Here is a 54938-nt window from a genome sequence, read left to right on the forward strand (position 1 = left end):
CGCACGGCCTTCTCTCGCACCTCGGCTGGATAGACATTCGGCATAAGGATTACCTTCCCAAGAAAGAAGGTGCGCATCAAACCCGGGACGATTCACAGTTCCTCCGGAAGCCGCCCGGCCAGCGGTTCGAGCCCCAGCCGAGCCAGCGCGGTCCTCGCCCTCGCCCGAGCCGCGGTGTCCGAGCGGCCGGCCAAAACCTGAGGGAGCGCCACGTTTTCTGTGACATCGAGGGCCGGAATCAGGCTCGGGGCCTGAAAGACCACCCCGATGCGGGTGCGGTCGCGGCGGGGATCGGCGCCCAGCCCCGGCCAGGAAATGTGCCCCGCGCTGGGGGCGTCGAGGGCCGCGAACAGGTGGATCAGGGACGATTTCCCCGAGCCGGACGGGCCGGTCAGGGCGATGCGGGCACCGCGGTCGATGTCGGCGCTCACGGAGTCGACCGCCATCCGCGCGGTGCGGCCGGACCCGAAGACCCTGCTCAGATCCCGGCACCGCAGCAACGGCCCGGCTGCGGCACTCCCCGGGAGGGTGCTCATCACAGCACCCGGCCGTCGACCAGTTCGATCACCCGGTCCGCCCTCGCCCGCACCGCCGGGCTGTGACTGGCGACCAGCACCGCCGCCCCGTCCCGGCACCGTGCCCGCAGGAGTTCGAGCACCTCGTGTTCGGTTGCGGGATCGAGCTCCCCGGTCGGTTCGTCGGCGAGGACCACAGCGGGATTGTTCGCCAGGGCGACCGCCAGCCCGGCCCGGGCCGTCTCGCCACCGGACAGCGAGGACGGATACGAATCGGCCACCTCAGCGAGCCCGAGCCGCGACAGAAGATCAGGCACCGGCACCCGGCGGACAGGAGCAACCAGTCGGCGTATCAGGTGCACGTTCTGGGCTACAGTCAGGTGCTCGAACAGGTTGTCCTGCTGAAACAGCACCCCGATATGGTCGGCGCGGAGTCGGGCGCGGACAGTCTCGGGTCGATGGCTGAGCGCTTGCCCGTGCACGCGCACCATGCCGCCGTCGGGCTCGTCCAGACCCGCCAGACACGCCAGCAGCGTGGACTTACCAGATCCCGAGGGGCCCGCGACGGCGACCATCTCACCCCCGCCAACCCCCAGCGACACTCCGCGCAACGCCAGCGTCTCCTCGCCGGCGGCGCGGTAGAACCGGTAGAGCTCCACGGCGGTGATCACCCCAACCCCGGGGTCGGCGGTCACGAGGTCCACCGGAAGGAATCGGTGACCGTGCGCCACGGATCAACGTTGTCCGCCCCGACCGGAGCCGACAACGTCAAGGTCACCAGCTGGCCGTCGCGGAAGAACTCGTACCGCTCCACCTCATCCGTGACGGACTTCCCCGAGACGGGATTGGTCGGCCCGGCGATCCGGTAGGTCGCCTCCACCGCAGTGCCGGCCGGCCGGGTCACCGACGTCACGGTGCCCGCCACATATCCGGCGGCAGAAGCGAACTGCTGATCGACGTCCTGGTGCACCGCGGTCTCGGACGGGGCCGTCGCCGCGAACCCTGAATCGACGGTAATCGCGTTCAATTTGTCGGTGAACGTCACCGCCGGCCCCGCCGCCGTCATCTCCCACCCCTCGGGCACCTTGACCGCGAACCCGGGAAACGGGGTCACCTCGACAAAGGCCTGATCGTCCGGAATGTCGCCCGGCGCGGCCACATCCGGTCCGGGAGTGGTCGGGCCCGCACCCGAGCAGCCGGTCACCAGGGTCGCCGTGACAACAAACAGGGCGGCACCCATCGGCAGCGTGGCCACGCAACGATCTCGTGCACTGCTCATCGATGCCTCCCATCTGCGGTGCATCCACCATCAGGGTGCGCGGACGATGCTGTGGACACGCTGAGAACCATCCACCTACGTCCCCACCCAGTGGCAGCAGGCTGAGCAGCTGTGGGGCCCGCAGGCGCGATGTGTCGGGCATTTCAACGTGCGCCGACAGCACGACGGCCTTGCCGTGCTCGTCCCGCTTTCGTCTCCCGCTTTCGTCCGGTCGCCGTCACCGCCTCTCAGCGTGCCCTCAGCAAGATCCCCCTACGGTCAGGGTCATGACCGAGTCAACGAAGTCTGCTTCCGCCACGACCCGGCGTGTGATGCTGAGCAAGGTCCCCGAGATCACGGTGTGGTTCTGGATCATCAAGATCCTGTGTACGACCGTGGGTGAGAGCTTCGCCGACTGGATCAACATGACCTTGGGTCTCGGCCTGAACATCACCGCGCTCATCTTCACGGTAATACTGGCCGCGGTCCTGGGATGGCAGTTGCGCCTGAACCGCTACGTGCCGTTCGTCTACTGGCTGGCGGTCGTCGTGCTCAGCGTGACCGGCACCCTCTACACCGACATCCTCACCGATAACCTGGGCGTCCCACTCGCGGTGAGCACGAGCGTCTTCGCGGCGGTCCTGGCCGTCGTCTTCGGTGTGTGGTTCGCCCGCGAGCGGACACTGTCGATCCACAGCATCGTCACGACGCCGCGAGAGGTGTTCTATTGGCTCGCAGTACTGGTCACCTTCGCCCTGGGCACAGCAATCGGTGACTGGGTACTCGAGCTCACCGGCTGGGGACCCGGCACCTCGGTGCTCCTGCCGGCCGGGTTGATCGTCTTGATCGCGATCGGCTGGCGACTCGGCGCGAACGCCGTGCTCTCCTTCTGGCTGGCGTACATCCTGACTCGCCCGCTGGGTGCGAACCTCGGCGACTGGCTCGCGTCCCCGTCGACCGATCACGGACTCGGTTGGGGTACCGCCCTGACCAGCGTGGTCTTCCTTCTCGCGATCCTCGCCACGGTCGTGTACCTCACGCTCACCCGCAGCGACGTCATCGAAGAGCACGAACGGACTTTCACCGCGACCGTGACCACCACACCGGGCCGCGAGCGGCTCATGCTCGGGTACTACGCCGTCGTTGCCGTCGCCACCGGCGCCCTGCTCATCTGGGCCGCCGGGCAGCCGCACGCAACCACGGCGAGCGAGGAGGAAACCGGCACCGAGCCCGTCACCGCGACACTCACCCCCGGGCAGCTGACAGCACATTTTCCGCCGGCAGAGATCGCGACATTCCGCACCATCGCCGAGGACACGGTCGCGAAAGTGCAGGCCGGCGACCAGACCGGCGCGACCGCCCGGATCACGGACCTCGAAACCGCGTGGGACGACGACGAGGCAACCCTACGCCCCCTGGACGCCACCGCCTGGACCGTCCTCGACGGGCGGATCGACAGCGTCCTCAAGGCGCTGCGGGCGAGCACACCCGACCCCACGGCCGAGAACCAGACTCTCACCGCACTGTTGACCGAACTTCAGTGAGACATCCGCCAAACGTATGCACGTAGGTCGCGGCTGTCGTCACGCACGGACATAGCGAAGCGAGCTCCGGCACCCGAAATTCGCACTCAGACTTCGCAGGGTCTCGATGTCCATGGTCACTCATGCTTTGTGCGCACCCGCCGACACCATCGTCCGCCGGCGGCGGCGTGAATGCCCGTTTTCGCTGACAGCCGTTCGAATTCTGGGGCGATAGAAGGACGATTTCAGCGTCGGTACGCGGCCCAGGACATCGCAAATACTACATATGCGAGCAACATTGCCAGCGCTGCCACGACGACCAGGACCACGCGACACAACGTCACTTTCCTTGACCCGCCCCGCCCCCGGATGCGTTCTCTCCTGTCCGTGTCGTCCGGGAGACGGATGATGCCCACGGCGCCGCTCTTGATCCTCATCGTTTCCCTACTACGGCGGCGAACCGGGTGGGCGCGGTCCGGTGTTCCATTCTGGCCCAGGCCGCCTCGGCGGAGAACGGTCCGAATGTGCAACACGCCCCATCGTGGCGGTCCACTTCGACCACCCAGTACTCGGTCACCTGGAGGGATGCTACGGCGTCGACGGCGGTATCAGTCATCGGTGCTCCTTTGCAAGAGTGAAGCCTCGCGATTATGTCAAGATCCAGTGTCCGCCGACGCGAGCGTGCAGGACGAGCGTCGGCCTGCTCATGCGCAACACCGTTTACGATCCCCATAACTCTCAGCACATCGACGAACTCGACGCGGTACACCACCACCTCCACCCGAGAGGCCGGAAACTCGACATCACCGGGTCCATCCAATGCCGATGCCAACCCGCCCCGGCGCGGTGACCACCGAGCACATGCCGATGCACCACCTTCCCATTCCGCCTCGTCCGCGTGCCCGTGCCGGTCTACGATTCGCCACGCGACACTCGGCGCCGTCCCGATGGTGCTCCTGCGCGTCCACTACCGACTGTCCCGCCTCCCTTCCAGTGAGTCGAGAGCCTCGCGGTCACTCATCTCGACGAGCAGGAGCCGCTCCGATCCCGTGCGCGGCCCCCAGTTACGTCACCCGGCCGATCCTCTTCCATGGTGTTCCGCGGGAAATCCAGTTGATCGTGGGTGTCGGGTTCTGCGGCGGGTACACCACCTTCAGCACCGCGAGTGTCGAGACCTGCGGCTGATCCAACGGCAGAAATACGCCGCAGGCGTCGTCAACGCGGTCACCTTCCTGACGGTGACCGCGTCGCCGCCGGCGGTGCCGATCTCGCCCTGGCTGCCGGGGTGTGAGGAGACGACCATGACCGACAACGACAACCACCCGACGCGGGAGACGCTGCGGGACTGGCGCACCCCGCTGCGCGTCGACGGCCCCGCTGCCCCCATTCCGGCGGTGTGCCATCTGGTGGTCGGCTTCGACCGGCATCCGGCCAGCCACGCCGCCCTGACCTACGCCATGGATCTCGCCGGCCGACTCGAAGCGTTTCTGCACGTCGCGCACATCGTCGACATCGACGACATGCCCATCGAACCTGACCGCGACGACTGGGAACAGCGCTTCGCCGACGCCGTCGAGCAGGAGCGGACCGAGGCCTGCACCATGCTGGCCACACTGCCCGGGAACTGGGCGTACTACTCGAGGGAGGGGAACCCGGCGCAGCTGCTGACCACGATCGCCGAGGCGAACGAGGCCCTGATGATCATCATCGGCACCTCCCGCGGCGGGGTGATGTCGCTGATGGAACGGTTCATTGGCGAATCGGTGTCCTCGACGCTGGTCCACCACGCCCGCCGCCCGGTCCTGCTGGTCCCCGTCCCCCGCCAGGAGCATCGGTGACGCCGCCCGACCCCACCGAGGGGACCTCCGCACCGCGGAGGACCGCTCCGGTCCCGCCCGGTCCCGGCGGGGACGGAACCGGGTAGGCGCGCCCGCCGATGGTTGCGTGGCGGTTCGTGGTCGCGTTCGGCACGATCAGCGGCCTCGCACCAGTCGGCGAACAGTGCCCAGTCGTGTCGATACCGGCGCGGCACCACCAGCTCCGAGCTGTCACCCACCGATTGGGTGACAGTGGCAGCGTCGACGTACGTGCTCAGAGGCCGATCTCGGTGACGGCGATCCCCACGAGTGGGGCGTGTTCGCGGGCGTAGAGCTCCACCATCGCCGGAGTGGTGTGCCCGGTCTGCCTCATGATCGCGTGCGCGTCGGCGCCATTGCGGAACGCTTGGGTGACGAACCCCGCCCGCAGCGAGTGCGCACCGAGCTGCGCGACCGCGTTCTCGTCGTAGCCGGCGGCCTGGGCATGCGGCGGCGGATCGCCGCATGCACCGACGCCCCCGACAACCCGGTGCCGGAGAGGTTGCCGTTCTTGGCGATCGCCCGGAACAACGGTGCCCGGGCCCGCATGCGCGGCAACGCAGATCGGCAAACATGGCCCTCGAACGGTAGGGCGGTGCGCAGCAACCGGATCGCCCCGGGACGGCCGGCGACATCGTACGCGACGACGACCTGCGCCCACCGCACATACGCACACGGCGGGCAACTGCGATGGCTAGTGGTGAACGGCAACGCCCGCACCGTTCCGACGCCTTCCTGGTCGGTCTTCGACCGCCGCAACCGCACGTGCACCCCATCGAGCCGCTGCACGGTCACGTCCCCGCAGGTGAGGGCGACGAGTTCGCTGCGCCGGAACGCCCCCGCGAAGCCCATCAACAAAATTGCCGTGACACGGAGCGGAGGAGCCCCGACGGCCCGCAGAACCTCGATGTAGGTTCCGCAACGCGGTGTCACCTTCCAAATTTCATGTCACTCGCGTGTCACTTTCGAGGATTCGTGTCACTCGGGACCACTGGATGCGTGCTCAGGACCGGGACATGAGGGCCGGTCCCGATGCGTTCGGTGCTCAATCAGGACCGGGACTGCGCAGCGAGCTTTGCGATGTCGGCGGCGTAGACGGTGGTCCAGTGCGGATGCAGCCGGTAGTAGACCACGTCGTTGTCCCAGTCGAACGAGTCTTCGCCGTAAAAGGTCTTGAAGTAGGCGAGCAGGTCCGGCCAGTCTGCGGCCGGTTCGCCGTCCTGCGGGTTGAGGATCTCCACCGTGCCGTGCGTGAACACGCCCAGGTCCTCCCCGCGCATGTGCGCGACGCTGACGGCGGGCCGGGCGGCGAGGTGGTGGGCCTTGGCCGCCCCCCGCGCCGTGCCGAAGTGCCACTTTCCGTGCAGGAAATGCCCGTCCACACCGCTGATCCGCGGTTCGCCCTTGGCTGTGACGGTGGACAGGGCGAGGGTGCACATGCCGGTGATCACCTCGGTGAGCTGCTCTGCGGTCAGTGTGCGCTCGGTGTTGATGATCGAACGCAGATGGGTGGTGGAGCGGGACAGGGAGGCGTCGAGGAGGGCCTGGAGTTCTGTGAGCTCTTCTGACGTTTCGCGCATGGAGGTCCTTGTCTGTGGTTGGTCGATCCTGGGGCCGGTCCACGTCCGCGATCGGCGCCGAACGGTGGAACCATGCTCGCACCAAGACCCTGACATCCTGTGTCAGGGATTTTCGTCCGTCCTGCGGGGCGCCGGAACTCATCCGGGGTCAGCTGGCCGACGGTTCGAAACGTCCAAGTACGACCTTCACCGACCCTCGCCGGTCAACGATCGGGCTACAGGACGACATCGAGGACAGTGAGTCAGTGCGGACGCTCGAAAGGAAACATTCGCCTCGTACAAGGCGCTTCGTCCTGCGCTCCGGATCGCATCTCACCACGGTGGTGATTGTCCCATTTCCATACCCGGTTCAATTCTGGACTGAGTCTGGTTATTATTTCCGCATGGCAGGGCTTCGCGAGCGCAAGAAGGAACAGACGAGGCAGCGGATCACCGCTGTGGCATTGCAGTTGTTCGCCGAGCGCGGCTTCGATGCCGTGACGGTCAGTGACATCGCCGAGGCCGCCGAAGTCGCCAAGGCCACCCTCTTCACCTACTTCCCCAGCAAGGAGTCGCTCGCGCTGCAGGGTGTGGGACAGGAGAACCTGGCCGAGATCGTCGCCCGGCGGCCGGCAGGGCACTCCCCGCTCGAGGCGCTGCGGGCCCACTACGAGGCGTTCGCGGCCGGGCAGATGGCCGCGACGGACCGGGGCGACGTGCTCGCCCAGATGCGCGTGATCTTCGACAGCCCGGCGCTCAGCGGAGCCGCGAACGCCCTGCTCTACCAGCAACGCCGGGCCCTCGCCGACGTGCTGGCGCAGGAGTACGGGCAGACGGCGGCCACACTGGTGGCGGCGCAAATCGCTGCGACCATGCTCACCCTCCGGGAGTCCTTCTTCCACCTCCTGGCCGGCGGCGCATCATCACAGGAGTCGATCCGCGCCCTGGCCGAGGACACCGAGCTCGCCTTCGCCCTGCTCGAGCACGGCGTCGGTCACCTGAAGCATCACCCGAAGGGGCAGTGACGTGCGCGCACGGGGCATCAACTACGACACCGGGTTCCTCCCGGGACAGGACCTCTCCCGCACGACCTTCACCCACGAAGCGGTCCAGCATGACATGGCGGTGATATCCGACGAGCTGCACTGCGATGCCGTACGCGTCTCCGGCGGTGATCCCGAACGGCTGAGCATCGCCGCCCGCTGTGCGGCGGCCGCCGGCCTCGAGGTGTGGTTCGCCCCGTTCCCCGTCGACCTTCCCACCCACTTGCTGCTGCCGTTCTTCGCCGAGTGTGCCCGCCGGGCCGAAGCCGTACGACGAAGCGGTGCCGACGTGGTGTTCGTCGCGGGCTGTGAGATGAGTGCGTTCTGCGGCGGCTTCATCCCGGGTGACACCTACGGCGACCGCCTGCGGGCCATGGCCGAGGCCGACATGCAGTGGTGGAACGGCCTCGGCCCGGTGCAGGAACGTCTCAACGACTTCCTCGCGCACGCCGCCGAGACGGTGCGCGTGCACTTCGGCGGGCGCATCACCTACGCCTCGGCCCCCTGGGAGTTCGTGGACTGGCGTCCGTTCGACCTCGTCGGCATCGATGCCTACCGCGCCGCCTACAACGCCAACACCTTCCGGTCCGAACTGCGGGAACACCTCGCACACGGCAAGCCCGTCGCGGTGACCGAGTACGGAACCTGCGCCTACCGGGGCGCGGGCGAGCGCGGCGGTACGGCCTGGCAGGTGCCCCGCGACGCGGTGCCGGACGAGGACGAGCAGATTCGCTACCTCACCGAGCTGCTGGACATCTTCGAAGAGGAAGGGGTGGACACCGCACTCTGGTTCACCTTCGCCGGTTACCGCAGGCTCGGAGCCTCGGATCTCGGCTCCTACGGCGTGGTCCGCATGCTCGACGAGACCCGTTGGGAACCGAAGAAAGTGTTTCACGCGATGGCGGTCAGGCACCGCCGCGGCTGAAACGACCCGGCACCCGCCGCCGACTGCGCCAACGGTCAACACCTACATTTGCGTAGCGTGCCCGGAAAGGTGCGAAGCCCCTGACACCGATCTGTGCCGGCGCTTCTCGTGACTGCAGAGCGAGGTCCGGGCGACTCCGGCCGGCCGGCCGCTCATGACCGTCGACCGGATCCACCTAGAGCAGGTGGTGATGCTCGGCCGGGACCGTCGCGGGCACGGTGGCGGGTGTTGCCGCCCCAGCCGCGAGGGCGGCGTCGAGAGACCTGATGGCGGCCCGTTCGACCAGCAGTGGGACGAAGTCCCGGATCCGGCATCCGTCGAACCGGTGATGAGCGGTGTCGACCATCTCGGCGACCAGGTGCGGATCGACGAACTGATACCGCCGGACCAGTAGTGTGCGCACCGCGTCGACATGCTGCCTTTCGGTGACGTCCATGACCAGAATTGTCCTCCTCCGCACTCCGTGTGGAGGGGCCTTTCTCACCGCCCTCCGGGTGGAACGCGGGCTCGGTCAGCGCCGAGTGTCTGGGTCGCCGGGTTGACGTGTTGACCGGCGGGCTGCACGATGTGTCGCTGGCGTCGGCATCGGAGTGGCCTCGCACGGCAGCGCACCCGCCCGCGGCGCCGCCGACGTCGTCGTCGACCCGGAGAGCACCGGCACATTCGGTCTCGGCCAACCCGATCTGCCGAGTAATCCCCGTGCCCGAGGGCAACATTCCCGCCGCCGGTCGTTGACTGACCTTGCCGGCATCGGCCTTCTCAGGGGCATCTCAGACCGTTGCCGCATACTCGGCCGATGTTGGACCGCCAGTCGCATACGGTCGAACCCGCTCGCATTCGGGGCGCTTCCCGATGATCATGGGAATCGAGAAGCCCGGTGTGTCCCTGCGGGCCCGGGTGAACCTGCTGACCGCGACGCTGGCCGCGGCCGCGGTCTTCGTGTCCGTCGTAGCGATCTACTTCGTGACCGAGCAGTCCCTGCGCGCGCAGGTCAACGACCGGCTCAGCGCCAAGGTCGATGTCCTCGCCGCCAGCGCGGCCTCGGGTGCCCCGCTGGCGTTCTTCGGGCTCGGGGGATCACAAACGCTCGAGGTCGCGTTGATCACCGCGGCCGGGGATGTCATCACCGTCGGCGCCCGCGACGCTCCCTTCGACGACCGGGACGCGTTGCGTACCGGCCCGGAGATGGCGGTGGCGCAGGGCCGCGGATCCGGCACCAGCCGCGAACTCGCGGGCTACCAGGTGCTTGCCCGGAAGCTGCCCAACGGGGAGACCCTGGTCGTCGCCGAGTCCCTGCAACCGAGTATATGCAGATGCTGAACAAGCTCCTGCTCGCGCTGTCCTCGCTCGGCGCCCTGATCATCGTCCTGTCCGTGTTTGCGGCTTCGGCCGCGATCAGCACCGGGTTGCGGCCGGTGCGACGGCTCGTGCTCGCCACCGAACGGATCACCCGCACCCAGGAACTCCAGCCCATACCCGTGCACGGTGACGACGAACTCGCCCAGTTCACCCGAAGTTTCAACGTGATGCTCAAGGCGTTGACCCGCTCCCGTGACCATCAGCGGGCCTTGATCGTCGACGCCGGCCGCGACCTGTTCACCCCGCTGACCGCGCTGCGCACCAACCTCGAACTGCTGATCATGGCCAGCGACAGCGCAGTGCCGACGCTCAGTGACAGCGAACGCCAGGCACTGTCGTCGGACGTCATAGAGCAGATCGGACAACTCTCCCGAAGTGTCGGCGAGCTGGTGGACCGGGCCCGCGCGAGCGATCTTGCCCGCGGGACCGCACCACCCCCACCGAAGCCGCCGGCATATATTGACGCCACAGCCAGTTGCGGCATCTGACCAGCTGGTCGGCAATTCCGTCACCGCCAACGTCTGTTGGCGCACTCGCCTCCCTCACCCGGTCGTGCGAGGGTGGCACCTCATCGCCGAGATCACCGCCAAGACCGGTCTGACCCGGTCACACCCGACCAGCACCTCGTCGATCGAATCGGGCGGAAACACCCTGGTCAACACGCCAGCGAGATGCGATCAAGAAACCACTGATCGGTTGGGCGTAGCCCTGTCAGTTTCAGAAGTGGGCGGCGACCGGTTCACCGTTGACGGAGAGCGTCCCGGTACCCCCGCACCGGGCGTGCCGCCCATCGGCGGTCGAGGACATCGCCGGGGGCGAACTTTTCACACCTTGGTGAGGCGTTTTCACCCCTGGGGTGGCTGTTCGCGCCGGGCGCCCGGCGCGATGCTGATACGGCGGTTACACAGCAACACGTTTCTCGACAGATCAGGGAGACGCAGATGTCCGGCGCCGATCACACCGTGCTCGAGGGCGCCGAGGTCGACACCCCGGCGCGAGGGACCCGTGGCGAACAGGTCATGCAGGAGGAGCTGGGAACCGAGTGCCGCGCGGAGCGGTTCTATGCCCACCAAATGTGCCGGGTTCTGCATCCGGCGATGATCGAGTTCATCGACAGGATGGAACTGCTCTTCATCGGGACTGCGGCAGCAGACGGTTCGTGTGACGTCTCGCTGCGGGCGGGACCGCCCGGCTTCATCCATGTCTTCTCCCCCAACCTGATCGGATACCCCGAATACCGGGGCAACGGGGTGATGGCCAGCCTGGGCAATATCGTCGAGAACCCGCACATCGGATTGTTCATGGCCGACTTCGCCGACGACCTGATCGGCCTGCACGTCAACGGAACGGCGCGCATCGTCGCCGACGACGAACTGCGCCGCACACAGCCGGGTCTGCCGCTCGAGCGGGTGCGCGATCGCGCCGCCGAGCGGTGGGTTCTGGTGCAGGTCGACGAGGCATATATCCATTGCCGCAAGCACATACCGCAGATGGTGCCCGTCTCCCGCGACCGCGATTGGGGCACCGACGACCAACGACGCAAGGGCGGTGACTATTTCGGGGTCGCCGCCGAGCGCAAGGATCATCCATAGAGAGGGTCGAAGAGCTCGTCGCTGCCACTCGCCTTGCCGGTCGTGGGGCATGAGGTGAGCTTCATGCAGGCGCGGGTGCGCGGCGTTCGACGGTGAGTCGGCCGACGAGTTTTCCCGACGGGTTGCGGTCAGGAGCTGGAATGTCGCAATTCAAGCCCTTCTTCACGCAGGTGCAGTCCCACTACGACCTGTCCGACGACTTCTTTCGGCTGTTCCTCGATCCGAGCATGACCTACAGCTGCGCCTACTTCCCGCGCGAGGACACGACGCTCGAACAAGCGCAGCGGGCCAAGATCGACCTCTCGCTCGGCAAATGCGACCTGCAGCCGGGCATGACGCTGCTCGACATCGGCTGCGGCTGGGGCTCGACCATGCTCCGCGCCCACGAAAAATACGATGTCAACGTCATCGGCCTCACCCTCAGCGACAACCAATACCGGCACGTCACCGAACTCCTGTCAGGTCTGCCGGGGACGCGGACCGCCCAGGTCCGCCTGCAGGGCTGGGAGGAGTTCGACGAGCCGGTGGACCGCATCGTCAGCATTGGTGCCTTCGAGCACTTCCGCCGCCACCGCTATGAAGCGTTCTTCAACAAGTGCCGGGACCTGTTGCCCGCGGATGGACGGATGTTGCTGCACTCGATCATCGCCTACCAGCGCGGCACCCTGGAGAAGATGGGCATCCCCATCACCGAGGCCTACGTGCGCTTTGCCGTCTTTATCGTTCGAGAGATCTTTCGGGGTGGTCAACTGCCCGAACCGGACTGGGTGACCGCCCCGGCGGAACGGGCGGGGTTCGGTGTCGACCAGATTCAGCCGCTGCAGTTGCACTACGCGCGCACGTTGGACCGGTGGGCAGCCGCGCTCACCGCCCGCCACGACGACGCCGTGAAGATCGCCTCGGAAGAGATCTATCAGCGGTACATGAAATACCTGACCGGCTGCGCCGACCAGTTCCGCAGCGGACGCGTCGACGTCATGCAGTTCACCCTGGTCAAACATGGTTGAGCTGGTACTCACCCAATTTGTCGGATTCTGAGCGAGCCGACCTGTGGATATTCACCGAAGCGACGGACAACTCGCGTGTGATTCATCCGCCGTTTCGTCGTCCACGCGCTCGCGAATCGCTGGGATCGGCGCCCCGGTGAGGGACAATCTCCGCATGCCGAAAGTGCGGTGGCGCGAGGCGCCCGAGGAACACGATTACCCGGCGGCTGCCGCGTACCTGGATCTGCTCACCTCCCGGGATACCGTCGAACGTATCGTCGCGGGTTTGAGGACGGCTCCGGTCACACTCCACAAGGCCAAGGACATCCTGCGCGCCTCGCGGCTGCGGTTGCTGCCTCCGGACAACGCGCATGTGGCCGCCGACCTGCGGAAGATCGAAGACGGCACACCCCTTTCACCCATCCTGCTCGTGCGTGGCGATCTGGCGGCAGGCACCGCACTCGAAGTGGCAGATGGTTATCACCGCGTGTGCGCGAGCTATCACACCGATGAGAACACGCAGATTCCGTGCCGGCTGACGAGCTTGCCGCCGACGAGCTGAGGTCCACCGATGTCGTTCGAGATCCTCGCCCTGATCTCGGCAGCCGCCCTGGCCGGGCCCTTACTCGCGGTTCGTCGGGAGTGGCACCTGCCGGTGATGCTCGGTGAGTTGCTCGTAGGGATTCTTCTGGGCACGACGGGTGTCCGATTGATCCACCCAGAAGATCCCACCTTCACCTTTCTCGCGGACATCGGATTCGCGCTGATCATGTTCGTTGCCGGCACCCATGTACCCGTCCGCGATGCCACCATCCGGCCGGCTCTCGCACAGGGCACCGCGCGGGCTGCCATCGTCGGGGTCCTCGCGGCGGCAGCCGGGTTCGGGATCGCCCGGGCATTCGGCACCGGCCATGCGGCCCTGTACGCGGTCCTCATCGCGTCGTCGTCGGCCGCCCTGGTACTTCCGCTGATCGACTCGTTGCGGCTCGAGGGCACCCCGGTAGTGCAGACCATGGCCCAGGTCGCGGTCGCAGACACCGCGTGCATCATCGCTCTTCCACTCGTGATCAACCCCGCCCAGGCCCCCCGCGCCGCGATAGGTGCTGCCGCCGTGGCCGCGTCGGCGGCACTGTTCTACACGTTCCTGAAGTATGCAGACGGCCGCGGCTGGCTGCACAGTCTGCACCAGGAATCGAAGGACCGCCGCTTCGCGCTGGAGCTGCGGATCAACCTCGGCGTGCTGTTCGCCCTCGCGGCGCTGGCCGTTCACACCCACGTATCGATCATGCTCGCCGGTTTCGCGCTCGGGCTGGCCGTCGCGGGCGTGGGCGAACCGCGGCGCCTGGCCAAGCAGCTGTTCTCGATCACCGAAGGGTTCCTCGGTCCCCTGTTCTTCGTGTGGCTGGGCGCCTCGCTGAACCTGCGAGACCTCCGCGCGCACCCTTCGCTGATCCTGCTCGGCGTCGCGCTCGGACTCGCAGCGGTTACCGTTCACTGCGCGATACGGCTTCTCGGGCAGCCACTGGCCCTTGCCGCATTGGCCTCGGCTCAGCTGGGTGTCCCGGTCGCGGCGGCGACCATCGGAGAGCAATCGCATATCCTGCAGCCCGGTGAACCCTCGGCGCTGATCCTCGGTGCCCTCGTCACCATCGGCAGCACCACATTCGCGGGCGCAATGGCGGCACGCCAAGGTTTCGCTTCGCCCTCCGCTGCGAAACCGGGCCAAGGACCAGAGCGCCGGTGATCACCACGGTCCGAAAACGGTCGATATCTTCAGTCCGTCCCCGGCCGTCTTTCATGTAGACGACGGGGCGATCCAAGGGTGGATACTGCGTGGTGGACAGGTCACTTTCACCGAGATCCACGACGCAGACGCGGCGGCCGATGCCACTGCTACTGCCTAATGTCAGAATTGACAGGCCATCGGCAGAGACGGATCAATCTGGCTAACAGCACAGTTCGCAGTGCGGTCCCAGCGCTCGCGAGTGGCTCGCCATGTGCGCAGCCCGGACAAGCCCCACACGACTCGCCGGCCTGGACCCGTTGTGGACACAATCCAAGACGCAGAAGTCCAGCTCAGTGGTGCCACCGCCACAGCGACTGAAGATAACGACCGATTTTGAAACGCTCGATCAGACACCCTCATCCAGCTGCCGATCGGGTGGAGGTGTCAGTTTCAGAAGCCGAGTGCACATTCTCCAGGTAAACAATTACTGGATGGTCGATTCAGACGCATGAATGGACGAACCAATCCATGCGCCCCCCAATCGGATAGATGCAGTCGACCTGGGACCCGCCATCCCCGATGCCACAGGGCGGTCCGATCAGGACTGCTGCCCCTGTCTCTGCTCGATGATCCATGCCGCAATCCCGGACAGCACGCTCAGCGCATGCAACGCCTTGATCCGTTCCATGCTGGGTTCGCGGTCCTGAATGGCGAGAAGTTGCGCGAGCCACCGCATCCCCTCACGGAGCCTGCCCCGCACCAGCCAGTACGGGTACAACGCCGCTGCCATGCGAAGTCCCGCATCCGCCTCTCTTGGGCTGGTCAGGCAGAACTGTAGCGATGCAAGGATGTTGGGTTGTTCGGCGTCGAGACGCGCGATCCAAGTCTCCTGCTTTGAACTGATCCAGTCGACTTCCGCCCGCAGCACCACGTGCTCGTACCAGTTCCGGTGTCGCCGCAAAAGCGATCCGAACTCGCCAGTCTCCTGCAACCGTTCCGTCCCGTAGTCGCGCAGCGTCTCTAGCATCCGGTACCGCACCGCTCCGCCGATCTCTTCCCGGATCAGGATCGATTTGTCGATCAGCGAACCCGCCACATCCACAACCTGGTCCCCCGCTGCGGTGTCGGTACAGATGGCTTCGACGGCGTCGAGTTCGAAGCTGCCCGAGAATATAGCCAGCTTCCCCCACATCGCCCGTTCGGCCCGAGTACACAACTCGTGGCTCCAGTCGATGCACCACTGCAGAGTTTGCTGCCGAGCCGGCGCCCCGCGACCGCCCGACGTCAACAGGCCATAGCGGTCGGTGAGCCGTTGCAGTATCTGCTCTACTGACATCGATCGCAGCCGCACAGCCGCCAGTTCGATCGCGAGCGGCAGGCCGTCGAGGCGTCGGCAGATCGTCGTGACTACATCCTGATTGTTCTCGGTGACGGTGAAGCCGGGGACCACTGCGGCCGCGCGTTCGGCGAACAGGATCACCGCCTCGTAGTGGCTGAGCCCCCCACTGACCGCCGACTGTTGGTTCGGTTGCGGCATCGTCAGGGGCGGCACCCGAAGCGTGGCTTCTCCCCCGATGCCGAGAGGTTCCCGGCTGGTCGCAAGAATCCGAAGTTCCGGGCAGGCGCGGAGCAGGGTTCCGGCGAGGTCAGCGACAGGTTCGACAACGTGCTCGCAATTGTCCAATACGAGCAGCAGTTTCCGCGCCGCGAGGTACTCGACGAGCAGTGCCTCGGGTGCGGTCTCCCGACCCTCGCGCAATTTCAGTGCCGATGACACGGCGTCGACGACCGCGTCTGGGTCGTGCAATTCGCCCAACCCGACCGACCACACACCGTCGTCGAACGCGCGATGGGAGTCGGCGGCGACCCGCAATGCGAGCCTGGTCTTTCCCACGCCTCCGATACCGGTCAACGTCACGAGCCGCGACACGGAGAGCAGTCGGCGGACCTCGGCGATTTCGTGGCGTCGGCCGACGAAACTCGTCAGTTCGTGGGGAAGGTTTCCCACGTTCGCCTTGCCGCCGGAAGGCATGAAACCGTCACTTTCATCTCACGTACCCCTGCGACCACGGTACCCCGCAGATCGGCGCGGTACGGTTCGCGAAAGTTCGCTGGATCGGTGCTCAGCGTTCAGGCCGCGCGCCGGGTGGAGTTCGTCAGATCGTCGGCAAGTTGCGAGAGTATCGATGCTCCATACACCCGATCTAGGTTTCTGCGGCCATCGGTGAGCCGGTCCTGGTGGAACCGCAGGGCGTCGGCGAGGCTGAGTCGGTATTCGAAGGCTGACATGCGGAACATGGACCAGATCGTGGCGGATGTCGGACCGCCGAGCGGCAACCAGAGAATCGCAAAGTCGAGAATGTCGTCGTTTCGGGATTGCGGTGACATGGTCGAGCTCTCTCTTCGATCTGATTTCTTGGCCGGGATGTTTCCGGTGCTTGCTGCAAGGAGATTCGATGGTGAGGTTCGGGAGGCGATACGAGCGGCACCGACCGGTCTCGGCTTCCCTATTCCACCGGGTGCCACTGGACGGTGAGATCGTCACGTCGGCCGAAGCGCTCGAGGTGGGATCCCACCACCTGCTCGAGCTGCTGAAGTTGTTCGGCGGTCTCTGCCTCGGCCCTGAGCTCGAGGGAGGCCTCATGCGGAATGAGCAGGCAACTACCCATGGAGAGCACGATCCGGGGGCCGAGCACTTCCGCATGGAACTCGCCTCTGTGCCCGAGGTGCATGGCCAGCTGTTTGGAGTAGCGCAGGGCAGATTCAGTCGCCACTGTGGCGTGGGATGTGCAGGGACCAACCATGGTCGGTTTCCTTTTCGAGGGATGCGGGCTTAGGCGGCAAGTAGGTCTGGATGGAAATGGTGCCTGTGCCAGGCGATGAATCCGTGGCACAGGCACTACGTCATGAGGGGCGTTCCCGGCAGTGCTGCAGCAGATCTACCAGTGAATACATGCCCTCTGGCAGCCGCAGGGCCAGGCGGGTTTCCTACAGTTGTGGCGGCGTCCACAGCACGGGGTCGTCGGCGGGGGCCATCTTTGCGAGGATCACCTCGTCGAACACATTGGCGGTACCCCACTGATCCTGCTCCTCCAAGGTGGTGCCCCACACCTTGGGCGTCCAGCCGTGTTCTTCGTCGATCACCTGGAGGGCGGTGGTGTACTCCATGACGAAGCCACTCGACGGCTCCTGGAAGTACGAGTAGGTGTTGTCACCGGCGCCGTGGCGGCCGGGGCCCCACAGCGGCTGGTGTCCGGCCCGCATCATGCGGCCGGTGCCGCGCATGAACTCGTCGATTCCGTACAGTTCGAACGAGACGTGGTTCAGGCTGGTGTTCTTCGACTGGGCGAAGGCGATGATGTGGTGCCAGCGCCCGGTGCGCATGAAGCAGAAGAAGTCCTGGAGCCAGTCGGAGATCTTGAAGCCGAGGACGTCGCCGTACCATTTGATCGTCTTCTGCAGGTTTGCGGTGTTGAACACGACGTGGCTGATGAACTTCGGTCGAGACTCGCCGGCTTCGACTTCGCGGAAGATTCGCTGGTCGACCTCGGCGGCGAGTTCGATGGCGCGCCCGTCGCAGTCGAAGAAGATGCATGAGTAGCCGCCGCCGAAGTCGCCGCGGTCACCGGGTTCGTGGATGATCTGGGCTCCGCTGTCGGCGACCCGCTTGGCGAGGAAGTCGACGCCGGCGCGGTCGGTCACATTGAACGTGGTCAGTTCGATTCCGGCGACATCGTTTTCGCGGAGCTTGATGGCGTAGTTGTCGGCGCATCCGGTTCCGAAGTAGGCCTTGCCGTCATCTTTCGTGACGAGGTCGAGTTGCCAGAGGTCGCGGTAGAAGTTCGATGCGGTGGTCAGTTCTTCGACGGCGATTGTGACCGAGCGGACGTGCATGATGGGATGGACTGAGGGAAAGGACATGTCTTCTCCTGGAGCTGAACTGGGAAATGAGCGGCGTCGTCACCAGTTGGTGGCGATGTACTTCGCTTCCATGAACTCGAGCAGGCCTTCGTGCGCGCCCTCGCGGCCGAGTCCGCTCTGCTTGACGCCGCCGAACGGTGCCGCGGGGTCGGACACCAAACCACGATTGACGGCGACCATGCCGGCTTCCAACCGGCTCGCCACGGACAGGGCGCGCTGCAGATTGCCGCTGTAGACATAGGCCGCGAGCCCGAGGTCGGTGCCGTTGGCCGCGGCGACCGCCTCGTCGTCGGTGTCGAAGGCGATCAACGATGCGACCGGTCCGAAGATCTCCTCGCGCACGATCGCCGATTGCGGGTCGACACCCACCAGGACGGTGGGAGAGTAGAAGGAGCCATTCGAGATCGGCCGCTGGCCGCCGGTCAGCACCGATGCACCGTCGGCGACGGCGGCGTCGACGAGCTGCTCCACCTTGTCGACGGCCTTGTCGTTGATCAGTGGTCCGCACTCCGAACGCTCGCTGGTACCGGCGCCGACGCGCAGTGTGCCCATTCGTTGTCCGAGGCGACCGGCCACCTCGTCGATGAGCGACCGGTGCACGTAGATGCGGTTGGCCGCGGTGCACGCCTGGCCACCATTGCGCATTTTCGCGAGCATCAGTCCGTCGACCGCCTCGTCGATGTCGGCGTCCTCGAGGATGAGGAACGGCGCGTTGCCCCCGAGTTCCATTGCCGTCTTGAGGATCGAATCCGACGACTCGCGTAGCAGGGTGCGGCCGACTTCGGTGGAGCCGGTGAACGACAACGCCCGTACGCGTGAGTCGTGGAGCATGGCGGAGACGACCTGCCCGGCCCGTGAGGTGGTCACGACGTTGATTACGCCGTCCGGGACGCCGGCTTCACGGCAGATCTGGGCGATGAGCAGGCTGGTGAGTGGGGTTTCGGTCGCGGGTTTGAGTACCACGGTGCAACCGGCAGCGAGGGCGGGAGCGATCTTGCGTGTCGCCATCGCGGCCGGGAAGTTCCACGGGGTGACGAGCACGGCTACGCCGATCGGCTCGTACTCGACGAGTATGCGGTTGGCGCCGTTCGGGGAGGTGCTGAGCTGACCGACCGCGCGGACCGCTTCCTCGGAGTACCACCGAAAAAATTCGGCGGCGTATGCGGTTTCGGCCCGCGAATCGGCGAGCGTCTTCCCGTTCTCGGTGGAGATCAGTTCGGCGATGGACTCCGCGCGGTCGGTCATCAGTTCCCAGCATCGGCGGAGGATCTCCGCGCGTTCGCGCGGACTGGTGGCACGCCAGGTGGGCAGGGCGGCCGCCGCGGCGCCGACCGCGTCCAGTCCGTCCTCGACGGTGCCGTCCGGGACCGTGGCGATCAGCGCACCGGTGGACGGATTCAGGACGTCGATCGACTCCCGGGTGCGTTCGATCGGGTGTGCGCCGATGACCAACTCCCGGGGCAGGGTGGCGGAGTTGAGCGACATGAGAAGTTCCTTCTTTTCTGAGTCCGGCCAGAGTCCGGTGGCTGTCGTGGGATGGATCGACGAGGGTTAGGCCGGGTTACGGCCCACCAGGAATTCCTCGTCGAGCGAGGTGGTGACGTCGAGGCCGGCCGCGACCGCCCCGGCCCGCAACTGCTTCATCTGCCCGTCGTTGATGCGGGCCTGAGGCGCTCGCAGCGGTCCACCGTTGAATCCTGTGAGCCACCCCTGGTACTTCCACAGGTACCGCGGCACCATCGCGGTGCCTGCGAGTGCCTGACCGACCACCACCGCATCGGATTCCCGGATCGGGTGGAGTTTCCAGTAGATCTCCATCGCGTCCTCGAACTTGCCGTCGCGCATCAGGTCGAAGTAGCGGGCGACCCACGGCCCGTAGGCCTCGTAGTTCGACGTGCCCATCCACTGCATGCCGTACGCGGCGTGCCAGGCGGGCGAGTTCGACTCGATCGGGTCCATCACGATCACGTCGTTGCGGTAGCGCTCGAAGATCTGCGCGATGCCGCCGACCCCGGGACCGCCGACCTCGGTCTTGACGGCGACGACGTTCGGAATTTCGTTGATCATCCGGCCGATCAGGTCCGGGGAGAAGTGGCTCGGGTGGAAGCGGCGGAAGTTCCACAGGTGCATCGCGAACACGATGATGCCCAGATTGGTGCTCTCTGCGATCGCGCGGGTGTACTCGAAGACTTCTTCTTCGGACTTCGGGTAGAAAGTGAGCGGGTAGGAGACCAGGACGATGTCCGCGCCCAGACGCTCCGACTCGCGCACGAGGGCGATGTTGTCTTCGAGGGTGGGCAGGACCGCGTGCACCACCGTCTGGAGACCGCCGGCAGCCTCGTCGACGGCGATTTCCGTCACCTGCAGCAACTCGTCGAAGGTGGTGCCGCACTCGGCCACCAGCAGTGCCCCCGAGATACCCAGCTCCTTCTCCCGTGCGATGTCGTGCCGGATGGCGCGCTCGTTGATTCCCTTCAGATCACCGGTGAAGGTGGGCAGCAAGCATCCGCAGATGCCCTTCATGTTCGCGCGGGCCCAGGAGCGCGCGTCGGTTCGGGAGTAGCTCATGGATGTCCTTCGTTCGTGGGGGCAACGAATTCCTGCGCGGCTGGAGCTGGCAATTGCCCTGAAACCGCCCCGATCGTCCGGGCGCGAATGCGGCAGGCAGAAGATGTCTCACCCTCCATCGATGTCCAATAAGTGGATATTGGACCCGATTAGTGGATATGGCGACGGTAACACCGACCCCGTTGCCCGTCAACGGTCGTTCGGCGCCCCCGCAGCCGGCTCGCGACCGGGCCCAGGTCGCGGCCATCGCGACACCGGTCCCTTCGCGACGGGCAGACCATCCGCGACCCGTCTATGCAGAACGCCATCTAGCTGGGATTCTCGTGGCATGCATGTCGTCCCACTCGGCGACATCGAACACCCATCACGTGCCCGCCCCCTCGACCTCGCAGCGGCGAACGTCGCATTGGGCCCGGCGTCGCATCGGTGGCTACCGCGCGTGTTGACAGTTTCCGTGTGGCGTTGTTAGCGTCATCACATCCACCCAACGGACTTCATATCCACTATATGGATACGCTGCTTGAGGTGTTTCAACCCACTCCTGATAGGGGTCATCCAGATGACACGTGTTACCGCGGACGTCACTCGCGTGAGCCGCCGTTCCTACTGGGGCCGAGACGAATTCGAGTCCGAGATGGAACGAATCTTCGGACGGTGCTGGCTGTTCGTCGCCCACGAGAGCGAGATTCCCTCGCCCGGCGATTACGTCACCAGGAAGCTGGGAGGCGAGGACGTCATCGTTGTCCGGGACGAGACCGGCGACGTCCGGATCTTCCTGAATTCGTGCACGCACCGGGGCAATCAATTGTGTCGCGCCGACATGGGCAACTCATCGCACTTTCGGTGCAGCTACCACGGCTGGACGTTCTCCAATAAGGGCACGCTGCGTGGAGTGCCCGAGCGCAAGCAGGTCTTCGACGCGGACTTCGACAAGAGCGAGTACAACCTGGTCGGACCGCCGAACGTCGACGTCTTCCACGGGCTGATCTTCGCCAGCTGGGACCCGGACGCTCCCCCGTTGCTCGACGAACTCGGAGACATGGCCTGGTATCTCGAGGCCGTGCTCGACAAGGCCGGTGACCTGCAGGTCGTCGGACCGCCGGCGCGCGCCCTGGTACGGACCAACTGGAAGCTCGGCGCGGAAAACTTCGCCGGCGACGGCTATCACCTGGGCACGACGCACAAGAGCCCGATCGATCTGGGCACCTACCTGAACACCGAGGCTTTTGCGCAGCTCGACGACGTCTCGATGGATGCGATGCGTGGGCGATGCATCGTCGCCGGCAACGGGCATACGCTCCGGGTCCAGCATTACGGACTGGAGTCCGATACCCCGGTGTTTCTCGGCTACCCGGAGAACCGCTGGTCCGACATCACGGCCGGACTCGACCCCAGGCAGGCCGATCTGATGTCGAGAATGTCTGTGCTGCACGGCAATGTGTTTCCCAACCTGTCCTTCATCGACGCTGCAGCCCTTTCCTCCGGTGACGACACCCCGGCGGTGTCCTACGTGCAGTTCCGCCAGTGGCAGCCGGTCGACGAGATGCACTGTGAGCTGATCATGTTCGCGTTGGTCCCGAGGTGGTACGACGAGCAGCAGCGCGAGCATTCGCAGCGCGCGAACCTCCGCATGGTCGGTCTCGCCGGGATCTTCGACACCGACGACTTCCAGAACTGGACGAGCGTCGCCGACATGAGCCGCGGTCGAGTATCGCAGTCCACCGATTTCGTCTACGCCGGCGGTGTCGGTATCAAACCGGCCGACGATGTCGACTGGCCCGGCGCCGTCTACGACGTCGATCACTCGGAGGTCAACCAGCGGGAGATGTTCCGCAGGTGGTCCGAACTGCTCGACGACGACAGCATCTGCACACGCACGGCAGGGAAGGCGGACCGATGCTGAGCGACGAACGTATCGACGTCCAGCACGCGGACGACGCCACCTTTACCAGCGTGAGCAGGTTCTACGGCCGCGAGACGGCGCTGCTCGACGCACACGACTACCCGCGGTGGATTCCGCTGCTCGAACCCGAGTTCGTCTACCGGATTCCCGTCACCGTCACCCGTGACGACCCGTCGCAGTCTCCCTTCGTGGCGGGTGCGTACCTGCTCGACGAGTCCCGTGACTCCCTGGCCAATCTCTGGGCCCGGCGCCTCGAACCCGAACACATCGACTTCTCCTGGGGGGAGGTCCCGCTCCAGCGGGTGCGGCGATTCGTGTCGGTCCTCTCGGTCACCGACACCGAGCGCGCGAACGAAGTGTCGGTCGCCTCGAATGTGCTCGTAACCGTTGTTCACCAATCGGATCCGGTGGTGATGACCGCGGCCGGACGGCAGGACGTCCTGCGTCGCCGCGGCGACGGCTGGGGCCTGGTGCAGCGGACGGTCCAGCTCGACGAGAGCGTCGTCCGACTGCCGCACCTGCGAATGGTGATCTGATGTCAACTCCACGGACACACACGAAGGACGACTCGGCCGCGCCGCACGCCGGTGACGGAACCATCGACGCCGAATTCACCGTCGTCAACGAGTTCACCGCCGTACGGGTGCGCAAGATCCTGACCCGCAACGGGCAACGGCTCGAGATCACCTCACTCCGGCTCGACCACCAGATCCGTCTCGACGCCCTCGCCCTCGAGGCACTGAGCTGGCAGAACGAGGAAACGATCTCCGCCTACCTCGACCAGCCGTTCGGCCCCGAGGATCCCCCGACCACCGAAATCGGAAAAGAGAACAACTGATGCTGCTACTGACCGACGAGCACGTGCAAGCCCTCACACAGATGCCCGACCTCGTCAGCGCCATCCGCGAGGGGTACCGCACGCAGGCCCGCGGCGGTGCACAACTGCCCGACCGCATCAACCTGGAGTCCACGCCGGGATTCTTCCGGCTGATGCCCGGCGTGTCGGACGGCGCGGGTTTGATGGGGTTCAAGGTGTTCAACCAAGTCTCCGAGGGTGGGGTCCAGTACCTGATCGGCCTGTTCGACGAGCGGACCGGTGAGTTGCTCGCTCAGCTGGACGGGGCATACCTCACCGCTGCCCGCACCGGAGCGACCACAGGTGTGGCGGCCGGGTTCCTGGCACCGCAGACCGGTGTCGAGATCGGGGTCATCGGATCCGGCCTGGAGGCCGAGACGAACCTCGAGGGGGTATGCGCCGCCCTCGACGTCAAACGGGTCCGCGTCTACAGTCCGAACCCACAGCGGCGGACAGCATTCGTCGACCGGATGGCCGCACGCCTCGACGTGGACGTCGTCGCGGTGTCCGAGCCGGCCGAGGCGGCCGCCGCACCGGTCGTCGTGGTCGCCACCAATACCGGTGTCGGAACCGGACGCGTCGCCCTCGAGGGCAAGTGGCTCACGCCCGGGACCACGGTCCTGTCGATCGGCTCCACCATGCCTTCGTTGCGGGAGATCGACACCGACGTCGTCGACCGCGCCGCACTCGTGGTCAGCGACGCCCCCGAACAGGCACGCACCGAGTCCGGGGATCTGATCGCCGCCGACGAAAAAGGGGCCCTCGACGGCAAACTCGTGGCACTGGCGGAGCTAGCCGGGGGCAACGTGCCCGCCCTCGACGCAGGCGCGATCACCGTGTTCAAGTCGGTCGGCACCGCGTTGCAGGACCTGGTCGCGGCCAAGGTGGTCTACGACCGGGCCGTGCAGAACGGAATCGGGACGTCGGTGGATCTGCTGCGCACCAAGAAGCCCGCGGGAGCATGAGCGCCATGACGAATTGGGCCGAACGAGTGGCCGTGGTGACCGGTGGCGGCAGCGGAATCGGACGCGCTGTCGCCACCCGTCTGGCCGACGACGGATACGCGGTCGCGGTGATCGATGCCAACGACGTGGGCGCCAAACGCACGGCCGAGATCGTCTCCGGGACGGGCGGGCGCAGCATCGCCTACGCGGCGGATATCACCGACGAGGACCGTGTCGGCGCGGTGGTCGGCGAGATCGCGTGCGAACTGGGCGAGATCGACGTCCTGGTCAATGCCGCCGGAATCTTCGACCAGAACCTGGACTTCGAGGAGCTCACCGCCGGCACCTGGGAGCGGGTCCTGCGGGTCAACGTCCTGGGTACCGCGAATGTGATGCGGGCGGTCGGACCGCTCATGGTCGAACGCGGCCGCGGCGCGATCGTCAACATCGCGTCGTCGGCCGGGCTGGTGCCCCGCGGCGGCGGGTCCGCCTACATCGCCTCGAAATACGCGGTCGTGGGCCTGACCCTGAAAGTCGCTGCGGAGTACGCCGGTCGAGGTGTGCGTGTCAACGCCGTCGCCCCCGGGTGGATTCCCACCGACCTCTTCACCACCAGTGCGGCCGCACTCCGGCGAGCCGGGGGATCCGTCCCCGACGATCCCTCCCCCGTCGGAGGGAGCATCCCGATGAATCGGCCGGGAGATGTACACGAGGTAGCGGCCGGAGTGTCGTTCCTCGCCTCCGCCGAGGCCGGTTACATCACCGGTGTCGTCCTGCCGATCGACGGCGGATACCTCGTCGGCTGAGCGCCCCCCGTGCCGTGCCGCACGGCACCACTCGAGAAGGAACGAACAATGTCACAACCCCATTCCCACCCGCGGGTAGTCGCGGCCGACCGGAACAGCGAGGTGTAGCCATGCATGTCACCGCCGATGCCGGCAAGTGCCGTGGTTACGGCAGCTGCATGCTCGAAGCCCCCGAGGTCTTCGATCTGGACGAAGACGAGAACAAGGTGATCCTGCTGCAGGAAAACCCGCCCGAGTCCTTGCACACGAAGACCGACAGGGCGATTCGATCCTGCCCCGCCAAAGCGTTGGGAACCCGCGATGAGTAGGTTTCAGCGCATCGTTGTCGTCGGCGGCTCCCTCGCCGGCATGAACGTGATCCAGGAACTGCGGCGCCTGGGCTACACCGGCGCCATCACCCTCGTCGGCGAAGAGGACGTGCGATCACCCTACGACCGCACGGAACTGTCGAAGAAGTTACTCACCGGCACACGAGATCCGGACGATCTCTATTTGCTGACTACGGAGGAGATCGGCGAACTCGACCTCGATCTTCGCCTCGGACGCCGGGCGACAGCGCTGTCGCTCGACCCGTCGCGGCACACGCTCACCCTCGACGACGGCACGGTTCTCGAATTCGACGCGCTCGTCGTGGCCACGGGTTCGCGGGCGCGGCGCCCAGCTTTCATGGGTGACCTCGCGGGTGTCCACGTTCTGCGGACGCTGCCGGATGCTCTCGCGCTCAGATCCGAATTGGACAGTGCCCGAGACATCGTCGTCGTCGGTGCCGGGTTCATCGGCGCCGAGGTGGCGGCGAGCGTGCGCACTCGCGGGCAGTCGGTGACTCTGGTCGATCCGCAACCGACGCCCTTGGGCACCGTTCTCGGTCCCATTGTCGGCTCCCACTTCGCGGATCTGCACACCAGCCACGGGACCAATCTCGAACTCGGTGTGGGCGTCCAGGACCTGGTAGGTGACGGGCGCGTGACCGGGGTCAGGCTGACCGACGGACGACTTCTCCCCGCTGATCTGGTGGTCGTCGGAGTGGGCGGTTCCCCAGTGACCGAATGGCTCGACGGCTCCGGCGTCGAGGTGGACAACGGCGTCCTCTGCGACGATGGCGGGCACACCAACGTGCCCGGTATTTATGCCGTCGGCGACGCTGCCCGTTGGTACTCGGACTACTTCGGGGCGCAGGTACGCAGCGAGCATTGGAACAACGCGACCCTCCAGGCGACGGTGGTGGCGGAGAACATCGTTGCTGCCGAGAAGAAGTCGACGTTGTGCGCCGTGCCCAGCTTCTGGTCGGACCAGTACCGCAAACGTACCCAGATGGTCGGGTGTCCCCGGCCCACGGACGAGGTGTGTTTCGTCAGCGGCGGACCGGGCGACGAACGATTCGTCGCACTCTATGGTCGCGACGACCGGGTCACCGGCGTCGTTTCGTTCAACTCCCCGCGCGGGTTGATCAAATATCAGCACCTGGTCGCCGAAGGGGCGTCGTGGTCCGCGTCGACGGCTGCGCTCGAGAACATCATTTCAACTGATAGCGGCCATTGATGGCGGTCGGGTCCTCCCATCTCCCCAATTCCGTTGGGGAGAGATAGATTCGGACCAACCGACAGAGACCTGAGTCACAGTGTGGTGCGCGGCCTTAGTGATCGTCGGATCACCGACACCCAGGTGCGTCCTGTCGTATCTCGCAATCTCCCGCTCAGCTGGCTATCCGGCAGGCATGGGCACCGATGGAAGGAACCCCCTTGTCGACAATTGACGGTAGCGACGTCTACCAGGCCCGATGGCGAATGCTCGCCCTGCTCGTCCTCGGCTACATCAGCCTGACGTTGAACTGGTTCAACATCGCGTCGGCCTTCACACCCATCAGCGAGGACCTCGGCGTGAGCTTCGCGCAGCTCGCCATGCTGATCGCGCTGTTCGTGCTCGGCTACGGGGTCGCCCACGTCCCGGGCGGCATCATCGCGGCCCGGCTCGGGATGAAGCGCACTCTCGTCCTCGGGATGGTGCTCCAAGGGGCCGGTGCGGCGCTGTCCGGCGTCGCGGTCGGCTTTCTCGACCTCGCCCTGTACCGGGTGATCGCCGGTGTCGGCGCGTCCATCTTCATCGCCGTCGCCGTCGCCGCGGTCAGTGTGTGGTTTCGTGATCATGAGATCAACCTCGCGCTGGGCATCGCGTGCGGTGCCGCATTCAGTACCGGTGTCGCGTTGGGTCTGTATGCGTGCATCTACGTGACCGACCTCGCGGGATGGCGCGGCATGCTTGCGATCTGCGGAATCGTCAATATCGTCCTGGCGGCGGCGGTGGCCCTGTGGTTCTACACCCCGCGCGGCGTCAGCGGACTCCACGGCGGCCGGATCAGCCGCGCCGGCCTGATCCGGGCACTGGTCGACAAGCAGCTGTGGATCTACGGCATCGCCATGCTCGGCGTGTACGGCGCCTACTTCACCGCATCGCAGCTGTTCAGCGAGTACGCGGTCGCGCAACGCGGCTTCACCCCCGGCCAGGGCGGTATGCTCGCCGCGATCCTGGCCCTGGCGGGAATCCCCGGCAGCCTGGTCGGTGGCAAGGTCGCGGACCTGGTCCGCAACTACCGATCCGTCATCGTCGTTCCCCTCCTGCTGATGGGGGCACTGATCGCCGCGATCCCCGTCGCCCCCGATGCCCTGCTGTGGTTCATCTCCTTCGCGATCGGATTCCTTTTCGTCTTCAGCTACCCGGCCTGGCTGGGTGTGCCCGCGGACCTGTCGAAGATCGATCCCGAACAGGTCGGCACCGCGGTCGGCGTGATGCTCACCCTCGCCGCGGTCGGCGGATTCATCGTCCCCGTGGTCTTCGGGCACATCGTCCCCGATCACGGTTTCGCGGCCGGTTGGATTGCGGTCGCGGCGGTCTCGGTGCTCACCGCCCTCGTGGGTCTGCTGGGCAAGAAGCGAGCCGCCGAACCGGTCGACGAAGACCACAAACTCACAGTCGGCTGACTGTGCACCTACCACCTCCCTTGTCGCACTGTGAGATCCAGAGTGCGACCGACCGAAAGAAATGAGGAAGTAAGCAGATGAGCAGAATCATCGACATCTCCATGGTCACCGACGGTGATCCCACCCTCGAGGGCAAAGGCGTCATCTTCGAGCCGCACTCGCTCGGCGCCGAATGGAACCAGGAAAACTACGACATCGACCCGAATCATTGGCCCACGCCCGGTGCCGCGTTCGCGGTCGAACATATCGACATGAACTCGCACACCGGTACGCACATGGACGCACCGTGGCACTTCGGCCCGGTGATGGCGGACGGGTCGAAGCCGAAGACCATCGAAGAGTGGCCCGTCGAGCGATGCATGGGTGACGGGGTCGTCATCGACATCAGTGATGCCGAAGACGGCGCGGAGGTCTCCCTCGAGGAAATTCAGCAGAAGCTGAAGGACATGAACTACACCATCAAGCCGGGCGACATCGTCCTCACGATGACCGGAAACGACAAGTACTGGGGAAGGCCGGAGTACACCACCCGTGGTGGCGGACCGAGCCGTGAGGCACTCAAGTGGATCCTCGAACAGGGCGTGACGGTCGTGGGTACCGATGCGTGGAGCTACGACCGTCCGTACGCCGCATGGGCCGCCGACTACCACAAGCACGGCAAGGACCCGAAGTACCTGTGGCCCTGCCACCTCCTCGGCCTCGAGATCGAATACGCGCACATCGAGAAGCTCGCCAACCTCGACCAGCTGCCCCCGCACGGTTTCAAGGTCATCGCGCTGCCCATCAAGATCGCCGGCGGCACGGCCGGATTCGTCCGGGCCGTCGCCATCGTCGACGAGGACTGACCGGTGACCACAGTCGGCGACGAGATGAAGTACGTGACCGTTCCCGGCCTGCAGGCCGACGCCGCCTGGCACTGGGTAGCGGAGGCCGGGAATCTGGTGTTCACCTCGGGAGCGGTTCCCCACGACGAGTCCGGGGACATCGGTGAGGACCTCTCGGCTGGGGCTCAGGCGGACCGGGCGTTCGCGAACCTGGAGCGTGCTCTGCAGGCTGCGGGCAGTTCGATGGACCGTATCGTCAAGATCACCGGGTATCTCACCGACCCGGAGTCTCTGCCGAAGATTCGTACTGTCCGCGACAAGTGGATCCCGAACCGGCCGCCGTCGACGTTCGTGTACGTCGCCGGCCTGGTGGATCCGCGGATGCTGATCGAGTTCGAGGCGATCGCGGTCAAGGTCTAGAGGAGGGGAAAGCGTTGACATGGGCCGGAGTTCGGGTGTCGCTCACGATCTCGCGGACTCCGGCCCAGAGGCTGCTGCCGGTAGGGGCCTTCCTCGGCCCGAGGGGAATCCTTACCGGTTTCGCCAGCCCATCAGCTGGGACAGAGATTGGGCGAGCCCGAGAACCTCATGAAGAACCAGGTCTCGCGGCGGCATCTGTTCGCGGTAATTGGCGATCGACACCGACGCCGTCACCTCGCCTGCGGCGTTCCGGATCGGCGCCGAAATCCCACAAGTGGCAGTGGTGACATCCCGGTCGCTGGTGGCGTAACCATCGGCCACGATCTGTTTCAGCTTGGCCCGCAACTCGGCGGGATCGGTGATCGTGTACTCGGTGAACGAACGCAGCGGCGCCTGGACGTAGGCGTCGATGAACTCGTCGGGGCAGTATGCGAGCAGTACCAATCCGCGGGCTCCCGTGTGGAGAGGATAGGCGCGGTATGTATTCGCGTAGGACAAGGTGGGAACGGGGATACGCGGTTCGACGCTGGCAATGGCCACCGACGAATGCCCGTCACGCTCGGCTATCTGAACGAAGCCGTTGATCCGGTCGGCGGCCGTCCGCATCAATGGCTCGCTTGTCGTGAACAGCGGATGATCGCCGAGGTAGGCGGAGCCGATGGCGAACATCCGACGCCCGACGTAGTGCAGACCGGTTGTGTCGTCGCGGCGGACGAAGCCCTTGTCGCGAAGATAGGTCAGTGTGCGGTGCGCAGTTGCCCATTTCGCCCCGGTGGCTTCGGCGAGTTCTTTCGCGCGCATGGGCTGTTCCGCGAGCAATTCGAGCATGTGCATTCCACGATCCATGCTCTGCATCGTGGAATTCTCGGATTTTTTCTCGGGCTCGTTGGCGCTGCTCACGCCCAAAATATACCATGCCGCGGTTTTGAAATGTGTTCCGGTTCAACTCGACCGGGATTATTCGGGTCGTGAACTTTCCCGACGGATCGGGGGGCTTTGCACGAGAAAAGGGGAAAAGAAATGAAGACGGTGGACCGTAGGGGGTTGGTCGCCCAAGTGATCGACCTGTTCGAGGACGAGATCGTGTCGGGCCGGTGGGCGGTCGGAAGTCGGATTCCCACCGAGCCGGCGCTGGCAGCGATGGTGGGCACCGGCCGAAACACCGTCCGGGAGGCCGTGCAAGTTCTGGCGCATTCGGGAGTTCTCGAGCGACGCCAGGGGTCGGGTACCTACGTGTTGTCGTCCCGTCGACGTATGCCGACAACTGTGCTGGGAGAGGGCTCGGCGCATTCCGAGGACGTCCGCGAAATGAAGCGCCTTCTCGTCTCCTCGGCGTGTGTGGTGATTGCGGTGCGCGGCACCGCAGAGAATATTGAATCGGTCCGCCGACGATACATCGCATGGGTGCGATCCACCGAAAACACTGATTCCGAAGAATGCGACGGTGACGTACTTTCCCGAACAATTATTGCGAGCACCCGGAACGAGACGGCCCGGAGTTTGTTCGATGCACTTCCGTGCATTTCCGACCGGGAACTGTGGAAATTTCCTACAGGAGATATAGAGCTTGCCTTCCACGACATTATGAAGGCATTGCTCTCCGCTGACCGGATCGCGGTGGCATTGGAATGCGCGTCCCTGACGGTTCGTACCGCGTCCCGGTGCAAATCCCCCACCAACTCATCGCACCATCGATGACCGCTCACATCTGCCTCGCCAGTTGACGAATGCCGCGACGAAGCCACCGGTGTCCGGGATCGTCGGAATGGCGGGGATGCCAGTACATCACCTCGGTGATCGGGGCCAACGCGACCGGAGGCTCGAGCAGTCGGATGTCGGCATTGCCGCGAAGGGCCCGCGCCAGTCGTTCGTACAGCACCGCCACCATCTCCGTTCCCTCCAGCAGGAACGGAGCAGCGACGTAACTGGTCGTCGACGCTTCGACCCGAAACGGTAACGCGATGGCGTTCAGTTGGGTCTCAGCGAAGGATGGCGGGATTCCGCCGGTGGCGGACAGGTGCGGAAAGGCGCTGAACTGCTCTCGTGACATCGCCTCGCCCACAACGGGATGGTCCCCCGCTACCACGCACACGTGTCGGTCGGTGAACAAGGGAGCGCTGGCGTACTCGGTTCCGACATGTCCGACGATCTCCCGCGGAATGATCACCAGGTCAGCTTGCGCCTTGAGTAGCGGATCGAAGTAATTTGCTTGCGGTGCAACAATATTGATGCGGATTTGGGGCGCCTCGGCCGCGATCGTACGCAAGAACGAGCGCAACAGCACCAGGGTGACGTAATCGCTCGCGTGGATGGTGAACGCCCTCGAGTCCGTGCCGGCGTCGAACGGTGCCCGAACAGCGACCAGTGTCTCGATGGACCCGAGGACGTCGTGGACCAGAAATCGGAGAGATTCAGCGAGCGGTGTCAGCGTCATCGTCGACCCGTCGCGAACCAGGAGCGGATCATCGAAGAGCTTGCGCAACCTCGACAATGTCCCACTCATGGCGGGTTGACCGACCGAGAGTTGCTTCGCCGCCCGCGAGACACTCCGCTCGGACAGCAGTGCATCCAGTCCGACCAGAAGGTTCAGGTCGATTCGATTCAATGTCATGCGCATCGCGCCATCAACCTCCTCTCCACCTCGGAAAAGCATGGGAATATCATTTGCAATGATACCGCCCATCGACGCCACCTGGTCGCCCGGAAGCATCTAAATCGGCTGCCTGACGGTATCTTTGGAAGACACGAGCGGTTCGAGTCGCGGTCTCCGCGACACTGCCCTGGCCCGACTTCCCCGAACGGCGTTACCGCGAAGGAGCGGTCGGTGGCCCGCTCGCCTGGGTAGCCGAAGAAGTCGCATACCACTAACTTGGAGTCTTTGCATGACAGTACGGGATGGTTGGGCGGTGCTCGACACCGCCACGGCTACCGCCGTCGGGGTACGACCCGCGGGAGAGGTCATCGGCGTGGACACGCGCTCGTTCCTGCACGCCGGACCGCAGATCGATCCGAGCGAGGTCGTAGGGCCGATGCGGGGCGCCATCCTCGGCGCGTTGGTGCTCGAGGGTGAAGCGACAGACCTCGCCGGTGCCGCCGAGATCCTCGACGGCGGCGGCATCGACCTCCGGCCCTGTCATTCTGCATCCGCCGTCGGAGCGATGGCAGGCGTTGTTTCTCCCAGCATTCCGGTGGTAGTCGTCGAGGACGGGGACGGACACACCGCATACGCACCACTGAACGAGGGACTGGGCCGGGCACTTCGGTTCGGCGCGAACGATGCCGAGGTCCTCGAGCGCCTTCGGTGGATGAGCGCGGTGCTGGCACCCGTCCTGGACAACGCGCTGCGGTCGATGGGCGGTATCGATGTCACGGCATTGCAGGCGGAAGGGCTTCGACGCGGCGACGAATGCCACAACCGGAACATCGCGTCCACGACGGCGTTGACGGTCAAGTTCGCTCCCGCGATCATCGAGTGCGCACCCGATTCGAAGACCGCCGCCGCGATCGTCGACTTCCTCTCCGGTAATCCCCACACGTTCCTGGCCTTCTCGATGGCGGCGGCCAAACTCGTCGCCGACGCCGCACACCACTGCGGAACCCGGGGCTTGGTGACCGCCATCGCGGGAAACGGGCGGCGCATGGGGATTCGCGTCAGCGGTCTCGACTCCTGGCTCACGGCGCCGGCGCCGCTGGGTGAGCCCAAACTGTTCGACGGTTACTCCGTCGACGACGCCTGCCCGATGATGGGTGATTCGCTGGTGACCGAGGTGATCGGACTCGGCGCCTTCGCGTTGTCGGCGGCACCGGCAATCAGCTCCTACATCGGCGGCAGCCCCAGTGTCTTGCAGGATTACGTGTCGCAGATGCGTCAGATCACCCGCGGAGGCAGCAGCCGATTCCTTATCCCCGGCGAGGGTTTCAGGGGAACACCGATGGGAATCGACGTCGAGGCCGTCGCGCGCACCGGAATCGCCCCCGTCGTGAACAACGGATTCGCGCACCGAAATGCGGGAGTGGGACAGGTCGGTGCGGGCATCACCCGGCTCCCCCTCGAACCGTTCATCGCCGCGCACAACGCTCTACTCGATCTGGGCGCGGGCGAATACAGCGCAGTAGCCGGAAGTAGCTGGGGCAGATGAACCGCCACGAGGGCGGGGTAGTCCGGATGGCGCCGCCGATGCCCGCGGTAATCCACTCGGATCAGGGCTCCGCACTGCGCCGACTGGGCGAGCGCGATGCCCGGGTGACGCGGATCGTCGCCGGGTTCGCGGCCAACGACGTGTTCTGGTCGTCCGGCTACGAACCGAGCAGGTTCACCACCACGCCGTCCGGCTCACTGATTGTCCCGCACCTGCTGTGGGAGCTGAGCAACGGAGATGTCCTCGCCATCGACGACGTACAGGTGGGATTCGGCGGGGCGGCGCCGCGCCGGGCATTCGACCTGCTCTGCGACCTCGGAGTCGGCGACCCCGTCGCACGCGATATCGCCTATTCGCGCAGGTCTGTGACCAACCTGGGAATCGGTGGCGCCGCAGCAGTGCAGGTCGACGCTCACGACGACTGGCCCGGATACCGCTTCAACACGCCCACCAGAGTCGGCGCGTCCTGGGTCCTACGGGTGAGCGCGGACAATCTCACCGGCGGGCTCCGGCCGGTGGGCGTACAGAGAACTCCCCGGACGGTGGCAGGAAGAATTGGATCGATGATCGCCGACGAGCTGGACCGGACCGACACACCGGCCTGGGCCTGTGGTCCTCGGATCGCGGAAATCGTCCCCACCGGTGTCGCCGCCGCGGCCGCTGGCCTTCCCGACAGCGGAACCTCTCGATTTCCCGGCGCGGGGAAAGTGCAGACCGATCAATTGATCGTGACCCAGGGCGGCCTGCAGCTGTGGTTCGAGCTTCCCGAGCCTACGCAGCCCGCGGGCCTGCCGCCCGAGGCGCACGATCTGATGACGAACCTGAGAATCTCGACGACCGCGGCGACCGACGAGTTCGCTGTGGGAGTCGACCATCGCCGGCACCAGTGCTCCTGACACCGCATCCTGGTGCGGGATACCCGTTCATTCCTCAGCCACCCTGCGGAGCTGCGCCGCGCGCAACCCCAGATTTCCCGGTTGTCCACGACGAAAGGTCATCCATGCCGGAACCGCTGTACTACCGCAGCGCGACCGAGCTCACCGCCCTCATGCGCGCCGGAGAGCTGTCCGCCCGAGAAACCGTGGCCGCGCATCTCGCGCGAATCGAAGAAGTCAATCCCGCCGTCAATGCGCTGGTGACCTACCTTCCCGACGCGGCGATGACGCAGGCGGCAGCGGCCGACGAACGCTTCGCCGCCGGCGACTGGGACGGACCCCTGCACGGTATACCAGTGGCGCACAAGGACAACCACCTCACCAAGGGAGTGCGGACCACCTTCGGTTCGCGAATTCATGCCGCGTATGTGCCTGACCGCGACGATCTCATTGTCGAACGGATGAAGAACGCCGGAGTCGTCATGCTGGGCAAAACCAACGTTCCGGAGTTCGTCGCCGGTGGGCACACCTTCAACGAAATATTCGGGGTAACGCGCAATCCGTATGATCTCGATGTCACCGCGGGCGGGTCCTCCGGTGGGGCGGCCGCTGCTCTCGCCGCCGGAATGCATCCAGTCGCGGACGGAAACGATATGGGCGGCTCTCTGCGTCTGCCCGCCGGATACTGCAATGTCGTCGGCCTGCGTCCGAGCGCCGGTCGGGTGCCCGTGTACCCGGCGGTGGATGGCTGGTGCGGCCTGTCGGTGCAGGGACCGATGGCGCGCTGCGTCGACGACGTTGCGCTGCTGTTGTCCGTCATCGCCGGCCCGGACCGCCGGTCGCCCCTCAGCCTGGAAGAGGACGGAACCCGATTCGCCTCGATCGCGGACGGGGGTCTGGCCGGGCGCCGGATCGCCTTCTCCACGGATCTGGGCGGCAGCGTGCCCGTGGAACCGGAGGTCCGGCGAGTCGTCGAGCAGGCCGCGAAGACCTGCCAGGACGCCGGCGCCTTCGTGGAGGAAGCGTGCCCCAGCTTCGACGGGGCCGGGGAATGCTTCCGCACGCTCCGAGCGTGGCAGTTCGAAGCCGCACTCGGTGACCTCTTCGACGCGAACCCCGACCTTGTCCGGCCCAGCCTGTACGAGAACATGCTCGCGGGCCGACGGTTGTCCGGGCGCGAGGTCGGCCGCGCGGCACTGCTGCGCACCGAACTGTTTCACCGGATGCGAGAATTTCTGGGCACCTACGACGGACTGATCCTCCCGGTGGCACCGCTGCCCGCCTTCGACGCCGACCTGCAGTACCCCCCATTTGTGTGCGGGCTTGCCCAACCGGATTACCTCGGGTGGATGGAGACGGCGTGCCACGTCACCGTCACCGGCCACCCCGTGATCGCCATGCCCGCCGGCTTCAGCACCGCCGGGACCCCACTGGGCATCCAGATCGTCGGACGACACCGCGGGGAAGGTCAATTACTTTCCATGGCCAAGGATTTCGAACACAGAACTCAGCACGCTTCGATCAGACCCACGCTGGCCATTCCCCCGGCCGGCCACCGGTCGACCGAAGACACCGTGCGGTAGCCAGTCACCTCGGATGAATTCGAGGTATCCGGTTGGGCTCCCCTACATTTCGGAATCGGCGGACCCGCGTCGGCGGCCCAACCCTCCCCCGAGGACCAGAACCCGCCGCGAGAACCCTCAGGCGGGGTGCGCCACCGTGTCGAGGAAGTCGGGTGCAATGGTCGGCCACTGCGCCCGCCAGCGGCCGCCGCGTTGGGCGTCGCGAAGGGATGCAGCCACCGAGCGTACGGGCGGACTCGCGTCCAGCAGGAGTCGGGGAAGATGCAGCCTCGAGCAGGTCGCCGCGGCCGGAGCGAGGACCTGTTCTGCCTCGGCCATCCTGCCCGCCGCGGCGAGGCACGCCGTCAACAGCACGTTCGCCTGCACCAGTGCCCGCGGCCGACCCTGTGCGGTGGTGGCCTGCACCAGTGCCCGAGCCCGGGAACAGGCAACCTCCGCCCGGGCGTTGGTGTGGTCGGCGAGCAACAGCTGGATCGCGGAGACCTCTTTCGTCTGCGCCGTGATCGTCGCGATTCCGTTCGCCGGCGCGGTTTGTGGGGCTATCGCGGGCGGGGGCTGGCCCTGTCCCCGAACGTCGAACCCCTCGGGGACATCGGAAGCGAGAGCCTGCCGGACTCGTTCGCCGTCGACTCGGGCCGCCAGTCGTGGAAGTGACATGGTCTGCGCGATGTCGCCCCCTTCGGTCAACAGGGCGGTCGCCGACGCCGTGTCGCCGGTGAGGTGCTTGACACGAGAACCGATGACATAGATGGCGATCATGAAGTCGACGAGCGCGATTTCCGATCCCAGCTCGCGGCTCTCGTCGAGCAAGCGTCCCGCCTCGTCCAGGCGGTTCTGCTCATAGCGCACGCCACCGAGCAGGGCGCTGGCCATCCGTGCCGCATGCGATCGGGTGCCCATCGATTCCCTCGCGACCTGCAACGCGTGCTGATAGCTCTCCTCGGCGCCGGCGACGTCGAGTTGCTCGGTGGCGGCCAGGCCTGCATAGCAGGATCCGTAGACCGCACTGAACGGGCCGTTGGAACGGCGATGGTAGGGAGCCGCCCACCGCTGCAGCGCTCGCGCCTCGTCGAACTCGAATCGGTGGATCTTCACAAAGGAAGACAGATTCGCCGCCACCGAGACCAGCCACGGGCTGTGGTCATCCGGGCTGGTCAGGCACGGGGCGACCAACTCCTCCACCCCGTCGGTGTGGTCGGCGGTGACGGCGAGGACGCCGCGGAGCACGTCCGCCTCCACGGCCAGCATCTTCTCCGCCTCGGGTGGTGGTGTACGGGCGAGGAAGGTGTCGATACGGTTCAGCGCCGCCTGCGCCGCAGCGGACCGGTGCAGTGACACGTTCGCCCACGCCACCGCGGTCTGCAGCAATGGACGCGTCAGGGCTTTGCCTGCGGGAAGTTTCGCGACCAGACCGAGCAGGGTGGCCATCTGCCCGTGTGATTCCAACACCATCGCGTGGTTCTGCACCAGATCGACCGCGTGGTCTTCCTCCCCGGCGGCCAGCGCGTGGTCGACCGCCTCGGTAAGGAGCTGGTGCTCGGTGAACCAGCGGAATGCGGTTCGGTGGAGTTCGAGGAGCCGATCGGGTTGGTCGCGTTCGAGGCGGGCACGGAGGAATTCGGCGAAGACACTGCTGAATCGGTACCAGTCCCCGTCGTCATCCGCGCGGTACAGAAAAAGCTCCCTCTTCTCGGCGTCCTCGAGCATCGCTCGACCCGCCTGACTGTCGGTGAGCGCGGATGCGAGGTCACCGCAGATGCGTTCGGGCACGCAGACCGCGAGCAGGAAGTCCAGTGTCCCCGGATCGAGGGAGTCCAGGACGTTCTGCACGAGGTAGTCCCCGACCGCATGGTATCGGCCGGACAGCTTCTCGATGAAGCTGGCGGCGTCAGTGCGTCCGCGCAATGACAGTGACACCAGCTGCAGAGCGGCCGCCCACCCGTCGGTCGACCGTAGGATGCGGGAAATGTCCGGGTCCCCGAGGGGCAACCCCCCGAGCTCGACGAAGAACATGTGCGCCTCGATGTCGTCGAATCGTAAAGCTGTGGAGTCTATTTCGATCAGTTCGTCGCGCACCCGCATTCGGCTCAGCGGGAGGCCGGATCCGGTTCGCCCGGTCACGACGAGCTGCAGATGGTGGCAACTGTTGTCGATCAGGTACTCGAGCGCGGCGAGGGTGGTGGAGTCGGTGACGCGGTGCCAGTCATCGATCACCAGAGCCATGCGCTGGCCGCTGTGGTGGATCTCGTCGATCAGCGAGGTGAGCACGAACCGTTCGGCGTCGGTGTCGTGGCCTTCCAGAATTTGGACTAGTTCCTCGGCGAGGGAGGCCCGGACCTGCCGGATCGCCTCGATCAGATGCGCGAGGAACCAGACTACGTTGTTGTCGTCGCGGTCGATGGTGAGCCAGGCGACGGCAGTGCCCTCCGCAAGCAGCTGGGCCCGCCATTGCACGGCGACCGTGCTTTTCCCGAATCCAGCGGGACCGTGAATCACGATCAGCCGGCGGTCCCGACCTGCCTGTAACTTTGCGATCAGCCGAGACCGCTCGACCAGTGGGCGGATCGATGTCGGCGGCCGATACTTGGTCGTGGGGCTGGGCGGTAACCGGCCCCTGAACGAGGCGCCGCGGATCGGTACACTCCCCGCCTGGGGCTCGCGCGCACCATCGACGTCGTCGCCCCCATTCGTGCCCGAAACCCCGAGGATCGGGACTCCCGGCACTGCCATCGAATCGACGGGAAGCGCTCGCCGATACTGGATCCGCCGTAGCTGCTCACCGAGTTCTGCGGCGGTGGGGGGCCGCGCCCCCGGATCACGCGCCATCGCATGTTCGATCGCGGCGCACAGATCCTCCGGAAGTGTCTCTCGCAGATCCGGGACCGGATCACGCACGATGCGTAGGAACTGGGTCACCACGTTCTCCCCGGCGCGGCGCTCGAACGCGGCGTGACCGGTGACCAGTGCAAAGAGCGTCGCTCCGAGGGAGTAGATATCCGAGGCGACCGTTGGGGGCTGGCCTTGAAGCACTTCCGGCGCGGTGAATGCCGGTGAACCGGTGATGACGCTGCGGGAAGTTTCGAAGCCGCCCTCGACCCGGGCGATTCCGAAATCGCTGAGCGCAGGTTCCCCGTAATCGGTCAGCAGAATATTGGCGGGCTTGACATCGCGGTGCAAGATTCCGGTCCGATGCGCCACCTCGAGAGCGCCCGCCATCCTGACTCCGATACCCACAACCGCCCGCCAGTTCAGAGGTCCGTCGTCGTGAAGCCGCGCATCGAGGGATCCACGAGCATGGAAGGCCATCACCAGATACGGACGCCCAGAGGCGGTGACACCTGACTGCAAGATGGTGACGATGTTCGGGTGCCCGGACAACACGCCCATCGCACGCTGCTCGCGCAGAAACCGCTCCCGGTCCTCCGGCCCGACCTCCGACTGCATGACCTTGATCGCCACAATGCGGTGCAACGAGACCTGCTCGACCCGATATACAGTGCCGAAACCACCGCGGCCCACAACCCGCGGGTCCGCGAATCCTTCTTCCTCGAGCTCGGACTCGATGCTCATGGCGGGTTCACGCTGGGTCGAACCCGGGTCGGACTCGGACATGCGTTCACCTCTTGATACAGCGGAGCATCGCATTTGCGTGTTGAAGGCATTTCTACTCGCTCGAGGGCGACCGAACCACCGCTGTCAGCGAGGGTTGGCTGGGCGCGTGCGCAGGGTGGGGCACTCGAACAGCCCGTCCAGCGTGAGGTGATGAGCCGACGGGCTCCCGCCGTTTCATGCTGGATTGCGGAAGAGCGGGAGGTCGTGACCGAGTCGTCGGCGTTTCGCATCGAGATAGGGCAGATTGTGGATGGTCGCAGTGGTGTGTAAGGGCACTCGTTGGGTTTCGATCCCGCAGCCTGTGAGGCAGGAGGCCTTGTCAGGGTTATTCGTCAGTAGCCGAGTGCTCATGATTCCGAGGTCGTCGAGGATGTGCGCACCGGCGGTGTAGTCGCGGGCGTCCACCGGGAGCCCGAGGCGGAGGTTCGCGTCGACGGTGTCCAGACCACCGTCCTGGAGCGCGTAGGCGCGGAGCTTGTCGACGAGCCCGATTCCGCGGCCTTCGTGGCCGCGGAGATAGACGAGAACACCACGACCTTCCTCGCCGATCATGTGCAGGGTTGTGTCGAGTTGGTCGCCGCAGTCGCAACGGCCGGAGCCCAGCACGTCCCCGGTCAGGCATTCGGAGTGGATCCGGGTCAGGACCGAGTGGCCGTTGCCGAGGTCGCCATGGACAAGCGCGAGGTGCTCGACTCCGGTGACAACATCGCGGTAGCCGTGAGCTGTCAATACGCCGTACTTCGTGGGGATTCGGGCGGTGGCCTGCCGCTGCACGGTCGGTTCGTGGCGCTTGCGGTATGCGACGAGGTCGGCGATCGAGATCAGCGCCAGCCCGTGTGCGTCGGCGAACTCCCGGCACCGCGGACCTCCCTTCACGGTGCCGTCGTCGTCGACCAGCTCACTGATCACGCCGACCGGTGGCAGCCCGGCGAGTCTGACCAGGTCAACTGCGGCCTCGGTGTGGCCGGGTCGTACGAGCACTCCGCCGTCGCGGGCGCGGAGCGGGAAGATGTGCCCGGGACGGACGAGCTGATCCGCTTCGCTGTCCGGATCGGCGAGCGTTCTGACGGTGAGGGCGCGGTCGTGTGCCGAGATACCGGTGCTCACCCCGTCGCGCGCATCGACGGACACGGTGAAGGCGGTCCCCATGCGGTCGTGGTTGTCCGCGGTCATCAGAGGCAGGGCCAGCCGATCCAGCACCGAACCGTCGGCGGGTGCACACACGATCCCGCTGCTGTTCCTGACCGTCAAGGCCATCAGCTCCGGGGTGGCATGGCAGGCGGCGAAAACGAGGTCGCCCTCGTTCTCGCGGTCGTCGGCGTCCAGGACGACGACGGGCCTGCCCGCGGCGATGTCGTTGATAGCCCGATCGATGGTGTCGAGCTGCAGCTTGGTCATTGTTCGCTCCTGACCGAGGGGCGTTGCGCGCAAGACAGGTCGGAGCCGTCGAAGAACTCGCCCGCGCGGTAGACGAGCGCAGGTCGATCCGAGTAGTCGGCACTCACAACCCGTGCGATGAATGCGGTGTGGGTGCCAAAGTCCAAACGTTGACAGATCTTCGCTTCCATCCACGCGCAGGTGCCGGTGAGAACGGGCGTCCCGTGCTCGGCCCGTTCCCAACCAATGGTCGCGAACTTGTCGGCTCCTTTGCTTGCGAACACTGCGGCCGTCGAGCGTTGATCCGCGGCGAGGATATTGATGCCCAAATGTGTGGAGTGCAACAGCGGGTCGTGAGTTGCGGACGACTGTTGGACACATACCATGACGAGCGGTGGATCCAGCGAGATGCTCGTGAAGGCGTTGACCGCCAGCCCTTTCGGCGTGTCCTGATCTGTGGTTGTGACGACGGTGACGCCGGTGACAAACGTGCGGTGGACGCCGCGCATGGTGGCGTCGTCGACGGTGGGGACAGGGTGGGTAGTCATTTCTGCTCCTGGCGTGCGGGTGGTGCCGAGGGTGTGGGCGGGAAATTCGACCCGCCCACACCCGGGGGTCGGGGGTCAGTCCCTCAGTGCGATCCAGACCGACTTCTCTTCGGTGAACTCGTCGAGTCCGGAGCTGCTGAGTTCGCGTCCCCAGCCGCTCTGCTTGGCGCCGCCCCACGGCACCGAGGGGTCGCACAGCGGCGACATGTTCACCCACACCATGCCGCTGCGGATGTCGGCGGCGAGTCGGTGCGCCGCAGTCAGGTCGCGAGTCCAGATGCTCGCCCCGAGCCCGTAGGGAGTGTCGTTCGCCCGGGTGACCGCTTCCTGGATGTCGTCGTAGGGCATCACCGACAGGACCGGACCGAAGATCTCCTCACGAGCGATGGTCATCTCGTCGGTGACGTCGGTGAACACGGTCGGCTGCAAGAAGTTTCCGCCGGCGAGGTCCCCACCAGGCCGTCCGCCGCCACCGACCAGGCGTGCTCCTTCGGCGATCCCCTTCTCGACGTACGAGGCGATCCGGTCCAGATGAGTTTTCGACACCAGCGGACCCAGTACCGTCTGCTCCTGCAGTCCGTGGCCGATCGGCAGCGTCGCGGCCGCCGCGGCAAGATGCTCGGCGAAGGTGTCGGCCATCTTCCGCGGAACGAAGAATCGGGTGTACGCAACACAGGTCTGGCCGCAGTTGACCAGACCTCCCTCGAGGTTCCCCGCGACCGCGGCTTCCAGATCCGCCGACTCCGTGACGATGCTCGGAGCCTTACCGCCGAGCTCCATGCTCACCCTCTTGAGGTTGCCGCTGACCGCCCGCACGATCTCCTTACCGACCTGGGTGGACCCGGTGAACGAAACCTTGTCGACGTCGGGGTGCTGCACGAGAGCCCGCCCCACCTCCGGACCACCGGTGAGGCAGTTGACCACTCCATCGGGTACCCCGGCCTCGACGCAGATCCGTGCCAGTTCGAGAGTGGTCAGCGGGGTGTCCTCCGCGGGCTTGAGGATCACCGTGTTGCCGGTTGCGAGCGCGGCGGCGAGTTTCCAGGACGCGAGCAGGAGGGGGTAGTTCCACGGCGTGATCAGTGCACACACCCCGACCGGCCCGCGAGTGGTGTAGGCGAGGACGTCGGGGATCGAGACCGACTTGACGGTTCCCTCGATCTTCGTGCACCAGCCGGCGTAGTAGCGGAAGGTCTCGACGGCGAACGGCACGCTGATCCCGGACGAAAAGCTCAGTGGCTGACCCTGGTCGAGCGTTTCCATGCGGGCGAGGCTGTCGGCGCGTTCTTCGATGAGGTCGGCGATGCGCCACAGCAACCTGCCGCGCTCGGCAGCTGGGAGGTGGCGCCAGGATCCGCGGTCGAAGGCGGTACGTGCCGCAGCCACAGCGCGTTTCACGTCCTCGGTGCCGGCTTCCGCGCAGACACCGATCGTCTCGCCCGTGGCCGGATCCAGGGTCGTGAACTCGGCGCCGGATGCCGAAGGAACCCAAGAGTCCCCAATGAGAAGTTGTGACACGGTCATTGTCGTTCCAATCGTTGTCGAAGTTGTTCGGGCTGTGGGTCAGTCGGAGTCGGTGCCGCGGAGTCCGAGTCGCCGGGTGTCGCGGTCCGGCCTGATGAAGACGGCCCCGGCGAGTCCTCCGACGATCAGGAGAATCCCGCACCACAGGAACGCGGTGCGGTACCCGTCGGTGGGGGTGGCGGCGGTGTCGACGAGCACGCCGGCGACGAAGGGTGCGATCACGGCGAAGGCGGTGACCACCGAGTTGAAGCTGGACAGCATGGCACTGCGCTGACCGACGGGCGACGACTCGGCGACGAGGAGGAAGCCAATCGTGTGCACCGTGCCGGCGAACCCGAAGCTGACCAGCAGCAACCCGGCCGCCCAGGGGCCGGTGCCCATGGCCACGGCCACCACGAGGAGTTCACCACACAGGCACACCACTACTCCCATGTACACCCCGCGTGCCCAGCGGGTGCCGACGCCGCGACGGACCAGAACCCCGCTGAGCCAGCTGAAGAAAATGTGCCCGAACGCCATCACGAGCCCGTATACCGCGATCAGCCAGCCCACTGTGCCCGGCGAGTAGCCGAGCCCGCTCACGAAGTAGCTGGGCCCCCACACGCTGAACACTGCGAAGGAGAAGTACCCCGGGGCGAGTACGAGGATCGGCGCCCACCACGACGACGCCGCGAACAGACGGCGGTACGGAACCCTGACCTCGGCTGCGGGGGTGTGGTCCCCCGGCAGATCGGCCGCCGAGTCGTAGGTGTCCAGGGGGCCTTCCCGGCCGACCAGCTTCCATCCCGCGGCCCAGACGAGACTGACGACGGCCATGCACCAGATCGCGGACTGCCACCCGAAGTTCGTGATGAGGTAGGTGAGGACGGGTGCGGCGATTGCGATACCGAGCCCGGCGCCGAGATTGACCAACGACGCCGGCACCGCCCGCCGGGAGTCGGAGAACCATTTCTGCACGGCATGGGAGGCGAGGGGTGCGGTCGGTCCCTCCGCGGCGCCGAGCAGAAGACGGTTGACCAGCAGGCCCGCCAGTGACGGGAACAGCAGCAGCGGCATCATCGACACCGACCACGCCAGCGCGATGACCAGGAGCAGACGGGTGCTGGTGAAGCGGTTACCGAGAAACCCGACGACCACGCCTGTCACGCCGAAGAGGAGGAAGAAGATGCTGCCGGCCAAGCCGAATTGGCTGGCGGTAAGGCCGAGATCCCGCATCAGGGGTTCGGCAGCGAGTCCGAGGACGCTCTTGTCCGCGAAGTTGATCGTCATCAAGACACACAGCATCGCTGCGATGAGCCAGCCGCGGGCCGGAGTGCGAATCCCACGTGCAGGTGGTGCGGTCGCAGATGTGGGCTGTGTCGGAACGGTGTCAGCGCTGCGCGCGTCGGCGGTCATCACCGTGCTCCCTTCGAATTGTCATGTCGGCCCTGGGCGAGCGCGCGCTTGAGGATCTTGCCGGTCGCGTTCCGCGGGAGGTCGTCGCGGAACTCGACCAGCCGCGGATATTTGTGGCCGCCCAGCCGGGTTCGGCACCAGGTGACCAGTTCGAGCTCACCGAGTGTCGAGCCGGGTTCACGGATGACGAAGACCTTGACCTCCTCCCCGTGCCGCGGGTGCGGTATGCCGACGACCGCGGCGAGACTGACGTCGGGGTGGCCCATGACCACCTCCTCGACCTCACGGGGATAGACGTTGTAGCCGCCACGGATGATCAGGTCCTTCTTGCGGTCCACGATGTAGAGGTAGCCGTCGGCGTCGCGTCGCGCGATGTCGCCGGTGTGGAGCCAGCCGTCACGAAGCGCGGTCGCCGTCTCGTCGGGTCGCCGGTAGTAGCCCTTCATGACACCGTGGCCGCGCACGAGCAGTTCACCCGGATCGCCGGGGCCGACGTCGTTGCGCTCCTCGTCGACGATCCGAACCTCCACACCCCACACGGGGAGTCCGACGGAGCCCGGACGGGACGGACGATCGTGGCGGTTGAACGCGACGACCGGACTGGTCTCGGACAACCCGTACCCCTCGAGGACGGGCACACCGTATTTGGCCTCGAAACCCTTCAGCACCTCCATCGGCAGCGGAGCACCTCCGGCGACCGCATAGCGCAGCGTGCCGCGGATCCGGTCGAGGTCGACGCCGGAATCGTCGGCTCCGAGGAGGTCCCAGTACATGGTGGGAACCCCGGCGAAGAAGGTGACGTCCTCGGCCTGCATCAGTCGCAACGTGTCGGCGGCGGTGAACCGCGGCTGGAGTACCAGGGTTGCGCGCTTGTAGAAGCCGGCATTCATCTGAATGGTCTGCGCGAATGTGTGGAAGAGCGGCAGTGTCACCAGGTGCACGTCGTGCGGGTGATCGGCGTACATGACATCGAACAGGCGGGCGTTGAGCACCAGGTTGGCGTGGGTCAGTTCGGCGCCCTTGGGTTTGCCGGTCGTGCCACTGGTGTAGAGGATCACTGCGGTGTCCCCGGGCCGTGTTGCCGTGGTGTCGAAGGTCGGCGGTTGTGCACGCAGCGCCTCGCCCAGCGATGTCACCCCGGGGAGTGGCGAGCGCGCTGCCATGGGGTCTGCGGCCGCGGAGAAGAAGTGTGCGCACCCGTCGACGTCCGCGAAGGCCCGGAGACCGTGTTCGTCGATCGGCAGTTCCTCGGACCCCTCGAAGCAGAAGAACGCCTTGGCCTCCGAATCGGCCAGGTGGTAGGTGATCTCCTCGGACTTGAGGAGAATGTTGATCGGTACCACCACCACGCCGGCTTTGAGGGCGCCGTAGTACACGGCCGGAAAACTGGGCACGTTCGGGCAGGCGAGGACGATCTTGTCGCCGGGACCGATGCCGAGGCCGGTCAGCAGGTTCGCGACGCGATTCGCCGCGGCGTCGAGATCTCCGTACGTCAGCCGGATGTTCTCGCACACCACCGCCTCACGGGCGGGGTGTTCGCGAGCCGAATCCTCCAGCAGGACAGCGAGGTTGAGCATGTTACTCCTCCGTCGAAGTATCGTGGCGCGACGTCATGCGACGGGCGGGGCGATCAGTTCGAGTTGAATGTTGTCGGGGTCGCGGAAGACCAGCACCGAGCCGTACGCGGTGTCCGCGATCGGTGCCTGAGTGAGCGGCTGATCGGCCGCGCTCGACTGCCGAACACCGAGTTCGGTGAGGCGATCACCCCACGCGGACAGTTCGTCTCGACCGTCCACCCGGAAGCTCAGGTGGTCGAGGCCGCTGCGTGTCTCCGCGAACCGTGCACCCGGGTTGTGCTCGTGGTGATGAAGCCCGATGACGAGTCGGAAATCATTGTCCGCCAATACTTTGGAAGTTCCGCCGTCGTGCGGCACGTCGAGGACGTGCTGGATGCCGAACACCTGCTCGTACCACTCGACGCTCGCATCGAGGTCGCTGACCGTCAGCGCGACGTGGTGGACAACCGGAATCTGGACCATGGAAACCTCCGTTTGTGATCTAACTCTCAATGCAGCGATACGATACGGTGTCGTTTGCATTCGGTCAATAGTCGGAATTGCTACATAGTCGCTGGATAAATTCGAACAGGAGGCCTTGATCCTCCTTCGTCGTTACGATACGGTGACGTTTCGCAACAGAGCGGCCTTCGCGCCGAGGGGCCTGCAGACACGGGCACGGAGCTCAGCACCACACCGGTGCACCCCGCACCCCGTACAAGGCCCCACCCCGCTATCGACGAAGGAGACAGCATGTCGACACCGACCACCGATCCCGAACTCCACTTCGGATGGTTCATCCCGACCATGGGGGACACCACCGCATTCGGCGATCCGAATGCACGAACTGCACCGAGCCTGGAACTCTTCGAGCGAGTCGCCAAGTCCGCGGAAGCGGCGGGGTTCGAATATGCACTGGTGCCGGTTCAGACCGAGTGCTACGAGGCGTGGATCGCCTGCGCAATGGTCGCCGCCCGCACCGAACGCCTCACCCTGCTCGTGGCGGCTCGGCCGGGAGTGATCGCGCCGACCGTCACCGCCAAGATGATCAGTACCTTCGACCAGCTCTCCGGCGGACGCGTCGCGATCAATCTCATCGCCGGCGGATCGCCGACGGAGGCGGCCGCCGACGGACTCTTCCACGGGCACGACGAGCGGTACCGGCTGATGGACGAGACCGTCGAGATCATGAAGCGGGTGTGGACCGAGGACGAGCCGGTCACCTACCGCGGTGAACATTTCACGGTAGAGGGTGCCGTCGTCAAGCCGCGCCCGCTCCAGAGACCCCATCCGGAATTCTTCCTCGGCGGGCTGTCCGATGCGGCCGTCGACGTGTGCGCGAAACATGCCGATGTGTATCTGTTCTGGGGCGATCGGCCCGAGATGATCGCGCAGAAGATCGCCGAGGCGAGGGAACGGGCCGCGGTGTACGGACGCGAAGGCGAACTCCGTTTCGGAATGCGCCTGCAGGTCATCGTCCGCGACACCGAGGCCGAGGCGTGGAACGCGGCCGACGCGCTGATCTCCGGCATCGAGGACCAGGGATGGGGCGGGGCCTGGTCGGATTCGAATGCCCAGGCACGCATGCAGGAACTCGTGCAGGCTGACGACTACCGGCTCGGTGACCACCTGTGGAGCGGCATCACCAAGGTTCGGCCCGGCGCGGGCGTCGCAGTGGTCGGAAACCCGCAGCAGGTCGCCGACACCCTGTCGGAGTTCGTCGACGTCGGCTGCACACACTTCTGCCTCTCCGGCTACCCACACGACGACGAGGCGACCCGGTTCGGTCGCGATGTCATGCCGCTGATGAAGCAGCGGGCAGAGGCCGTCACCACCGGGTAAGACGCGCACGATGCTGACGCGACGGCCCGGTAGCGCTCACACCGGGACGGCCGCGCCAGTTTCGTGACAAAGTCGTGTCGAACAGGAAGAAGAACGGGGCACAGTCCTCGAATATCACCAGTTGAAAGGGAGGTTCGCCGAGGTGGGTACTCCCGCTGTTAAGGTACGTCCAGGTAATGGATCCCGACGTCGAGGGGGCTCGATGGCTGATCCCGCAAGCCCCAACCGGGGTGGCCGACCGCGAAGTACCGACACGACTACGGCGATTCTCGACGCGACCCTCGAACTGTGGAGGGAGCTCGGCTACAGCGCAGTCAGTATCGACGCGATCGCAGCACGGGCCGGCGTGAGCAAGCCGACGATCTATCGTCGCTGGCCCGGTCGGCAAGCAATTCTCGTCGCGGCCATCGAACGCCTCGTCCCGCCGGGCGAGATTCCCGATCTGGGATCCTTCCGCGACGAAGTCGTGGCGTTCTTGCGCGATCGGGCAGAGATGTACCGGACCAGCGGCGTCCGGCGCATCATGGCCGGCGCGGTTGCTGCGAGCGCGGAAGACGAGAACTTCCACCGCGACGTCGAGCCGTTCCTCGATAGGTTCCCCGCCGGAATGCGCATGATCATCCAGCGCGGTATCGCTCGTGGCGACGTCCGCCCCGATGTCGACATCGAGTTGCTCACCGCAATGATCAACGGATCCTTCTACTACCGCAGCATCATCGAACACAAGGGTCTCGACAATCGAGCGGCGGAGTACGTCGCCGATATCGTCACCGTCTCTGTTGCTCCGAACGACAGTGCGTGAGGTCTCGCCGCACTGCGTTCCCTCACTCGTAAGACACGAAATCGAGACGACAGGGGTAGTTGAGCAGGGAAGAGAACGAGGACAGTGTGGTGTGACGCTTCGCCATGACCGACGACGGCCCGGACTTCCACGACACCCCGGGCTTTGAGCCGCCGGCCGCGTGGCTGCTCGCGATCGCAGCCGTGGTCCGGGATCTGCGGTGCCTGCGATACGGGCGCGACGTGCAGGTAGAACGTCTGGTGTGGGAACTCGCGATCAGCGACCAGAACGCGGTCACCCTCGGCTGGCGGGGGTCGGGGGTCGGGGGTCGGTGGGTTCACATCTCTGCCAGGGCGTATCGTTGGATGCCCCCTACCCGCAGGCCGCGGTCTGGGTCGCCGACACCGCGCAAGGCGAGCTGACCGGCTATGAGTTCATCCAGTGGCCATCGCGAGGACGGCACATCCTCCACCCCCGACTACGCGAGGAAGGATCGGTGTGGGTCGACCCGCACACCGACACCGCGGTCGCCGCCATCGGTGAACTGTGCGAGCAGCGCACGTCACGATCGAGCGGTTGCTCATGCTCTGCTCGTCGCCGGCGCGGATCGCCGCGGCCAGCGCATGCCGGTCACCCTCATCCGGCAGCGTCAGTGCGGGGATGAGTTTCTCGTAGCCGGTGACCAGGCAGTCGGGTACCGCCGGCGTTCATCAGCTCCCGCAGCTTCGTCAACGTCGCTGTCGAGATGTCCGGGCGATCCTCAGCCAAGTTCTCGAATGTCTCGCCGGAGGATGCGATCCGTCCACCGCGCGTGCACCAGGCCGGTCTGCGCGAGCCGGATCAGCACATCGCGTAAAACATTCGGGTACAGCACATTCGCGCCGCAGAAGCACGGTGAAGGTCACGTCAGTACAGCCCGAGGTCTTCCGTCAGGGCCGCCAGCTCGTCCGCGGCGGCACGCGAGCTCCCCAGCTGCGTCCGCTGGTAGGCAAGCAGCGACGATGCGAGGATCCGGCGATGCCGGCCGACCATCCGGTACTCGATGTGCCCCTCGTCGAGCAGCTTGATCACATGCGGGCGCGAGACATTGAGCATCTGCGCGGTCTGCTGGGTCGTCAGCTCCGCATGGGCGGGGACGACGGTGACCCCCTGCCCGGCGGCCATATTAGCCAAGACCTCGCGGATCAGATCGAGCGCCGCACGGGGAAGATGCACCGACTCCGAGGTACCGGCCACGGTCACATCGAGAGTCTCCCCCGCCGGATCGACATCACGAAGCAGCTGCAGTGCCTGACGGGCCTGCTCCTGCTCGACAACGCTCGGCTGATCATGCGCTGCGGACACCACGCCACCTCCCAAACGAAATATACGCAACAAACGAAACAACCGCAACGACGGCGCGGTCTTTGCGGCGATCTTCGTCGTATGTCGGTCACTCAGCTGATACCAAACGTCCTGTTTGCCTGATTACATGCCCGGAGTGAAGAAGACAACCTTCGGGATGGCAGCGCTGGCCATCTCCGCACTGATCAGCGGCTGCGGTAGCGGCACGCAGTCCAGCACCACCTCGACCACCACCACGGCATCGGTGGCCCGGCTGGTCGACGCGTCGAGCGCGAGGCCCACGACCACCTCGAGCGCAGCGCCCGCCACGACAACCGCCGCCCTGCCGGTAATCACAACGGCGGCCGTCGCCCCGCCGGTGGCCCCGGTCGCGCCCACGACGACCGTTGCCGTTGCTCCCCCGCCGGCCCCCGTCGTGATTCCGGCAAACCCCCCGGCGCCGATCCACACCACTCCGCAATCATCGGTCAGCTACGCGTCCTGCGCCGACGCAAAAGCAGCCGGCGCAGCGCCGATCTACCAAGGCGAACCCGGCTACTCGACGAAACTCGACCGGGACAAGGACGGCATCGCCTGCGACAAGTGATGCGGCGTCAACATCGTCGACGTCACGCCGTAGTCGACTGTGCGGGTCACAGGGGGCACAGGGTTTGCCGGGTCCGGTTCCAGAACGGAAACAGCTCCGGGCTGCCGGCGTCCGGGTGTTGCCGTTGCGCCTGTTCGACGAATTCGAGGACCGTCTTTCCGGTGGTGTGCGACAGTGCGCAGGCGTCCAGACTCAGCTTCGCCGACGCCACGAACCCGACCCGCTCGGCGTACGGGCCCAGGACCCCGGAATCGACGAACGGAGCGAGGCCTGGCCCCCACCGGTTAAAGGCGGACTGCAACCCGAAATCACAGGGCTGCCCGAAGAGTTCACTGCACGTCGTCGGTACGCCGTGGACCATGACCGCGGTATCGGGCAGCGGGCGCGGCGGCTCGGGCGCATCCGGTCGCGACGCGACCACCCACACCACCAGCACCGCGGCGCCGACGACCAAGCACACCAGCACCGCCTTCAGGACCTGCTTCATCGCTCACCCACCTCGTCACACACCTTCATTGCACCACTCCCGCCCTCCGTCCGGCTGACACACGGCTGGACGGAAACGAGAAGACCAGAACGGGAGGGCCGTTCGACCGCACCCACCGCGTGGCATTCCCGCTCGGACCAGCAGCCGACATCAGGGGTGAGGTCCGGTGCATTCCTCGTGTATGTCTCGGCCGCGCCAGCGTGCGGTGCACCACCAAATGGCGCGGAGTCCTTGCCGGCGCTGGATATTGTCACCGAGATCGTCGGGCTCGATCATCCCTGGGACATCGCGCCAGCCCCGGACGGCACCTTGCTCACAGCGAGCGCGCCGACGCTTCGACGTCACCTGCACAGTGGGCCCTGTTCGGTGCCGGATTCCTCCAACTCGGCGCCGCGCTTACCTGCTTGAAGAGAAGCTCCCCACATGAGACAACCTCGTCGTCGTACCCGCGTAAACCCAGCGGCCACGGAGGCCGATCTCGGCGCGCAATCGAGGGGGCGGTGACCGCGGCGCGCCGCGGTCACATCGAGCAATAAGGTCAGTCTTGGTCGCGGATGAACTGGTGGAAACCCGGAACGGTGAAGGCGAGGACTCCGCGTTCGGGCGCGTAGACGAGGCCCTTCTTGATCAGTTCGTCACGCGGCACGGACAGCGCCGACGCGCTGGGCTTGCCCATCGCCCTGGCCAGGTCCCGGACGACGACACCATCGCCATCGCCTTCCTCCGCCAGGGCACGCAGCAAGTCCTTCTGCGCCGGTGTCGCACGGTCCCACCGCGACTGGTAGAGACCGGCATTGACTTCCGCTCGCGCGATTTCGGTGCCGACCTGCGCGTCCTCGACGGTGAAGACCGGGCCTAAGGCGTTGTTCCACACCGCCTTCCCCACCTCCTGCAGGAAATAGGGGTAGCCGTTGGCTGCGTCCAGAGCCAGCCGCAGCGCCGCCTCGTCCCATTCGGCGTCCCGCTCGATGACCGGTTGCACGAGCGCCGCCCGCGAGTCCAGCTCGCTCAGGGTCGACAATGCCCGGAACTGGTACAGCCGCTCGGCGTAACTGTTGGCCGTGGCCAACTGCGACGGCAGCGACGGCAGGCCCGCCCCGACCAGGAACAACGGCAACACCGGCGAGGTCTGACTGATCTGATGGAGGGCGGTGCTGACCGCCGCCATCTCGTCGGCCGTGGCCTCCTGCAGCTCGTCGATCAGGATGAGCGCACCGACACCCAGCTCACGCACGGTCTCCCCGAGAACGACGAACAGGTCGGTCAGGTCGGTGGACAACCGGCCGGTGTCCGCGAACCCGGCAGCCGGGTCGATATCGACGCCGAGGGTGACGACACCCACGTTCAGCGACACCGTGAACGACTTGAACACGCCCAACAGTTGGGTGAGCATGCGTGGGTCGAATCGCCGCGTCGCGCCCCGCAGGCTGGTGGCGAGCGTGGTGGCGAGTTCCTCGGCCATGGGATGACCCTTGCGGACCTCCAGCTTGGCGACGATCCAGCCACCATTGATCGCAGTGCGCGCGAGTTCCCCGATCAACACGGTCTTGCCGACCCCCCGCAATCCGGTGAGAATCCAGCTGCGATCCCCTTCGCCCAGTTCGGTGATCCGCCGGCGAACGATGTCGAAGTCCCCGAACAGAGTGTCGCGACCAGCGAGAATGGGCGGGCGCAGACCGGCACCGGGCTTGAACGGGTTGAGGACGGGATCCATTCATCAGACATTATCAGTCTTTATAAGACGTCCCGTTATAAAGACCGATACGACCGCACCTCGCGTTTAAGCAACGCACCGTGCGCTCGGCCGCACGCGGTAGCGGCAGAGGCGTGCACCCGACCAGTACCGGTGTGGCCGCAGACGACCGTACCTGCCGCTGATGCACGGGCCGCCGGCGCCAACCGAACCGCCGACCGACGTGCGTGATGTGATTCGGTCCACGGTGCCCGCGATCGACGGCCCGCCGGCACGGAATGGAGGACCGAGATGACCGAAGTCGACCATATTGACGTGCTCGGGGCGCAGTCCGTGCTCGAGGTGGCCGAAGTAGTCGCCGCGGTACTCGGGGCCCGGATGGCGATGGGCGGCGAACCCGGACGCATCGTGGTCACCGGAACGCCCGATCCCGATCTTCGGGTGGTCATCGGGCTGGCGATCAACGACCGCGGGATACCCGAAAGGTGGACCAGACGAATCACGATCACCCACGATCGCAGTAGCGCCGAACGCCACCACTTGGCACAGCACCTACACCGCGCCCTCACCGAACGCCGCGACTGGGCACTCACCGTCACCTCCGGCGGCCCACCGAAACCACACCCCCAACCCTCATCGCACACCCAGGGAACATGACCCGCCCGCGGAAAGACACACGCCAAAACCCCGACGCCGCCACCTCGTGCGCGCCGGGGAGCAAGGCCCGGGTACAGGACGGCCCACTGACCGGTCCTCGGCGCCGTCGACCCGGACACCGGCACACGCCACCACCCGCCGCGGACAAACACCTCATACCTTGGCCGTATCGCCGCGTGTCCAGCTCTTGACGCTGGCCTATGAAGCCCTTTGCTCACCGGGTCCGAATCCGGTTCGGCGAGTGGGGAGCGTTTGATTCGGCGTCGCGGATTGGTATTCCTGCTCAACTATCCACGCCGCGATCTGACTTCGGGAGTTGAAGCCAAGCTTGGTAAGAATATGTTCGACGTGGCCTTGAGCGGTACGTTGCGAGATCACCAGTTCGGAGGCGATTGCCCTGTTGGTCATCCCCTTCGAAACCAGCTGCGCGACCTGCCGTTCTCGTCGTGTCAGCGTCGTGTCAGAACATGCGAGGTCCTGGTTGGTCGTTCGAGTCTCGCCGAGAGCGAAGGCAACAGCGTCGACGACACACGTATCCCATCCGTTGGAATACGCTGCCTCGAAAGCTCGATCGCCGAGTGCACGTCTTGCCTGCTGCTCGCAGCGCGCGTGGTGTGGGAGTAGCTGTGGAGAGACGATGCATGCTCCGCCGACCACACGCGCCGCTCCAAGGAGGACCGCCGCTCGGCGAGCGTCTCGCTTCCGCCCAGAGATCCACGCTGAAATCTCCAGGCACCCAGCGACACCCAGACGGTCGTTAACCCGAGAGGCGGACCGCAAGCAGTCTTTGACCATACTGTCCGCTCGTGCGAGGTCGCCGTGTTGGAAGGTTGTCAGGGCTGCGATCCATAGGATCCACCCACGGTAGGTCTCTGTTCCACGAGTGTCGCCTATTTCCGAAGAGCAATGATCAGAACTTGTGGGTGCGACACGATGTCGCGCATGTGAGTGAGCTCGTGGATTGGAGGTCGGCAATGCCGGTCACGTAGTTCTCGGTTGGTGTTCGCGACCGATCCCCGCCCTGACGTGCGTCGACGGGTCCTGCCCGTGGGGGTGCGAAGCTCAGGGAAGAAGCCCAAGGGCCCCCGTTCCGTCCGGGGGAACGACCGGGCGAGGGGAAGGCCGGACGGGCGAATGCGAATGCGTCAAGCAGCGGTCTCACAGCTACTACGGGCCAGTCCGCCGGCGCGGACCCGCATCGGTACTCGATCCCTCACGGTTTCAGCCGCTCGGAACACTCCCTCTCACCCATCCCTGAACCTTGGGGATGGGCAGTATCGGGCCACGCCTTCTCACGTTCCACGCAAGAGCGGCAGATCGGGCTCACGTCGCCTGTATGCCGGACACCGCCTGGCCAGTAAGCGGGACTCCCGCCAGACT

53 protein-coding genes and 3 pseudogenes are annotated in these 54938 nt (G+C 65.8%); 30 read left to right on the forward strand and 26 right to left on the reverse strand.

The genetic code is table 11. The features are described 5' to 3' along the window. Positions 1 to 92: 92 nt before the first annotated feature. The 3 genes from ACFWAY_RS36770 to ACFWAY_RS36780 are packed head-to-tail and all read right to left on the reverse strand — an operon-like array spanning position 93 to position 1794. Complete coding sequence (locus ACFWAY_RS36770; RefSeq protein ID WP_378513983.1) at positions 93 to 536, reverse strand: ATP-binding cassette domain-containing protein; 444 nt, start codon at positions 534 to 536, stop codon at positions 93 to 95. Continuing rightward, positions 536 to 1219, reverse strand: coding sequence for an ABC transporter ATP-binding protein (locus tag ACFWAY_RS36775; RefSeq protein ID WP_378514033.1), 684 nt, complete (start codon positions 1217 to 1219; stop codon positions 536 to 538). The genes ACFWAY_RS36770 and ACFWAY_RS36775 overlap by 1 nt, the downstream gene beginning before the upstream one ends. Next, positions 1207 to 1794 (reverse strand): hypothetical protein, encoded by a 588-nt coding sequence (locus ACFWAY_RS36780; protein WP_378513984.1) that lies wholly within the window; start codon positions 1792 to 1794, stop codon positions 1207 to 1209. Before ACFWAY_RS36780 ends, ACFWAY_RS36775 begins: the two co-directional genes overlap by 13 nt. 266 nt (positions 1795 to 2060) lie before the next feature. On the opposite strand from ACFWAY_RS36780, the gene ACFWAY_RS36785 reads away from it, so the two are divergent. Further along, positions 2061 to 3317 (forward strand): hypothetical protein, encoded by a 1257-nt coding sequence (locus tag ACFWAY_RS36785; RefSeq protein ID WP_378513985.1) that lies wholly within the window; start codon positions 2061 to 2063, stop codon positions 3315 to 3317. 412 nt (positions 3318 to 3729) lie between these two features. Here ACFWAY_RS36785 and ACFWAY_RS36790 read toward each other — a convergent pair whose 3' ends face one another. Beyond that, positions 3730 to 3912, reverse strand: coding sequence for a hypothetical protein (locus ACFWAY_RS36790; RefSeq protein WP_378513986.1), 183 nt, complete (start codon positions 3910 to 3912; stop codon positions 3730 to 3732). A 685-nt stretch (positions 3913 to 4597) separates the two neighbouring features. Here ACFWAY_RS36790 and ACFWAY_RS36795 point away from each other — a divergent pair. Beyond that, complete coding sequence (locus ACFWAY_RS36795; protein ID WP_378513987.1) at positions 4598 to 5134, forward strand: universal stress protein; 537 nt, start codon at positions 4598 to 4600, stop codon at positions 5132 to 5134. A 253-nt stretch (positions 5135 to 5387) separates the two neighbouring features. Here the strand turns inward: ACFWAY_RS36795 and ACFWAY_RS36800 are convergent. Both ACFWAY_RS36800 and ACFWAY_RS36805 read right to left on the reverse strand, forming a co-directional pair. Continuing rightward, a pseudogene (locus ACFWAY_RS36800) lies at positions 5388 to 6025 on the reverse strand (site-specific integrase); the annotation flags it as partial. A gap of 176 nt (positions 6026 to 6201) precedes the next feature. Further along, positions 6202 to 6732 (reverse strand): pyridoxamine 5'-phosphate oxidase family protein, encoded by a 531-nt coding sequence (locus ACFWAY_RS36805; RefSeq protein WP_378513988.1) that lies wholly within the window; start codon positions 6730 to 6732, stop codon positions 6202 to 6204. 383 nt (positions 6733 to 7115) lie between these two features. On the opposite strand from ACFWAY_RS36805, the gene ACFWAY_RS36810 reads away from it, so the two are divergent. Beyond that, positions 7116 to 7736 (forward strand): TetR family transcriptional regulator, encoded by a 621-nt coding sequence (locus tag ACFWAY_RS36810; protein WP_378513989.1) that lies wholly within the window; start codon positions 7116 to 7118, stop codon positions 7734 to 7736. Between the two features lies 1 nt (position 7737). After that, on the forward strand, positions 7738 to 8679 hold the full coding sequence (locus ACFWAY_RS36815; RefSeq protein WP_378513990.1) for a hypothetical protein: 942 nt from the start codon (positions 7738 to 7740) through the stop codon (positions 8677 to 8679). A 175-nt stretch (positions 8680 to 8854) separates the two neighbouring features. Here ACFWAY_RS36815 and ACFWAY_RS36820 read toward each other — a convergent pair whose 3' ends face one another. Beyond that, positions 8855 to 9115 (reverse strand): three-helix bundle dimerization domain-containing protein, encoded by a 261-nt coding sequence (locus ACFWAY_RS36820; protein WP_378513991.1) that lies wholly within the window; start codon positions 9113 to 9115, stop codon positions 8855 to 8857. A gap of 416 nt (positions 9116 to 9531) precedes the next feature. Between ACFWAY_RS36820 and ACFWAY_RS36825 the strand changes: the two genes are divergently transcribed. From ACFWAY_RS36825 to ACFWAY_RS36850, 6 genes are all read left to right on the forward strand, one after another. Further along, a complete protein-coding gene (locus tag ACFWAY_RS36825; protein WP_378513992.1) occupies positions 9532 to 9999 on the forward strand; it encodes a hypothetical protein in 468 nt (155 codons plus the stop codon). Next, complete coding sequence (locus ACFWAY_RS36830; RefSeq protein ID WP_378513993.1) at positions 9993 to 10526, forward strand: HAMP domain-containing protein; 534 nt, start codon at positions 9993 to 9995, stop codon at positions 10524 to 10526. The genes ACFWAY_RS36825 and ACFWAY_RS36830 overlap by 7 nt, the downstream gene beginning before the upstream one ends. Before the next feature lie 453 nt (positions 10527 to 10979). Beyond that, positions 10980 to 11630 (forward strand): pyridoxamine 5'-phosphate oxidase family protein, encoded by a 651-nt coding sequence (locus ACFWAY_RS36835; RefSeq protein ID WP_378513994.1) that lies wholly within the window; start codon positions 10980 to 10982, stop codon positions 11628 to 11630. A gap of 140 nt (positions 11631 to 11770) precedes the next feature. Then, complete coding sequence (locus ACFWAY_RS36840; RefSeq protein WP_378513995.1) at positions 11771 to 12637, forward strand: cyclopropane mycolic acid synthase family methyltransferase; 867 nt, start codon at positions 11771 to 11773, stop codon at positions 12635 to 12637. Positions 12638 to 12791: 154 nt separating this feature from the next. Beyond that, complete coding sequence (locus ACFWAY_RS36845; protein WP_378513996.1) at positions 12792 to 13178, forward strand: hypothetical protein; 387 nt, start codon at positions 12792 to 12794, stop codon at positions 13176 to 13178. Between the two features lie 9 nt (positions 13179 to 13187). Next, a complete protein-coding gene (locus tag ACFWAY_RS36850; RefSeq protein ID WP_378513997.1) occupies positions 13188 to 14360 on the forward strand; it encodes a cation:proton antiporter in 1173 nt (390 codons plus the stop codon). A 622-nt stretch (positions 14361 to 14982) separates the two neighbouring features. Here the strand turns inward: ACFWAY_RS36850 and ACFWAY_RS36855 are convergent. From ACFWAY_RS36855 to ACFWAY_RS36880, 6 genes and pseudogenes are all read right to left on the reverse strand, one after another. Then, a pseudogene (locus ACFWAY_RS36855) lies at positions 14983 to 16374 on the reverse strand (ATP-binding protein); the annotation flags it as partial. 98 nt (positions 16375 to 16472) lie between these two features. Further along, positions 16473 to 16730, reverse strand: a complete 258-nt coding sequence (locus tag ACFWAY_RS36860; RefSeq protein ID WP_378513998.1) for a hypothetical protein — start codon at positions 16728 to 16730, stop codon at positions 16473 to 16475. Between the two features lie 119 nt (positions 16731 to 16849). Continuing rightward, complete coding sequence (locus tag ACFWAY_RS36865; protein WP_378513999.1) at positions 16850 to 17116, reverse strand: DUF2218 domain-containing protein; 267 nt, start codon at positions 17114 to 17116, stop codon at positions 16850 to 16852. A 214-nt stretch (positions 17117 to 17330) separates the two neighbouring features. Further along, positions 17331 to 18263 carry a VOC family protein gene (locus ACFWAY_RS36870; protein ID WP_378514000.1) on the reverse strand — a complete coding sequence of 311 codons (933 nt, stop codon included), beginning with the start codon at positions 18261 to 18263 and terminating at the stop codon, positions 17331 to 17333. A gap of 39 nt (positions 18264 to 18302) precedes the next feature. Then, positions 18303 to 19748 carry an NAD-dependent succinate-semialdehyde dehydrogenase gene (locus tag ACFWAY_RS36875; RefSeq protein ID WP_378514001.1) on the reverse strand — a complete coding sequence of 482 codons (1446 nt, stop codon included), beginning with the start codon at positions 19746 to 19748 and terminating at the stop codon, positions 18303 to 18305. Positions 19749 to 19814: 66 nt separating this feature from the next. Beyond that, entirely contained in the window at positions 19815 to 20831 is a 1017-nt protein-coding gene (locus ACFWAY_RS36880) for a dihydrodipicolinate synthase family protein (RefSeq protein WP_378514002.1), read from the reverse strand. Between the two features lie 559 nt (positions 20832 to 21390). Between ACFWAY_RS36880 and ACFWAY_RS36885 the strand changes: the two genes are divergently transcribed. The 10 genes from ACFWAY_RS36885 (at position 21391) to ACFWAY_RS36930 (ending at position 29559) form a co-directional block, all read left to right on the forward strand. Next, positions 21391 to 22734 (forward strand): Rieske 2Fe-2S domain-containing protein, encoded by a 1344-nt coding sequence (locus tag ACFWAY_RS36885; RefSeq protein ID WP_378514003.1) that lies wholly within the window; start codon positions 21391 to 21393, stop codon positions 22732 to 22734. After that, positions 22728 to 23270, forward strand: a complete 543-nt coding sequence (locus ACFWAY_RS36890; RefSeq protein ID WP_378514004.1) for an aromatic-ring-hydroxylating dioxygenase subunit beta — start codon at positions 22728 to 22730, stop codon at positions 23268 to 23270. The genes ACFWAY_RS36885 and ACFWAY_RS36890 overlap by 7 nt, the downstream gene beginning before the upstream one ends. After that, a complete protein-coding gene (locus ACFWAY_RS36895) occupies positions 23270 to 23572 on the forward strand; it encodes a dihydrodiol dehydrogenase (protein ID WP_378514005.1) in 303 nt (100 codons plus the stop codon). The genes ACFWAY_RS36890 and ACFWAY_RS36895 overlap by 1 nt, the downstream gene beginning before the upstream one ends. Next, positions 23572 to 24555, forward strand: coding sequence for an ornithine cyclodeaminase family protein (locus ACFWAY_RS36900; protein ID WP_378514006.1), 984 nt, complete (start codon positions 23572 to 23574; stop codon positions 24553 to 24555). Before ACFWAY_RS36895 ends, ACFWAY_RS36900 begins: the two co-directional genes overlap by 1 nt. A gap of 5 nt (positions 24556 to 24560) precedes the next feature. Continuing rightward, positions 24561 to 25340 (forward strand): SDR family NAD(P)-dependent oxidoreductase, encoded by a 780-nt coding sequence (locus tag ACFWAY_RS36905; RefSeq protein WP_378514007.1) that lies wholly within the window; start codon positions 24561 to 24563, stop codon positions 25338 to 25340. Positions 25341 to 25450: 110 nt separating this feature from the next. Continuing rightward, positions 25451 to 25648 carry a ferredoxin gene (locus ACFWAY_RS36910; RefSeq protein ID WP_061040642.1) on the forward strand — a complete coding sequence of 66 codons (198 nt, stop codon included), beginning with the start codon at positions 25451 to 25453 and terminating at the stop codon, positions 25646 to 25648. Further along, positions 25641 to 26879 (forward strand): NAD(P)/FAD-dependent oxidoreductase, encoded by a 1239-nt coding sequence (locus ACFWAY_RS36915; protein WP_378514008.1) that lies wholly within the window; start codon positions 25641 to 25643, stop codon positions 26877 to 26879. Before ACFWAY_RS36910 ends, ACFWAY_RS36915 begins: the two co-directional genes overlap by 8 nt. Before the next feature lie 200 nt (positions 26880 to 27079). Beyond that, complete coding sequence (locus ACFWAY_RS36920; RefSeq protein ID WP_378514009.1) at positions 27080 to 28315, forward strand: nitrate/nitrite transporter; 1236 nt, start codon at positions 27080 to 27082, stop codon at positions 28313 to 28315. Positions 28316 to 28392: 77 nt separating this feature from the next. Next, on the forward strand, positions 28393 to 29160 hold the full coding sequence (locus ACFWAY_RS36925; protein WP_378514010.1) for a cyclase family protein: 768 nt from the start codon (positions 28393 to 28395) through the stop codon (positions 29158 to 29160). A 3-nt stretch (positions 29161 to 29163) separates the two neighbouring features. After that, complete coding sequence (locus ACFWAY_RS36930; RefSeq protein WP_378514011.1) at positions 29164 to 29559, forward strand: RidA family protein; 396 nt, start codon at positions 29164 to 29166, stop codon at positions 29557 to 29559. 111 nt (positions 29560 to 29670) lie between these two features. Here the strand turns inward: ACFWAY_RS36930 and ACFWAY_RS36935 are convergent, their stop codons facing one another. Beyond that, a complete protein-coding gene (locus tag ACFWAY_RS36935) occupies positions 29671 to 30459 on the reverse strand; it encodes an IclR family transcriptional regulator (RefSeq protein WP_378514012.1) in 789 nt (262 codons plus the stop codon). A 120-nt stretch (positions 30460 to 30579) separates the two neighbouring features. Here ACFWAY_RS36935 and ACFWAY_RS36940 point away from each other — a divergent pair. Both ACFWAY_RS36940 and ACFWAY_RS36945 read left to right on the forward strand, forming a co-directional pair. After that, a pseudogene (locus ACFWAY_RS36940) lies at positions 30580 to 30783 on the forward strand (FadR/GntR family transcriptional regulator); the annotation flags it as partial. 84 nt (positions 30784 to 30867) lie between these two features. Then, positions 30868 to 31257, forward strand: a complete 390-nt coding sequence (locus ACFWAY_RS36945; RefSeq protein WP_378514034.1) for a hypothetical protein — start codon at positions 30868 to 30870, stop codon at positions 31255 to 31257. Positions 31258 to 31261: 4 nt separating this feature from the next. Here the strand turns inward: ACFWAY_RS36945 and ACFWAY_RS36950 are convergent, their stop codons facing one another. Next, positions 31262 to 32170, reverse strand: a complete 909-nt coding sequence (locus ACFWAY_RS36950) for a LysR family transcriptional regulator (protein WP_378514013.1) — start codon at positions 32168 to 32170, stop codon at positions 31262 to 31264. Positions 32171 to 32441: 271 nt separating this feature from the next. Between ACFWAY_RS36950 and ACFWAY_RS36955 the strand changes: the two genes are divergently transcribed. The 3 genes from ACFWAY_RS36955 to ACFWAY_RS36965 all read left to right on the forward strand — a co-directional run bounded on the left by ACFWAY_RS36955 (position 32442) and on the right by ACFWAY_RS36965 (position 36156). Next, positions 32442 to 33698, forward strand: a complete 1257-nt coding sequence (locus ACFWAY_RS36955) for a DUF1116 domain-containing protein (RefSeq protein WP_378514014.1) — start codon at positions 32442 to 32444, stop codon at positions 33696 to 33698. Beyond that, entirely contained in the window at positions 33695 to 34594 is a 900-nt protein-coding gene (locus ACFWAY_RS36960; protein ID WP_378514015.1) for a hypothetical protein, read from the forward strand. The genes ACFWAY_RS36955 and ACFWAY_RS36960 overlap by 4 nt, the downstream gene beginning before the upstream one ends. 104 nt (positions 34595 to 34698) lie before the next feature. Continuing rightward, a complete protein-coding gene (locus ACFWAY_RS36965) occupies positions 34699 to 36156 on the forward strand; it encodes an amidase (protein ID WP_378514016.1) in 1458 nt (485 codons plus the stop codon). A gap of 117 nt (positions 36157 to 36273) precedes the next feature. Here the strand turns inward: ACFWAY_RS36965 and ACFWAY_RS36970 are convergent, their stop codons facing one another. From ACFWAY_RS36970 to ACFWAY_RS37000, 7 genes are all read right to left on the reverse strand, one after another. Next, on the reverse strand, positions 36274 to 39768 hold the full coding sequence (locus ACFWAY_RS36970; protein ID WP_378514017.1) for a protein kinase: 3495 nt from the start codon (positions 39766 to 39768) through the stop codon (positions 36274 to 36276). 174 nt (positions 39769 to 39942) lie between these two features. Beyond that, positions 39943 to 41166: a bifunctional 3,4-dihydroxy-2-butanone-4-phosphate synthase/GTP cyclohydrolase II gene (locus tag ACFWAY_RS36975; protein ID WP_378514018.1), complete on the reverse strand. Its 1224-nt coding sequence runs from the start codon at positions 41164 to 41166 to the stop codon at positions 39943 to 39945. After that, entirely contained in the window at positions 41163 to 41654 is a 492-nt protein-coding gene (locus ACFWAY_RS36980) for a flavin reductase family protein (protein ID WP_378514019.1), read from the reverse strand. The genes ACFWAY_RS36975 and ACFWAY_RS36980 overlap by 4 nt, the downstream gene beginning before the upstream one ends. Positions 41655 to 41768: 114 nt before the next feature. After that, a complete protein-coding gene (locus ACFWAY_RS36985) occupies positions 41769 to 43217 on the reverse strand; it encodes an aldehyde dehydrogenase family protein (protein ID WP_378514020.1) in 1449 nt (482 codons plus the stop codon). 39 nt (positions 43218 to 43256) lie between these two features. After that, the gene (locus ACFWAY_RS36990; RefSeq protein WP_378514021.1) at positions 43257 to 44612 is read right to left on the reverse strand and encodes an MFS transporter; all 1356 of its coding nucleotides are present in this window, start codon (positions 44610 to 44612) and stop codon (positions 43257 to 43259) included. Beyond that, the gene (locus tag ACFWAY_RS36995) at positions 44612 to 46189 is read right to left on the reverse strand and encodes a long-chain fatty acid--CoA ligase (RefSeq protein WP_378514022.1); all 1578 of its coding nucleotides are present in this window, start codon (positions 46187 to 46189) and stop codon (positions 44612 to 44614) included. The genes ACFWAY_RS36990 and ACFWAY_RS36995 overlap by 1 nt, the downstream gene beginning before the upstream one ends. A 33-nt stretch (positions 46190 to 46222) precedes the next feature. Further along, positions 46223 to 46651, reverse strand: a complete 429-nt coding sequence (locus ACFWAY_RS37000) for a VOC family protein (RefSeq protein ID WP_378514023.1) — start codon at positions 46649 to 46651, stop codon at positions 46223 to 46225. Between the two features lie 270 nt (positions 46652 to 46921). Here ACFWAY_RS37000 and ACFWAY_RS37005 point away from each other — a divergent pair, with 270 nt between their 5' ends. The 3 genes from ACFWAY_RS37005 (at position 46922) to ACFWAY_RS37015 (ending at position 49213) form a co-directional block, all read left to right on the forward strand. Continuing rightward, the gene (locus ACFWAY_RS37005; RefSeq protein WP_378514024.1) at positions 46922 to 48010 is read left to right on the forward strand and encodes an LLM class flavin-dependent oxidoreductase; all 1089 of its coding nucleotides are present in this window, start codon (positions 46922 to 46924) and stop codon (positions 48008 to 48010) included. A 202-nt stretch (positions 48011 to 48212) separates the two neighbouring features. Beyond that, positions 48213 to 48812 carry a TetR/AcrR family transcriptional regulator gene (locus ACFWAY_RS37010; RefSeq protein ID WP_378514025.1) on the forward strand — a complete coding sequence of 200 codons (600 nt, stop codon included), beginning with the start codon at positions 48213 to 48215 and terminating at the stop codon, positions 48810 to 48812. A gap of 104 nt (positions 48813 to 48916) precedes the next feature. Further along, a complete protein-coding gene (locus ACFWAY_RS37015; RefSeq protein WP_378514026.1) occupies positions 48917 to 49213 on the forward strand; it encodes a hypothetical protein in 297 nt (98 codons plus the stop codon). A 484-nt stretch (positions 49214 to 49697) separates the two neighbouring features. Here ACFWAY_RS37015 and ACFWAY_RS37020 read toward each other — a convergent pair whose 3' ends face one another. Beyond that, a complete protein-coding gene (locus ACFWAY_RS37020; protein WP_378514027.1) occupies positions 49698 to 50135 on the reverse strand; it encodes a helix-turn-helix domain-containing protein in 438 nt (145 codons plus the stop codon). Between the two features lie 127 nt (positions 50136 to 50262). On the opposite strand from ACFWAY_RS37020, the gene ACFWAY_RS37025 reads away from it, so the two are divergent. Then, positions 50263 to 50721 (forward strand): excalibur calcium-binding domain-containing protein, encoded by a 459-nt coding sequence (locus ACFWAY_RS37025; protein WP_378514028.1) that lies wholly within the window; start codon positions 50263 to 50265, stop codon positions 50719 to 50721. Between the two features lie 46 nt (positions 50722 to 50767). Here the strand turns inward: ACFWAY_RS37025 and ACFWAY_RS37030 are convergent, their stop codons facing one another. Together ACFWAY_RS37030 and ACFWAY_RS37035 are read right to left on the reverse strand one after the other, a co-directional pair. Beyond that, positions 50768 to 51208, reverse strand: coding sequence for a hypothetical protein (locus ACFWAY_RS37030; protein ID WP_378514029.1), 441 nt, complete (start codon positions 51206 to 51208; stop codon positions 50768 to 50770). Between the two features lie 538 nt (positions 51209 to 51746). Next, complete coding sequence (locus ACFWAY_RS37035; protein ID WP_378514030.1) at positions 51747 to 52922, reverse strand: ATP-binding protein; 1176 nt, start codon at positions 52920 to 52922, stop codon at positions 51747 to 51749. Between the two features lie 270 nt (positions 52923 to 53192). Between ACFWAY_RS37035 and ACFWAY_RS37040 the strand changes: the two genes are divergently transcribed. Continuing rightward, a complete protein-coding gene (locus tag ACFWAY_RS37040; protein ID WP_378514031.1) occupies positions 53193 to 53558 on the forward strand; it encodes a hypothetical protein in 366 nt (121 codons plus the stop codon). 198 nt (positions 53559 to 53756) lie between these two features. Here the strand turns inward: ACFWAY_RS37040 and ACFWAY_RS37045 are convergent, their stop codons facing one another. Further along, positions 53757 to 54353, reverse strand: a complete 597-nt coding sequence (locus ACFWAY_RS37045) for a response regulator transcription factor (RefSeq protein WP_378514032.1) — start codon at positions 54351 to 54353, stop codon at positions 53757 to 53759. Positions 54354 to 54938: the final 585 nt, after the last annotated feature.

It is taken from the genome of Rhodococcus sp. NPDC059968 (assembly GCF_042738615.1).
GTDB lineage: Bacteria > Actinomycetota > Actinomycetes > Mycobacteriales > Mycobacteriaceae > Rhodococcus_F.

Bases quoted from the DNA above. Each gene is read 5' to 3' on its own strand.
- ACFWAY_RS36770 (WP_378513983.1), bottom strand. From the start codon at position 536: ATGAGCACCCTCCCGGGGAGTGCCGCAGCCGGGCCGTTGCTGCGGTGC.
- ACFWAY_RS36780 (WP_378513984.1), bottom strand. From the start codon at position 1,794: ATGAGCAGTGCACGAGATCGTTGCGTGGCCACGCTGCCGATGGGTGCC.
- ACFWAY_RS36785 (WP_378513985.1), top strand. From the start codon at position 2,061: ATGACCGAGTCAACGAAGTCTGCTTCCGCCACGACCCGGCGTGTGATG.
- ACFWAY_RS36790 (WP_378513986.1), bottom strand. From the start codon at position 3,912: ATGACTGATACCGCCGTCGACGCCGTAGCATCCCTCCAGGTGACCGAG.
- ACFWAY_RS36795 (WP_378513987.1), top strand. From the start codon at position 4,598: ATGACCGACAACGACAACCACCCGACGCGGGAGACGCTGCGGGACTGG.
- ACFWAY_RS36805 (WP_378513988.1), bottom strand. From the start codon at position 6,732: ATGCGCGAAACGTCAGAAGAGCTCACAGAACTCCAGGCCCTCCTCGAC.
- ACFWAY_RS36810 (WP_378513989.1), top strand. From the start codon at position 7,116: ATGGCAGGGCTTCGCGAGCGCAAGAAGGAACAGACGAGGCAGCGGATC.
- ACFWAY_RS36820 (WP_378513991.1), bottom strand. From the start codon at position 9,115: ATGGACGTCACCGAAAGGCAGCATGTCGACGCGGTGCGCACACTACTG.
- ACFWAY_RS36825 (WP_378513992.1), top strand. From the start codon at position 9,532: ATGATCATGGGAATCGAGAAGCCCGGTGTGTCCCTGCGGGCCCGGGTG.
- ACFWAY_RS36830 (WP_378513993.1), top strand. From the start codon at position 9,993: ATGCTGAACAAGCTCCTGCTCGCGCTGTCCTCGCTCGGCGCCCTGATC.
- ACFWAY_RS36835 (WP_378513994.1), top strand. From the start codon at position 10,980: ATGTCCGGCGCCGATCACACCGTGCTCGAGGGCGCCGAGGTCGACACC.
- ACFWAY_RS36840 (WP_378513995.1), top strand. From the start codon at position 11,771: ATGTCGCAATTCAAGCCCTTCTTCACGCAGGTGCAGTCCCACTACGAC.
- ACFWAY_RS36845 (WP_378513996.1), top strand. From the start codon at position 12,792: ATGCCGAAAGTGCGGTGGCGCGAGGCGCCCGAGGAACACGATTACCCG.
- ACFWAY_RS36850 (WP_378513997.1), top strand. From the start codon at position 13,188: ATGTCGTTCGAGATCCTCGCCCTGATCTCGGCAGCCGCCCTGGCCGGG.
- ACFWAY_RS36860 (WP_378513998.1), bottom strand. From the start codon at position 16,730: ATGTCACCGCAATCCCGAAACGACGACATTCTCGACTTTGCGATTCTC.
- ACFWAY_RS36870 (WP_378514000.1), bottom strand. From the start codon at position 18,263: ATGTCCTTTCCCTCAGTCCATCCCATCATGCACGTCCGCTCGGTCACA.
- ACFWAY_RS36875 (WP_378514001.1), bottom strand. From the start codon at position 19,748: ATGTCGCTCAACTCCGCCACCCTGCCCCGGGAGTTGGTCATCGGCGCA.
- ACFWAY_RS36880 (WP_378514002.1), bottom strand. From the start codon at position 20,831: ATGAGCTACTCCCGAACCGACGCGCGCTCCTGGGCCCGCGCGAACATG.
- ACFWAY_RS36885 (WP_378514003.1), top strand. From the start codon at position 21,391: ATGACACGTGTTACCGCGGACGTCACTCGCGTGAGCCGCCGTTCCTAC.
- ACFWAY_RS36890 (WP_378514004.1), top strand. From the start codon at position 22,728: ATGCTGAGCGACGAACGTATCGACGTCCAGCACGCGGACGACGCCACC.
- ACFWAY_RS36895 (WP_378514005.1), top strand. From the start codon at position 23,270: ATGTCAACTCCACGGACACACACGAAGGACGACTCGGCCGCGCCGCAC.
- ACFWAY_RS36900 (WP_378514006.1), top strand. From the start codon at position 23,572: ATGCTGCTACTGACCGACGAGCACGTGCAAGCCCTCACACAGATGCCC.
- ACFWAY_RS36905 (WP_378514007.1), top strand. From the start codon at position 24,561: ATGACGAATTGGGCCGAACGAGTGGCCGTGGTGACCGGTGGCGGCAGC.
- ACFWAY_RS36910 (WP_061040642.1), top strand. From the start codon at position 25,451: ATGCATGTCACCGCCGATGCCGGCAAGTGCCGTGGTTACGGCAGCTGC.
- ACFWAY_RS36915 (WP_378514008.1), top strand. From the start codon at position 25,641: ATGAGTAGGTTTCAGCGCATCGTTGTCGTCGGCGGCTCCCTCGCCGGC.
- ACFWAY_RS36925 (WP_378514010.1), top strand. From the start codon at position 28,393: ATGAGCAGAATCATCGACATCTCCATGGTCACCGACGGTGATCCCACC.
- ACFWAY_RS36945 (WP_378514034.1), top strand. From the start codon at position 30,868: ATGAAGCGCCTTCTCGTCTCCTCGGCGTGTGTGGTGATTGCGGTGCGC.
- ACFWAY_RS36950 (WP_378514013.1), bottom strand. From the start codon at position 32,170: ATGACATTGAATCGAATCGACCTGAACCTTCTGGTCGGACTGGATGCA.
- ACFWAY_RS36955 (WP_378514014.1), top strand. From the start codon at position 32,442: ATGACAGTACGGGATGGTTGGGCGGTGCTCGACACCGCCACGGCTACC.
- ACFWAY_RS36960 (WP_378514015.1), top strand. From the start codon at position 33,695: ATGAACCGCCACGAGGGCGGGGTAGTCCGGATGGCGCCGCCGATGCCC.
- ACFWAY_RS36965 (WP_378514016.1), top strand. From the start codon at position 34,699: ATGCCGGAACCGCTGTACTACCGCAGCGCGACCGAGCTCACCGCCCTC.
- ACFWAY_RS36970 (WP_378514017.1), bottom strand. From the start codon at position 39,768: ATGTCCGAGTCCGACCCGGGTTCGACCCAGCGTGAACCCGCCATGAGC.
- ACFWAY_RS36975 (WP_378514018.1), bottom strand. From the start codon at position 41,166: ATGACCAAGCTGCAGCTCGACACCATCGATCGGGCTATCAACGACATC.
- ACFWAY_RS36980 (WP_378514019.1), bottom strand. From the start codon at position 41,654: ATGCGCGGCGTCCACCGCACGTTTGTCACCGGCGTCACCGTCGTCACA.
- ACFWAY_RS36985 (WP_378514020.1), bottom strand. From the start codon at position 43,217: ATGACCGTGTCACAACTTCTCATTGGGGACTCTTGGGTTCCTTCGGCA.
- ACFWAY_RS36990 (WP_378514021.1), bottom strand. From the start codon at position 44,612: ATGACCGCCGACGCGCGCAGCGCTGACACCGTTCCGACACAGCCCACA.
- ACFWAY_RS36995 (WP_378514022.1), bottom strand. From the start codon at position 46,189: ATGCTCAACCTCGCTGTCCTGCTGGAGGATTCGGCTCGCGAACACCCC.
- ACFWAY_RS37000 (WP_378514023.1), bottom strand. From the start codon at position 46,651: ATGGTCCAGATTCCGGTTGTCCACCACGTCGCGCTGACGGTCAGCGAC.
- ACFWAY_RS37005 (WP_378514024.1), top strand. From the start codon at position 46,922: ATGTCGACACCGACCACCGATCCCGAACTCCACTTCGGATGGTTCATC.
- ACFWAY_RS37010 (WP_378514025.1), top strand. From the start codon at position 48,213: ATGGCTGATCCCGCAAGCCCCAACCGGGGTGGCCGACCGCGAAGTACC.
- ACFWAY_RS37015 (WP_378514026.1), top strand. From the start codon at position 48,917: ATGACCGACGACGGCCCGGACTTCCACGACACCCCGGGCTTTGAGCCG.
- ACFWAY_RS37025 (WP_378514028.1), top strand. From the start codon at position 50,263: ATGCCCGGAGTGAAGAAGACAACCTTCGGGATGGCAGCGCTGGCCATC.
- ACFWAY_RS37030 (WP_378514029.1), bottom strand. From the start codon at position 51,208: ATGAAGCAGGTCCTGAAGGCGGTGCTGGTGTGCTTGGTCGTCGGCGCC.
- ACFWAY_RS37035 (WP_378514030.1), bottom strand. From the start codon at position 52,922: ATGGATCCCGTCCTCAACCCGTTCAAGCCCGGTGCCGGTCTGCGCCCG.
- ACFWAY_RS37040 (WP_378514031.1), top strand. From the start codon at position 53,193: ATGACCGAAGTCGACCATATTGACGTGCTCGGGGCGCAGTCCGTGCTC.
- ACFWAY_RS37045 (WP_378514032.1), bottom strand. From the start codon at position 54,353: ATGGTCAAAGACTGCTTGCGGTCCGCCTCTCGGGTTAACGACCGTCTG.